The sequence below is a fragment of the Actinacidiphila bryophytorum genome, from assembly GCF_016916835.1.
GTDB lineage: Bacteria > Actinomycetota > Actinomycetes > Streptomycetales > Streptomycetaceae > Actinacidiphila > Actinacidiphila bryophytorum.
Genome location: NZ_JAFFIX010000032.1, coordinates 1 through 56,910 on the forward strand (window position 1 = coordinate 1; position 56,910 = coordinate 56,910).

Annotated in this window: 50 protein-coding genes (1 of these 50 only partly in view); 17 read left to right on the forward strand and 33 right to left on the reverse strand. The window is 73.1% G+C overall.

Features of this window, described 5'->3' with window-relative positions; all coding sequences use genetic code 11:
• Window positions 1-158 precede the first annotated feature (158 nt).
• The 8 genes from JT723_RS31480 to JT723_RS31515 form a co-directional block, all read right to left on the reverse strand.
• Entirely contained in the window at window positions 159-773 is a 615-nt protein-coding gene (locus JT723_RS31480; protein WP_205048273.1) for a hypothetical protein, read from the reverse strand.
• A 102-nt stretch (window positions 774-875) separates the two neighbouring features.
• Window positions 876-2,327 carry an adenosylhomocysteinase gene (gene ahcY, locus JT723_RS31485; RefSeq protein WP_205048274.1) on the reverse strand — a complete coding sequence of 484 codons (1,452 nt, stop codon included), beginning with the start codon at window positions 2,325-2,327 and terminating at the stop codon, window positions 876-878.
• A gap of 231 nt (window positions 2,328-2,558) precedes the next feature.
• Window positions 2,559-3,518 carry a cation diffusion facilitator family transporter gene (locus JT723_RS31490; protein ID WP_205048275.1) on the reverse strand — a complete coding sequence of 320 codons (960 nt, stop codon included), beginning with the start codon at window positions 3,516-3,518 and terminating at the stop codon, window positions 2,559-2,561.
• 95 nt (window positions 3,519-3,613) lie between these two features.
• Window positions 3,614-4,816, reverse strand: coding sequence for a mannose-6-phosphate isomerase, class I (gene manA / locus JT723_RS31495; protein WP_205048276.1), 1,203 nt, complete (start codon window positions 4,814-4,816; stop codon window positions 3,614-3,616).
• 5 nt (window positions 4,817-4,821) lie between these two features.
• Window positions 4,822-5,958, reverse strand: coding sequence for an SIS domain-containing protein (locus tag JT723_RS31500; protein WP_205048277.1), 1,137 nt, complete (start codon window positions 5,956-5,958; stop codon window positions 4,822-4,824).
• A gap of 88 nt (window positions 5,959-6,046) precedes the next feature.
• A complete protein-coding gene (locus JT723_RS31505) occupies window positions 6,047-6,226 on the reverse strand; it encodes a Trm112 family protein (protein ID WP_205048278.1) in 180 nt (59 codons plus the stop codon).
• Between the two features lie 136 nt (window positions 6,227-6,362).
• Entirely contained in the window at window positions 6,363-7,721 is a 1,359-nt protein-coding gene (locus tag JT723_RS31510; RefSeq protein ID WP_205048279.1) for a phosphomannomutase/phosphoglucomutase, read from the reverse strand.
• 133 nt (window positions 7,722-7,854) lie between these two features.
• Window positions 7,855-8,217: a DUF3499 domain-containing protein gene (locus tag JT723_RS31515; RefSeq protein WP_205048280.1), complete on the reverse strand. Its 363-nt coding sequence runs from the start codon at window positions 8,215-8,217 to the stop codon at window positions 7,855-7,857.
• Between the two features lie 321 nt (window positions 8,218-8,538).
• Between JT723_RS31515 and JT723_RS31520 the strand changes: the two genes are divergently transcribed.
• Window positions 8,539-8,979: a metallopeptidase family protein gene (locus tag JT723_RS31520; protein ID WP_205048281.1), complete on the forward strand. Its 441-nt coding sequence runs from the start codon at window positions 8,539-8,541 to the stop codon at window positions 8,977-8,979.
• A 23-nt stretch (window positions 8,980-9,002) separates the two neighbouring features.
• Here the strand turns inward: JT723_RS31520 and JT723_RS31525 are convergent, their stop codons facing one another.
• The 3 genes from JT723_RS31525 to JT723_RS31535 form a co-directional block, all read right to left on the reverse strand.
• Window positions 9,003-10,472 carry a DUF5719 family protein gene (locus JT723_RS31525; protein ID WP_205048282.1) on the reverse strand — a complete coding sequence of 490 codons (1,470 nt, stop codon included), beginning with the start codon at window positions 10,470-10,472 and terminating at the stop codon, window positions 9,003-9,005.
• Window positions 10,469-14,269: a glycosyltransferase family 2 protein gene (locus JT723_RS31530; RefSeq protein WP_205048283.1), complete on the reverse strand. Its 3,801-nt coding sequence runs from the start codon at window positions 14,267-14,269 to the stop codon at window positions 10,469-10,471. The genes JT723_RS31525 and JT723_RS31530 overlap by 4 nt, the downstream gene beginning before the upstream one ends.
• Before the next feature lie 266 nt (window positions 14,270-14,535).
• On the reverse strand, window positions 14,536-14,799 hold the full coding sequence (locus JT723_RS31535; protein ID WP_031519519.1) for a WhiB family transcriptional regulator: 264 nt from the start codon (window positions 14,797-14,799) through the stop codon (window positions 14,536-14,538).
• 714 nt (window positions 14,800-15,513) lie between these two features.
• Between JT723_RS31535 and JT723_RS31540 the strand changes: the two genes are divergently transcribed.
• Genes JT723_RS31540 through JT723_RS31550 form a run of 3 tightly spaced genes read left to right on the forward strand, consistent with a single transcriptional unit; the run spans window position 15,514 to window position 18,341 of the window.
• The gene (locus tag JT723_RS31540) at window positions 15,514-16,032 is read left to right on the forward strand and encodes a cysteine dioxygenase (protein WP_205048284.1); all 519 of its coding nucleotides are present in this window, start codon (window positions 15,514-15,516) and stop codon (window positions 16,030-16,032) included.
• Between the two features lie 39 nt (window positions 16,033-16,071).
• Window positions 16,072-17,028: a 2-phospho-L-lactate transferase gene (cofD, locus tag JT723_RS31545; protein ID WP_205048285.1), complete on the forward strand. Its 957-nt coding sequence runs from the start codon at window positions 16,072-16,074 to the stop codon at window positions 17,026-17,028.
• A complete protein-coding gene (locus tag JT723_RS31550) occupies window positions 17,025-18,341 on the forward strand; it encodes a coenzyme F420-0:L-glutamate ligase (protein ID WP_205048286.1) in 1,317 nt (438 codons plus the stop codon). Before cofD ends, JT723_RS31550 begins: the two co-directional genes overlap by 4 nt.
• A 31-nt stretch (window positions 18,342-18,372) precedes the next feature.
• Here the strand turns inward: JT723_RS31550 and JT723_RS31555 are convergent, their stop codons facing one another.
• The gene (locus JT723_RS31555) at window positions 18,373-19,338 is read right to left on the reverse strand and encodes a DNA-3-methyladenine glycosylase family protein (RefSeq protein WP_372441398.1); all 966 of its coding nucleotides are present in this window, start codon (window positions 19,336-19,338) and stop codon (window positions 18,373-18,375) included.
• Between the two features lie 53 nt (window positions 19,339-19,391).
• Here JT723_RS31555 and JT723_RS31560 point away from each other — a divergent pair, with 53 nt between their 5' ends.
• The 5 genes from JT723_RS31560 (at window position 19,392) to JT723_RS31580 (ending at window position 27,049) form a co-directional block, all read left to right on the forward strand.
• Window positions 19,392-20,147, forward strand: coding sequence for a TIGR03089 family protein (locus tag JT723_RS31560; protein ID WP_205048287.1), 756 nt, complete (start codon window positions 19,392-19,394; stop codon window positions 20,145-20,147).
• A gap of 416 nt (window positions 20,148-20,563) precedes the next feature.
• Window positions 20,564-21,754 carry an LCP family protein gene (locus tag JT723_RS31565; protein WP_205048288.1) on the forward strand — a complete coding sequence of 397 codons (1,191 nt, stop codon included), beginning with the start codon at window positions 20,564-20,566 and terminating at the stop codon, window positions 21,752-21,754.
• A gap of 50 nt (window positions 21,755-21,804) precedes the next feature.
• The gene (locus tag JT723_RS31570) at window positions 21,805-23,190 is read left to right on the forward strand and encodes an LCP family protein (protein ID WP_205048289.1); all 1,386 of its coding nucleotides are present in this window, start codon (window positions 21,805-21,807) and stop codon (window positions 23,188-23,190) included.
• Between the two features lie 217 nt (window positions 23,191-23,407).
• On the forward strand, window positions 23,408-25,123 hold the full coding sequence (locus JT723_RS31575) for an LCP family protein (protein WP_251512960.1): 1,716 nt from the start codon (window positions 23,408-23,410) through the stop codon (window positions 25,121-25,123).
• A gap of 126 nt (window positions 25,124-25,249) precedes the next feature.
• Window positions 25,250-27,049: an LCP family protein gene (locus JT723_RS31580; RefSeq protein ID WP_240166495.1), complete on the forward strand. Its 1,800-nt coding sequence runs from the start codon at window positions 25,250-25,252 to the stop codon at window positions 27,047-27,049.
• Between the two features lie 71 nt (window positions 27,050-27,120).
• On the opposite strand, the gene JT723_RS31585 is transcribed toward JT723_RS31580, so the two are convergent.
• The gene (locus tag JT723_RS31585) at window positions 27,121-28,167 is read right to left on the reverse strand and encodes a glycosyltransferase family 2 protein (protein WP_205048291.1); all 1,047 of its coding nucleotides are present in this window, start codon (window positions 28,165-28,167) and stop codon (window positions 27,121-27,123) included.
• A gap of 116 nt (window positions 28,168-28,283) precedes the next feature.
• On the opposite strand from JT723_RS31585, the gene JT723_RS31590 reads away from it, so the two are divergent.
• Window positions 28,284-29,831: an LCP family protein gene (locus JT723_RS31590; RefSeq protein WP_443608270.1), complete on the forward strand. Its 1,548-nt coding sequence runs from the start codon at window positions 28,284-28,286 to the stop codon at window positions 29,829-29,831.
• A gap of 38 nt (window positions 29,832-29,869) precedes the next feature.
• Here JT723_RS31590 and JT723_RS31595 read toward each other — a convergent pair whose 3' ends face one another.
• Window positions 29,870-30,424 (reverse strand): acyl-CoA thioesterase, encoded by a 555-nt coding sequence (locus JT723_RS31595; RefSeq protein ID WP_205048292.1) that lies wholly within the window; start codon window positions 30,422-30,424, stop codon window positions 29,870-29,872.
• A gap of 117 nt (window positions 30,425-30,541) precedes the next feature.
• Between JT723_RS31595 and JT723_RS31600 the strand changes: the two genes are divergently transcribed.
• Window positions 30,542-31,768: an LCP family protein gene (locus JT723_RS31600; protein WP_205048293.1), complete on the forward strand. Its 1,227-nt coding sequence runs from the start codon at window positions 30,542-30,544 to the stop codon at window positions 31,766-31,768.
• Between the two features lie 82 nt (window positions 31,769-31,850).
• Here the strand turns inward: JT723_RS31600 and JT723_RS31605 are convergent, their stop codons facing one another.
• From JT723_RS31605 to JT723_RS31615, 3 genes are all read right to left on the reverse strand, one after another.
• The gene (locus JT723_RS31605) at window positions 31,851-32,525 is read right to left on the reverse strand and encodes an LAETG motif-containing sortase-dependent surface protein (protein WP_205048294.1); all 675 of its coding nucleotides are present in this window, start codon (window positions 32,523-32,525) and stop codon (window positions 31,851-31,853) included.
• Between the two features lie 203 nt (window positions 32,526-32,728).
• On the reverse strand, window positions 32,729-33,889 hold the full coding sequence (locus JT723_RS31610) for an acyl-CoA dehydrogenase family protein (protein ID WP_205048295.1): 1,161 nt from the start codon (window positions 33,887-33,889) through the stop codon (window positions 32,729-32,731).
• A gap of 112 nt (window positions 33,890-34,001) precedes the next feature.
• Window positions 34,002-35,231 (reverse strand): LCP family protein, encoded by a 1,230-nt coding sequence (locus JT723_RS31615; RefSeq protein WP_251512964.1) that lies wholly within the window; start codon window positions 35,229-35,231, stop codon window positions 34,002-34,004.
• Between the two features lie 113 nt (window positions 35,232-35,344).
• On the opposite strand from JT723_RS31615, the gene JT723_RS31620 reads away from it, so the two are divergent.
• Window positions 35,345-36,685, forward strand: coding sequence for a UDP-glucose dehydrogenase family protein (locus JT723_RS31620; RefSeq protein WP_205048297.1), 1,341 nt, complete (start codon window positions 35,345-35,347; stop codon window positions 36,683-36,685).
• 33 nt (window positions 36,686-36,718) lie between these two features.
• Here the strand turns inward: JT723_RS31620 and JT723_RS31625 are convergent, their stop codons facing one another.
• Window positions 36,719-37,294 carry a CGNR zinc finger domain-containing protein gene (locus JT723_RS31625; RefSeq protein ID WP_251512965.1) on the reverse strand — a complete coding sequence of 192 codons (576 nt, stop codon included), beginning with the start codon at window positions 37,292-37,294 and terminating at the stop codon, window positions 36,719-36,721.
• Between the two features lie 93 nt (window positions 37,295-37,387).
• Between JT723_RS31625 and JT723_RS31630 the strand changes: the two genes are divergently transcribed.
• Window positions 37,388-37,756 (forward strand): VOC family protein, encoded by a 369-nt coding sequence (locus JT723_RS31630; protein ID WP_205048298.1) that lies wholly within the window; start codon window positions 37,388-37,390, stop codon window positions 37,754-37,756.
• Between the two features lie 13 nt (window positions 37,757-37,769).
• Here JT723_RS31630 and JT723_RS31635 read toward each other — a convergent pair whose 3' ends face one another.
• The 3 genes from JT723_RS31635 to JT723_RS31645 all read right to left on the reverse strand — a co-directional run bounded on the left by JT723_RS31635 (window position 37,770) and on the right by JT723_RS31645 (window position 40,696).
• A complete protein-coding gene (locus JT723_RS31635; RefSeq protein ID WP_205048299.1) occupies window positions 37,770-38,948 on the reverse strand; it encodes a dipeptidase in 1,179 nt (392 codons plus the stop codon).
• Window positions 38,949-39,021: 73 nt separating this feature from the next.
• Window positions 39,022-39,564 (reverse strand): 5-(carboxyamino)imidazole ribonucleotide mutase, encoded by a 543-nt coding sequence (gene purE, locus JT723_RS31640; protein WP_205048300.1) that lies wholly within the window; start codon window positions 39,562-39,564, stop codon window positions 39,022-39,024.
• On the reverse strand, window positions 39,557-40,696 hold the full coding sequence (locus tag JT723_RS31645) for a 5-(carboxyamino)imidazole ribonucleotide synthase (protein ID WP_251512967.1): 1,140 nt from the start codon (window positions 40,694-40,696) through the stop codon (window positions 39,557-39,559). The genes purE and JT723_RS31645 overlap by 8 nt, the downstream gene beginning before the upstream one ends.
• Before the next feature lie 191 nt (window positions 40,697-40,887).
• Here JT723_RS31645 and JT723_RS31650 point away from each other — a divergent pair, with 191 nt between their 5' ends.
• Entirely contained in the window at window positions 40,888-41,397 is a 510-nt protein-coding gene (locus JT723_RS31650) for a GtrA family protein (RefSeq protein WP_205048301.1), read from the forward strand.
• On the opposite strand, the gene JT723_RS31655 is transcribed toward JT723_RS31650, so the two are convergent.
• From JT723_RS31655 to JT723_RS31665, 3 genes are all read right to left on the reverse strand, one after another.
• A complete protein-coding gene (locus tag JT723_RS31655) occupies window positions 41,398-42,663 on the reverse strand; it encodes a sensor histidine kinase (protein WP_205048302.1) in 1,266 nt (421 codons plus the stop codon).
• A gap of 12 nt (window positions 42,664-42,675) precedes the next feature.
• The gene (locus tag JT723_RS31660; protein ID WP_205048303.1) at window positions 42,676-43,350 is read right to left on the reverse strand and encodes a response regulator transcription factor; all 675 of its coding nucleotides are present in this window, start codon (window positions 43,348-43,350) and stop codon (window positions 42,676-42,678) included.
• Window positions 43,351-43,457: 107 nt separating this feature from the next.
• The gene (locus tag JT723_RS31665) at window positions 43,458-43,970 is read right to left on the reverse strand and encodes a carboxymuconolactone decarboxylase family protein (RefSeq protein WP_205048304.1); all 513 of its coding nucleotides are present in this window, start codon (window positions 43,968-43,970) and stop codon (window positions 43,458-43,460) included.
• Window positions 43,971-44,017: 47 nt separating this feature from the next.
• Between JT723_RS31665 and pdxR the strand changes: the two genes are divergently transcribed.
• Window positions 44,018-45,466, forward strand: coding sequence for a MocR-like pyridoxine biosynthesis transcription factor PdxR (gene pdxR, locus JT723_RS31670; RefSeq protein ID WP_205048305.1), 1,449 nt, complete (start codon window positions 44,018-44,020; stop codon window positions 45,464-45,466).
• A gap of 157 nt (window positions 45,467-45,623) precedes the next feature.
• On the opposite strand, the gene JT723_RS31675 is transcribed toward pdxR, so the two are convergent.
• Together JT723_RS31675 and JT723_RS31680 are read right to left on the reverse strand one after the other, a co-directional pair.
• On the reverse strand, window positions 45,624-46,121 hold the full coding sequence (locus tag JT723_RS31675) for an ATP-binding protein (RefSeq protein ID WP_205048306.1): 498 nt from the start codon (window positions 46,119-46,121) through the stop codon (window positions 45,624-45,626).
• A 138-nt stretch (window positions 46,122-46,259) separates the two neighbouring features.
• Entirely contained in the window at window positions 46,260-46,628 is a 369-nt protein-coding gene (locus tag JT723_RS31680; protein WP_205048307.1) for an STAS domain-containing protein, read from the reverse strand.
• A gap of 262 nt (window positions 46,629-46,890) precedes the next feature.
• On the opposite strand from JT723_RS31680, the gene JT723_RS31685 reads away from it, so the two are divergent.
• A complete protein-coding gene (locus JT723_RS31685; RefSeq protein WP_205048308.1) occupies window positions 46,891-47,751 on the forward strand; it encodes an RNA polymerase sigma factor SigF in 861 nt (286 codons plus the stop codon).
• On the opposite strand, the gene hutI is transcribed toward JT723_RS31685, so the two are convergent.
• The 4 genes from hutI to hutU are packed head-to-tail and all read right to left on the reverse strand — an operon-like array spanning window position 47,716 to window position 53,316.
• The gene (gene hutI, locus JT723_RS31690; protein ID WP_205048309.1) at window positions 47,716-49,041 is read right to left on the reverse strand and encodes an imidazolonepropionase; all 1,326 of its coding nucleotides are present in this window, start codon (window positions 49,039-49,041) and stop codon (window positions 47,716-47,718) included. The genes JT723_RS31685 and hutI overlap by 36 nt on opposite strands.
• A complete protein-coding gene (locus JT723_RS31695; RefSeq protein WP_205048310.1) occupies window positions 49,038-50,444 on the reverse strand; it encodes a formimidoylglutamate deiminase in 1,407 nt (468 codons plus the stop codon). Before JT723_RS31695 ends, hutI begins: the two co-directional genes overlap by 4 nt.
• Window positions 50,435-51,631 carry an allantoate amidohydrolase gene (locus JT723_RS31700; RefSeq protein WP_205048323.1) on the reverse strand — a complete coding sequence of 399 codons (1,197 nt, stop codon included), beginning with the start codon at window positions 51,629-51,631 and terminating at the stop codon, window positions 50,435-50,437. The genes JT723_RS31695 and JT723_RS31700 overlap by 10 nt, the downstream gene beginning before the upstream one ends.
• A gap of 26 nt (window positions 51,632-51,657) precedes the next feature.
• On the reverse strand, window positions 51,658-53,316 hold the full coding sequence (gene hutU / locus JT723_RS31705; protein WP_205048311.1) for a urocanate hydratase: 1,659 nt from the start codon (window positions 53,314-53,316) through the stop codon (window positions 51,658-51,660).
• Between the two features lie 148 nt (window positions 53,317-53,464).
• Between hutU and JT723_RS31710 the strand changes: the two genes are divergently transcribed.
• Window positions 53,465-54,784 carry a type III PLP-dependent enzyme domain-containing protein gene (locus JT723_RS31710; RefSeq protein ID WP_205048324.1) on the forward strand — a complete coding sequence of 440 codons (1,320 nt, stop codon included), beginning with the start codon at window positions 53,465-53,467 and terminating at the stop codon, window positions 54,782-54,784.
• A gap of 52 nt (window positions 54,785-54,836) precedes the next feature.
• On the opposite strand, the gene JT723_RS31715 is transcribed toward JT723_RS31710, so the two are convergent.
• The 3 genes from JT723_RS31715 to JT723_RS31725 all read right to left on the reverse strand — a co-directional run.
• The gene (locus JT723_RS31715; RefSeq protein ID WP_205048312.1) at window positions 54,837-55,379 is read right to left on the reverse strand and encodes a hypothetical protein; all 543 of its coding nucleotides are present in this window, start codon (window positions 55,377-55,379) and stop codon (window positions 54,837-54,839) included.
• A 200-nt stretch (window positions 55,380-55,579) separates the two neighbouring features.
• The gene (locus JT723_RS31720; RefSeq protein WP_205048313.1) at window positions 55,580-56,440 is read right to left on the reverse strand and encodes a MurR/RpiR family transcriptional regulator; all 861 of its coding nucleotides are present in this window, start codon (window positions 56,438-56,440) and stop codon (window positions 55,580-55,582) included.
• A gap of 102 nt (window positions 56,441-56,542) precedes the next feature.
• On the reverse strand, window positions 56,543-56,910 hold the 3' portion of the coding sequence (locus JT723_RS31725) for a hypothetical protein (protein WP_205048314.1). It continues 145 nt past the right edge of the window; only the last 368 of its 513 coding nucleotides appear in the window; its start codon lies off the right edge, out of view; its stop codon occupies window positions 56,543-56,545.

Below are 56,910 nucleotides of genomic sequence, written 5' to 3' on the forward strand. Positions count from 1 at the left end.
CCCGCCGTCCGGGGACACGAATGCCCCGCCTGAGATTTCTCCCGGCTTGGCTGAGGTGTCTTCGTCTGGCGAAGTAGTAAGGATCTTCGTCGTTCACGCCCGGATGCCCGGTTCGTGACAACCGTTCTAATCTACCTCCCTCCCCCGGAGGCGTCAAATCAGGTGAAGGTCGACGGCGGGGTGTCGAGGTCTTCGAGCTCGATGCCAGGGGCCGCGAGGACGACGTCGCCGGCGAGGTGGACCTCGTGCTGGTCGCCGGTGGCCAGGTCACTCACCAGAAAGTTATCCACAGGCAGAAAACCGCTGTCGGCCGGATGTGCTGTCCTGGTGAGCAGCGACCACGACTGGTCGACGGTGAGCGGGGCGAGCACGGGGGGCCGGAATGAGACGAGACGTACGCGGGTGGCGGGGCCGCCTGGTTCGAGGCGCAGGAGCCTCGCGGTGGCGACGAGGAAGGCGGGCGAGGCGCCCGTGAAGGCGTGCGCGGGGGCGTTGCCCTCCTGCGCGTGGTCGCCTGCGGGGTCGGTGCGGACCCAGGTGAGACCGTCGAGTGCGGCTGCACGGACCTGCCACGCGCCGGCGTGGAGTTCCAGGCGGATGGGGCGGCCGAGCTCGTCGATGGTCAGGTCGACGGAGCCGGTGATGTCGCCGCCGGGTGCGGTGGTCTGTGCGGTGTAGCGCCAGCCGGAGGGGCCGGTGGCGCAGTGGAAGTGTTCTTCTCCCAGGGGGGTGTGGTCATGGGTGTCGTGGAGCGAGTAGCGGCCGCGGGGCATGGTGGGGTCTCTGGATCTGGCGAGGCCCCCGCCTCGACGGGGAGGCGGGGGCCTGCGCGGTGGGGTCCGGCCCTGCGGGGCCGGGCGGTGCGGAGCCGGGGCTCAGTAGCGGTAGTGGTCCGGCTTGTAGGGGCCTTCGACCTTGACGCCGATGTAGGAGGCCTGCTCCGGCCGCAGGGTGGTGAGCTTGACGCCGAGGGCGTCGAGGTGGAGCCGGGCGACCTTCTCGTCCAGGTGCTTGGGCAGCACGTAGACGCCGATCGGGTACTCCTCGGGCTTGGTGAAGAGCTCGACCTGCGCCAGCGTCTGGTCCGTGAAGGAGTTGGACATGACGAAGGAGGGGTGGCCCGTGGCGTTGCCGAGGTTGAGCAGGCGGCCCTCGGACAGCACGATCAGGACCTTGCCGTCGGGGAAGGTCCAGGTGTGGACCTGCGGCTTGACCTCGTCCTTGACGATGCCGGGGGTCTTCGCCAGGCCGGCCATGTCGATCTCGTTGTCGAAGTGGCCGATGTTCCCGACGATCGCCTGGTGCTTCATCCGGGCCATGTCCGAGGCCATGATGATGTCGCGGTTGCCGGTCGTGGTGACGAAGATGTCGGCCGTCTCGACGACGTCGTCCAGGGTGGCGACCTGGTAGCCGTCCATCGCAGCCTGGAGCGCGCAGATCGGGTCGATCTCGGTGATGACGACGCGGGCACCCTGGCCGCGCAGGGACTCGGCGCAGCCCTTGCCGACGTCGCCGTAGCCGCAGACGACGGCGACCTTGCCGCCGATCAGGACGTCGGTGGCGCGGTTGATGCCGTCGATCAGCGAGTGGCGGCATCCGTACTTGTTGTCGAACTTCGACTTGGTCACCGCGTCGTTGACGTTGATCGCCGGGAAGAGCAGCGTGCCTTCCTGCTGCATCTCGTAGAGGCGGTGGACGCCGGTGGTGGTCTCCTCGGTGACCCCGCGGATCTCGGAGGCGAGCTGGGTCCACTTCTGCGGACTGGCGCCGAGGGTGCGGCGCAGCAGCTCAAGGATGTGGCCGTACTCCTCGCTGTCCTGCGCGGTGGTGGCGGGGACGGCGCCTGCCTTCTCGAACTCGACGCCCTTGTGGACGAGCAGGGTGGCGTCGCCACCGTCGTCCAGGATCATGTTCGGGCCGCCGGTGGGGGTGTTGGGCCAGGTCAGGGCCTGCTCGGTGCACCACCAGTACTCTTCGAGGGTCTCGCCCTTCCAGGCGAAGACCGGGACGCCCCTGGGGTTGTCGGGGGTGCCCTCGGGGCCGACCGCGATGGCCGCGGCCGCGTGGTCCTGGGTGGAGAAGATGTTGCAGGACGCCCAGCGGACCTCGGCGCCGAGGGCGACCAGGGTCTCGATGAGGACGGCGGTCTGCACGGTCATGTGCAGGGAGCCGGTGATGCGGGCGCCGGCCAGCGGCTGCGTCGCGGCGTACTCGGCGCGCAGCGACATCAGGCCGGGCATCTCGTGCTCGGCGAGGGTGATCTCCTTGCGGCCGAAGGCGGCAAGGGAGAGGTCCGCGACCTTGAAGTCGGTAGCGGTAGTGGTCATGCGGGCTGCTCCTCGGTGCGATCGAGGTGGACAGGGATGTGGCGCGGCCGCGGGACGGTTGCGGGTGCATCCGGCTGCGGGCGCACCTGTCCCCTTGCGGCAGCGCAATCCGTCGGAGGCCCTCTCTCCCTCGGTCGGTCACCGTGGGGCGACCGCCCGACCGCCATCAGCAGCGACGTCTGGCTGGGTACGAATCTACACCGGCGGGCGGATCGGCCGCAGTCCCTCCGGTCAGCGGCCGCCGGGCGTCTGGTCGGGGTCGGGGCCTGCCGCGGCGGCGGCTTCGCTGTAGATGTCGGGTTCGAGGTAGATGACGCGGGCGAAGGGTTCCGCGGCCCTGATGCGCTCCTCTGCTGCGTCGATGGCGGCGGCGACCTGGGCGGCGGTGTCGTCGTGCCGGACGGAGATCTTGGCTGCGACCAGGAGTTCTTCCGGGCCGAGGTGCAGGGTGCGCATGTGGATGATGCCGGTGACGCTCTCGCCGTCCACGGTGGCCTCGCGGATGCGGGTCAGGGACTCGGCTCCCGCGCCTTCGCCGAGCAGCAGGGACTTGGTCTCGGCGGCGAGGACGAGGGCGATGCAGATCAGCAGGGTGCCGATGCACAGGGTGCCGATGCCGTCCCAGACGCCGCTGTCGGTGGCCAGGGCGATGCCGACGCCGAGCAGTGCGAGGACGAGGCCGATGAGGGCGCCGAAGTCCTCCAGCAGCACGACGGGGAGTTCCGGCGCCTTGGCGCGGCGGATGAACTCGGTCCAGGACAGCACGCCGCGGGTGTGGTTGGACTCCTTGATGGCGGTGCGGAAGGAGAAGCCCTCGGCGACGATGGCGAAGACCAGCACGCCGACCGGCCAGTACCAGTGGTCGATGGCGTGCGGGTGGCGGATCTTCTCATAGCCCTCGTAGAGGGCGAACATGCCGCCGACGGAGAACAGGACGATCGAGACGAGGAAGGCGTAGACGTAGCGTTCCCGGCCGTAGCCGAAGGGGTGTTCCTCGTTGGCCGCCCGCTTGGCCTTCTTGCCGCCGATGAGGAGCAGTCCCTGGTTGCCGGAGTCGGCGAGGGAGTGCACGCCTTCTGCGAGCATCGAGGAGGAGCCGCTGAACGCGAACGCGACGAACTTCGCCGCGGCAATGGCGAGGTTGGCGCTCAGTGCCGCGACGATCGCCCTGGTTCCGCCTGAGGCGCTCATGTGTGCTGGGTGTCCTTCCGTCGGCCCTGGCGGCTGCCTTGCCTTGGCGGGCGTTGCGGACGGACATTCTTGCAGCCCGTGTCGCCGCCGGTGCGTCAGGCCGCCACGGTGGCACGGAAGACGGTGCCGTCACCGTCGAGTTCGGTGCGTTCGCCGGCCGGGATCCAGCAGGACTCGCCGCGGCCGAGGGTGAGGGTGCTGCCGTTCTGGGCGCGCAGGGAGGCCTGGCCCGCGGTGCACAGCAGGATCTGCGGTCTGCCCGGGTCGAGCGTGCGCGGGTCGGAGCCGGCGGCGAGGAGGTAGCGGGAGAGCCGGAATTCGTCGATCGGGGCGGCGTACAGCTCCTCGCCGTCGGGGGCGGCCTCGGGGCGGAGGACGGCGGGGTCGTCGGCCTCGAAGCGGACGATGCGCAGGAGTTCAGGTACGTCGATGTGTTTGGGGGTGAGGCCGCAGCGCAGCACGTTGTCGGAGTTGGCCATGATCTCGACGCCGAGTCCTTCGAGGTAGGCGTGCGGGACGCCGGCGCCGAGGTAGAGGGCTTCGCCAGGCTGCAGCCGCACGTAGTTGAGCAGCATGGCGGCGATGACGCCGCGGTCGCCGGGGAAGCTGTGGGCAGCCTTGGCGTAGGCGGCGTAGTCGGCGGCGTGCGGGGTGCCGGGCGTGGTGGCGAGCCGTGCCGCCGCATCCGCGGCGGCGTGCACGCTGTCGGCCGTCGCGGCGGGGTCGGCGCCGAGGACGGCGGCCAGGACCTCGCGCAGCGCCTGGTCCTCGGGGTGGGCGCGGAGGATGTCGACGTAGGGGGCGAGGGCGCCGACCCCGAGTGCATCGATGAGGGCGGCGGCCTCGGTGGGCCGGCGGAAGCCGCACAGTCCGTCGAAGGGCGACAGCGCCACGAGCATCTCGGGCTTGTGGTTGGCGTCCTTGTAGTTGCGGTGCGGGGCGTCGAGGGGGATGCCGCGGGCTTCCTCGTCGGCGTATCCGGCCTTGGCCTGGGCGAGGTCGGGGTGGACCTGGACCGAGAGGGGTGCGCCGGCGGCGAGCACCTTGAGCAGGAAGGGCAGCCGGGGGCCGAAGCGCTTGACGGCGGCGTCGCCGAGTTCCGCGACGGGGTCGGCGTCGATGAGGGTGTCCAGCGGGACGGGTCCCGCGCCGCGGTCGACGCGGGAGGGTGCGCCGGGGTGGGCGCCCATCCACAGTTCGGCCTGGGGCTCCCCGGTGGGCGGGGTGCCGAGGAGTTCGGGGATGGCGGTGGTGGAGCCCCAGGCGTAGGGGCGGATGGTGGTGATGAGGCGGTTCATGCCGGTCATGGTCTCTCGGTCGAGGCGACGGCCAGGTAAACGGCGGCGAAATCGGTCAGGGCGAGGATCTCCGCGGCGATGTGCAGGTCGCTGCCGCCGGGGGCGGCGATCTCGCTGAGCGGGGTGTCGTGTGCGTAGGCCTGCTCGCGGGCCGCGGGTGCCGCGGAGCCGGGCTGGTCGGGGGCTTCCTGGAGCAGCACGATGCGCAGCCGCAGCCCGTCGGAGTCCTCGACGCGGTCGCGGAAGAAGTCGTCGGGGTCGGCGGTCAGGGCGTGCACGCCGGCCTGGAGCGGGCCGTGCAGGGCCAGCGCGGTGGGCAGTTCTGCGCTCAGTGCCGGGCGGCCGGCGCGGATGGCGAGGACGGCGGCGAAGCGGCGGGCGCCCGCGGCGGCGATGCGCCCCTGGCTCCACAGCAGCGGGAGGGCGTCGTCGAGTTCCGCGGCGAGGGTTTTGGCCGGGTTGGTGTAGGTGGCGATGGCCGGGCCGCAGCGGGCGGCGACCTCGTCGAGGGTGTCAGCGAGGTCGTGCAGTTCGCGGATCGGCGCGGTGATCAGGCCGAGCCGGTCGGCGAGGGCGAGCAGCGGGGTGAGCAGTGCCCAGAAGGCGCCGGTGTCGGCGGCCGTGTCGGCCGTGGGGTCGACGGGGCCGCCCGCCTCGGGTCCCGCGAAGGGCAGGGCGAGGCCGCGGACCTGGGCGACGGCTTCGGCCAGCGGCGCCTTGGCCGGGGTGACGGCGACGGCGGTGCAGCCGCGGCGGTAGGCCTGCTCGACCAGGTCGGTGAGGCCCTGTTCGGTGCCGTTGGGGGAGATCAGGAGCAGCAGGTCGAGGGAGCCGGCCCAGCCGGGCAGTGTCCAGCGGGCCTGCTGTGCGGTGGGCCCGCCCGGGGTGAGGGCTTCGACGGGGCAGCTGCCGGAGCCGAGTGCGGTGAGCAGGTCGGCGACGGCGGCGGCGTCGGGGCCGCTGCCGGCCACCAGGACTGTGCGGGGCCGCCCGTCCGGCTGCAGTGCGGTGACGCCGGCTTCTTCGGCGAGCCGCAGTGCGGTGCGTACCCGGGCGCCGGATGCGGCCACTCCACGGAGGAGTCCCCGGGTGTCGGCGCGGGCGAGACCTTCGGGGTCCTCCAGCAGCGACTCGTCGAACAAGGCGACCTCCGGGGCGTGGCGTCGTGAGGCGGTAGGACGGGGCGGACCCGGCGGGTCCTTGCGGGTGTGTCGTGGCGGGGCGCCGGGGTCAGCCGGGGCGGCGGGCCTCGTCCACCAGCAGGACCGGGATGTCGTCCCTGACCGGGTAGGCCAGTCCGCAGGTGCTGGAGGTGCAGACCAGCTCGGCGGCGTCCTCGTCCTCGCGCAGCGCCGCGTGGCAGGCGGGGCAGGCGAGGATGTCCAGAAGGCTGGCTTCGACGAGCGGCATGTGCGGTGTCCTCCTGGCGTGTGCGGCGGGTGGCCCCGGCCTGTGCCTGCCAGCCTATCGCCGCGCAGGTCGTCGGGGCACGGGACCGCGGCGGGGGCGGGCCGGGACCGGGGCCGAACCGGAGCAGGGGCCGGGGTCAGCCCCTGACGAGGGCGAGCACCTGGTCGCGGATACGGGCGACGGCGGCGTCGTCGGCGGCTTCGACGTTGAGCCGCAGCAGCGGCTCGGTGTTGGAGGCCCGCAGGTTGAACCACCAGTCGGCGGCGCTGACGGTGAGCCCGTCGAGGTCGTCGAAGGTGACTCCGGGCTGCCCGGCGTAGGCGGCGCGGACGGCCTCGGTGCGCCCCGCCTGGTCGGCGACGGTGCTGTTGATCTCGCCGGAGGACGCGTAGCGGTCGTAGCCGGCCACGAGGGCGGACAGCGGCCCGTCCTGGCCGCCGAGGGCCGCCAGCAGGTGGAGTGCGGCCAGCATGCCGGTGTCGGCGTTCCAGAAGTCGCGGAAGTAGTAGTGCGCGGAGTGCTCGCCGCCGAAGACGGCGCCGGTTGCGGCCATCTCCTGCTTGATGAACGAGTGGCCCACGCGAGTGCGCACCGGTGTGCCGCCGTGCTCCCTGACGACCTCGGGCACGGAGCGGGAGGTGATCAGGTTGTGGATGACGGTGGCGCCGGGGTTGGCTGCCAGCTCGCGGGCGGCGACCAGCGCGGTGACCGCGGAGGGCGACACGCCCTCGCCGCGCTCGTCGACGGCGAAGCAGCGGTCGGCGTCGCCGTCGAAGGCCAGGCCGATGTCGGCGCCGGTCTCGCGCACCCTGGCCTGCAGGTCGACGAGGTTCTTCGGGTCGAGGGGGTTGGCCTCGTGGTTGGGGAAGGTGCCGTCGAGTTCGAAGTACATCGGCACCAGGTCGACGGGCAGGCCCGCCAGCACGGTGGGCACGGTGTGGCCGCCCATGCCGTTGCCCGCGTCGACCACGACCTTCAGCGGGCGCATCCCGGACAGGTCCACCAGGGAGCGCAGGCAGTCGGCGTAGTCGCCGAGCACGTCGCGGTCGCCGATGGTGCCGGGGACGGCGGCGCCGGCCGGGATGCCGGTCTGCATCCACTGCTCGGCGAGGGCGCGGATGTCGGCGAGGCCGGTGTCCTGGCCGACGGGTGCGGCGCCCGCCCGGCACATCTTGATGCCGTTGTACTCGGCGGGGTTGTGGCTCGCGGTGAACATCGCGCCGGGAAGGCCGAGCCGTCCGCTGGCGAAGTACAGCTCGTCGGTGGAGCACAGCCCTATGCGGGTGACGTCGGCGCCGCGGGAGGCAGCACCGCGGGCGAAGGCGTCCGACAGGCCGGGGGACGAGGGCCGCATGTCGTGCCCGATCACGACGGCGTCGGCGCTGGTGACGGTGGCGAAGGCCGCACCGAAGATCTCGGCGAGCGGGGTGTCCCACTGGTCGGGTACGACTCCGCGTACGTCGTAGGCCTTGACCAGCTGCGACAAATCGGCCACTGCACACCTCTGCTGTACGGAGTCGCGGAGATCGGACGGTTCGGCGCGGCAATATGCCGCGGTTCCGGCCACAACCTACCCCGGACGGGCGGCGGCCCGTTCCCCGCACAGGGGCGGCGGGCGGTGCCGTGCCCTACTCGGGTGAGCGCAGCACCCGCAGGTGGCCGCGGCGGGCGACTTCCAGCGGGTCGATGTCGCGGGCGCCGGCGCGGGGGCGCTCCTGCGGGCGGGCGGCCTCGCGTACCGCGTTGGCGAGGGCCTCCAGGTCGTCGCCGCTGGGCCGGACGGGGCCGGTGTCGACGGCGAGCCTGACGACCTCCCAGCCGCGCGGGGCGGTCAGCCGCTCGGAGTGCTCGGAGCACAGGTCGTAGCAGTGCGGCTCGGCATACGTGGCGAGGGGGCCGAGGACGGCCGTGGAGTCCGCGTAGACGTACGTCAGCGTCGCTACGGCGGGGCGGCCGCAAGCGGTGCGCGAACAGCGACGTACAGGGCTCACGAGGTTGGACGGTACCGCACTCTTGAGCGGGCCGCGACGACTCTCCGCAGGCTCACCCGGTCGTGTCGTGGCGGCGCGGTCTGCGGGCGCACTGGTGCCGCCGTCGCGTGGACCTGCGGTGATGCCGCAGTGGCGGGAGGTACGTACCAAGGCGGGGCGGGCGGTCATGACGGCGGCACGTGACGGCTTCGGTCGCCAGGTGGCGCGTTTGCATCACTTCTGTGGCCTGATGCGGTCTGAAACTCGGTGCGAGATGACGATAAAGGGGCCGCGATCACTCGGGTCGCGACACGGCGCGGGGCGGGAGCTAGGCTCACGCTGATGGACAGCTCGGCTCCACCTCCCTCCGACCCGCGTCCGCGGCACCGTGACCGGCACGGCCGTGGCATGCGCGGCCCTATCGCGCCGCCGCAGGTGCCGCTCGCGCTCAGCCGTGCGGACGCCTTCGACGACCTGGTCAGGGATGCGGCCGACCGCCTGGAGCGGCGCTGGCCGCAGCTGGCGGACGTGGAGTTCGCCGTGCAGGAGGTGCCCTGGCCGCAGGACGGTCCCGCCGACGGCGACGCGGTGCCGCTGGGGCGGCTGGTCGGCGCGGGCAAGGGGCGGCCGAGTCGCATCGTGGTCTACCGGCGGCCGGTCGAGATCCGCGCCAAGAGCCGCGACGAGCGGGCGCTGCTGGTCCACGAGGTGGTGGTGGAGCAGGTCGCGGAACTGCTCGGCCTGTCGCCGGAGAACGTCGACCCGAAGTACGGCGAGGACTGACGCCTCCCGGCGCCGGTCCCCGCCTACTTGTCGAGGATCGCGATGTCGGAGCCGGCCTGCGGCACCTCGACCATGCCCCGGTCGTCCGGCATCGGCTGGATCGTGAACATGGGCACGCCGCCCAGCGGCAGTGCCAGCATCCGGGAGGCGTAGAGGGTGCCGCCGGAGAGCTTCTCCACGGTCACGGCGTAGCCGCCGCTGCTCCCCGAGGGCGGCGCGGGCTGCACGGACAGGGTGGAGTTGGCCTTGACGATGACGGTCTTGGACACGCTCGTGCCGCCGGACGGGCCGGGCGCCGAGGTCACCTTCACGCTGGTGTCCTTGCCGACGGCCATCAGGGCCACCGTGGTGCCCTTGTCGCGGTTGTCCGCGACGGTGGCCCTGGCGCCGATCGCCGGAGTCGCGGGCAGGAAGGCCAGCTCCTGCTTGGTGCCCTTGCCGCGGGTGATGCGCAGCCCTGCGACGACGGGTACGGGCGTGTGCACGTCGCTCGACCCGATGACCAGGGAGCCCGGTTCGCCCTTGGTGATGTCGCCGAGGTCGGCGGTGGCGGTCATACCGGCCTTGACGTGCATCGTCTCGTGACCGGCCGGGGAGATCAGGCCGGTCGCGGTGGCGAGTTTGAGCGTCAGGTCGGCGTCGTCGGTGCCGGTCGCGTAGGCGACCAGGTGCACCGACGTGGCGTCGGCGGGGATGCCCGGCATGACGAGCGAGGTCGCGGGCTCGGCGGCGGGCGGCAGCCAGTCGGTGCCGAGCGAGGTGTCGGTGGCCTGGACGGCGGCGCCGACCCGGCCGCTGCGGACGACGACGTGCACGGTCAGGTCGGCGGCCTTGTCGGCGACCAGGGTGGACAGCAGCACCGGCTTGGCGCCCTTGCCCGGGACGGTGATGCCGTCGCCTGACGACGCCTTGAGCAGGCCGTCCTTGCCGTACAGCTCGATGTCGACGACGGCGGGCGCTTCGTCGGGGTCCACCAGGTGCAGGTAGTCCTGGCGGCCGGCCGCGGTGCTCGCGCCGGGGAACCAGAACTCGCTGTCCGGGGTGACGCAGGAGGTGCCGAGCAGTCCGCGGCCGGGTCCTGAGTCCACCACGGTGGTCTGCTGGACCGCCCAGCCGGGCGCCAGCGGCCCGTCCGCGGTGCCGATCAGGGCGGGGGCATCGGGATTCTCCGTGGTCGCCGTGGCGGCCTTGCCCGTCGCCTTGAGCGGGGCGAGCGGCGTGGCCTTGCCGGCGGTGGGGACGAGCTGGGCGCTGCCGGCCTCGCCGCCGTCGCCGCTGCCCGTCGTCGGAGGGGTGAAGGAGGTGTAGACGGTGGTGGCGAACTCCGAGGGGGAGGGCGCCGGGCACACCACGGTGCTGCGCTGCACGGGCAGCGTCTTCACCTCGCCCTTGGGGGCGGCGACCGAGTCGTCGCCGCCGGTCAGGGATGCGGCTGCGGTCAGGACGGCGAGTACGGCGACGGCGCCGCCCAGGGAGAGGGTGCTGCGGTTCACTGGTGGTCGCTCCCGTCGCGGCGCTGGTCGCCTTCTGCGTAGTACGCCCCGGCGTCGCCATATGCCGCAGGGTCGGCGTAGCCGCCCTGGTCCGCGTAGGGCGCCTGGTCGCCGTAGCCGGTCACCGTCCCGTCGTGCGGTGCCTGGCCGCCTTGCGGGTAGGGGTCGTAGCCGGGCTGCTGGGGTACGTAGCCGTACTGGTCGCCGTAGCCGCCCTGCTGCTCGTAGCCGCCGCCCTGGCCCGCGGGGTAGGGCTGCTGCTCCCACTGCTGGTCGGGGTAGGGCGCGTAGTACGGGTCGGCCGCCTGGCCGGCGTCTTGGGCCGGGACCGCGTAGGGGTCGTAGCCGCCGTCCGCGGGGTCGTAGCCGCCCTCTGCCTGCTCGTACGGGGCCTGCGCCGGTTCGAACGGGTCGGGTTGTCCTGGCTGCTGTCCCGGGTCGCCGCCGTGCGCGTCCTGGTCGCCGTCGTCCTGGGTGCCGTCGGCGGCGGCCTCGGCCTCCGCCGCGGCCTGGAGGCGGCGTGCCCTGCGGCCCTCGCCGCTCGCCTGGCCGGGGATGTCGGCTGCGGCAGCCCCCTCGGCGTCCGGCAGGTCGTCGTCGACCTCGCGGCGGCGGCCCGGCAGGGCGAGCACGATCGTGACGAGCAGCAGGAAGGCCTGCACGCCGAGCCAGCCGATGTGGGTGACCGGCTCCTTGAACGTGACGTCGAGCCGGCCGCCGTCGGCGGGCAGCTGGAAGCCCTGCGCCCATCCGTCGACCGTGGTGGGCGTCAGCCGTGCGCCGTCGAGGGTGGCCTGCCAGCCGCTGTCCGCGGAGTCGGCGAGCCGCAGCACGCGGCCCTGCGGACCCGACGGCACCTTGGTGTGCGCTTCGAGGCGGCCGGAGGGCACCGCGACGGGCTTGGCGCCCTTGGCGGTGATCGTCATACGGGAGACGGTCGTGTCGACCCGCCACAGCTCGCTGCCGTCGGCCTGGCTGACCCGGGACAGGCCCGGCGTGCTGTCCATGACGCGGCCGACGGCTCGCGGTGTGCCCTTCTGCGCCAGGACGTAGCGCACGGCGTATCCGGCGAGCCGGCTGCCCTGGTCGGCGCCCGAGCCCGCGACGAGGTTGGCGACGAGGTCGTCGAGTGCGGTGTCCCGGTCGGCCTGCGCGGCCAGTTCCGCGTCGCCGATGCGGACGCCGGCGCCGCGGACCAGCGCGTAGGAGATACGGCCTTCGGTGCCGCTGAGCACCAGGGTGCGGGCCTGGTCGCCGCTGGTGCTCTCCTCGGCGACGAAGGCGGGCACCTGCTGCGGGTCGCGGCGGTCCAGCGGGCCGTCGGCCCCGTGCGCGACCCAGGTGAAGGCGGCCAGCAGCGGGGCGGCCGCCGCGGCCAGCGCGATCAGGCCCGCGACGGGCTGCCGCCAGCCGAAGCCGCTGGCGGCGATCCGCTCGTTGGCGCCTTCCGCGCCGACCGCGGCGGCCGCGAGCAGGGCCAGGCCGTAGACGAGCGTGGCCGGCCCCGCCCATGCCTTGCCGTTCTCGACGACCGCGAAGAGCAGGCCGGTCGCGGCGACGGCCCATGCGGCGACGACCGCGGTGCGGCGGGTGTCGCGCAGCAGCGCCGCCAGCGCGGCCAGCAGCAGGCCGACCAGCAGCAGACCGCCGGAGCCCTTGGGGCCGCCCGGGCTGAGCAGCAGCAGGTCGATGCCCGAGGCGCTCGTGGTGCCGTAGGGCAGGCCCACCTCGTGGAGGAGCCGCCCGGGGTGCGACAGCAGCGTCAGCGACCAGGGGGCGAGCAGCACGATCGGGGTGACGGCCAGCGCGGCGAAGCGCAGCACCATCGGTACGAGCAGCGCGCCGCGCCCTGTCGCCATCCGCCAGGCGAGGGTCGCCGCGGCCAGGACCAGCGCGATGGGCCAGGTGATCGGGGTGAAGGCGGTGGTGAACGTCAGCATCAGGGCCAGCGCCCAGGTGGAGCGCCAGCCGGGCCGCACACCCCGGTCCAGGGCCGCGTCGCCGAGCTGCAGCCCCGCGCAGGCGACCGCGGCGCGGGCCATCAGCGGCAGCAGGATGGCCAGTACGGCGGTGCCGAGCCTGCCCGTCGCCAGGGCGCCGGTCGCGGCCGGCAGGAAGGCGTACGCGATCGAGGCCCATGCGCGCAGCAGCCGGGAGTCGACCAGCGGCCGGGAGGCGAAGTAGGCGGTGAATCCGGCCAGCGGGACCGACGCGACGAGCAGCAGCGTGAGGGTCAGGCCGGTGGAGCCGAACAGCACGGTGGAGAACAGCCCGAGCACCGCGAGGTAGGGCGGCGCGGACTGGGTGCCGCCGGTGCCCAGCGCGTGCCAGGACCCGGCGTAGCTGCGCCACAGGTCGGAGGCGCCGGGGTCGGCGGGCAGCAGGGCGCCGCCGGCCAGCGCGCCGCCGCCGAGCAGCGAGCGGCAGGCCGCGAGCGAGACGACCAGCAGCACCGCGAAGAGGACGGGACCGGGCTTGCGGGCGATCCGCTTGAGCCGGGCGAACTGCTCGATCTCCAGGAAGTCGCCGCCGTCGTCCTCGCCGGGTCCCGACTCGACGGCTCCGCCGTGCCGCCCCGCGGCGGCGGAGGAGGCGTCGGCGCGGCCTGCGATGTTGCTGACGACCTGGTCGACGGTGGCCCGCACGGTCGCGCCGGGCGGCGGGAAGAGCGGGCGCAGTTCCGAGGGCGGCACGGTGCCCTTGCCGCGGCGGTGGCGGGCGCCCAGCAGCCGCCCGGGGCGGAGCAGAACGCCGAGCAGTCCGACGATCTCGTCGACGGCCTGTCCCGGCACCTTGCCGACGAGGTAGGCCAGGGTGCGCAGCAGTGTGCCGAGGACTATGCGCAGGGCGACATAGGGGAGCAGCGGGCCGCGGGTGTTGGCCAGCAGGGTGTAGACGGCGCCGGCCTTGTCGACCCGGTGCGGGTTCGCGGCGGACCTGCCGGCGCAGTCCACGGGGCGGCGCTCGCGGGAGGCGGCCTCGGCGTGCCAGAGCACGGCGTCGGGGGCGACCAGGACGGTGTGGCCTGCGGCCTGGGCGCGCCAGCAGAAGTCGACGTCGTCGCGCATGAGGGGCAGCCGGCGGTCGAAGCCGCCCAGTTCCTCCCACACGTCGCGGCGGACCAGCATGCCGGCCGAGGACACCGACAGCACGGGGCGCACCTGGTCGTGCTGCCCCTGGTCCTGCTCGCGGCGTTCGAGCGCAGTCCAGCGGCGGCCGCTGCGGGCGATGCTGACGCCGACTTCGAGCAGTTGCCTGCGGTCGTACCAGCTGCGCAGCTTCGGGCCGACGACGGCGGCGGAGGGCGAGCTGTCGGCGACCCGCAGCAGGCCGGCCAGGGCGCCGGGGTCGGGCTCGCAGTCGTCGTGCAGCAGCCACAGCCACTGGACGGGGTCGCCGTGCGGCTGGTCGGGCTCGTCGTAGACGTCGTCGTTCCAGCTGCGGCTGACGGGGTCCCAGCCGCTGCGGCGGGACAGGTAGGGCAGTTGCTCCGCGGTGAGCGGTGCGGCGGCGCGCGCCGCCTCCTCGACGGCGGCGCCGAAGGAGGTGCGCCGGGCCAGGTGCAGCACGCGCTGGTCGCCGAGAGACTCGGCGAGCAGCCGGGCGGAGTCGTCGGCGCTGCCGGTGTCGGCGGCGACGACGTCCTGGACCGGGCGGTCCTGGGCGAGCAGACCTGCGAGGGCCTTGGGCAGCCAGCGCGCGCCGTCGTGCGCTACCAGCACGGCGGTGACGACATGGCGCGGGAACTCAGGGGTGCCGGCCGGGTGGGCGGCCGGTGCTGGGCTGTTCACGGACATCGAGGTTCTGGCCCCGGTTCGCTGGACTGCGGTGGACGCTGGCGCCCGCTCGCGGCGGGGTTGCATCTCGGACGGCCCCCCACACTAACGGCTTACGCGGACACCACTGTCCTGACGTGTGCCCGGTGTGAGAACAACAGCAGCCCGCCGGCCGCGTCCGGGGACGCGGGAGGCGGGCTGCTGCGGTGCTTCGCAGGGCCGGGCCGGCGGGCGGCCTGCCGCTGCTCAGCGGGGCTGCGCCGGGTCTGCGGCAGGCGGCGGGAGGGTCAGACGACGCCCTTCTTCAGGCGGCGGCGCTCCCTTTCCGACAGGCCGCCCCAGATGCCGAAGCGTTCGTCGTTGGCGAGGGCGTACTCGAGGCAGTCGGAGCGGACTTCGCAGGCGAGGCAGACCTTCTTCGCCTCACGCGTGGAACCGCCCTTTTCGGGGAAGAAGGACTCGGGGTCGGTCTGCGCACACAGCGCGCGCTCCTGCCAGCCGAGTTCCTCGTCCGCCTCTTCGGCCAGCAGCAACTGGAACTGCTCGGTCATGCGCGCCCCTCGTCTGTCGTGCTTCCCCGTGATGTGCGCCGTCACCCTGTGCGGCTGAACGACACGAGTGAAATTACAAGTGCGCCGATCCGGGCCAGTCAAGCCGGGATCTGCTATTGGGTCCGTTATTCACTCCGCTGAACCAAGGGGTGACGGAAAGTGTTGTTATCGGGCCAAAAGCCCGGATCCGTCAACCGTGGTCCGGTCGGTCCAACGCTCACACCTCGTCAGACGCTGCGGCGACTCGCCACGTTCCGCCCGTACGGATGAAGCGTTGTGGATCACATTTCGATCACAGAAACACACGCCACGGGGAAGGCTCGGACACATGCGCGACGCCTGACTGCGCGCCGCGCGGGCTCCCCCGGTCGGCGCGTCCGGTAAACGGAATGCCGCGGAGACCCGGATGCCGCTGCACCTATCCGCACACCTCTGCGCACAAACCTTTCAGCAACTCACCGTGCCGAATCAGGTGAAAGAAGAGCGACATTTCGGACATCCAGTTGACAGAGGGTCGTCCGGACCGGTCTCCTTGTGTGCATGCCTGCCGAGCACCACGCGCCCTACCGGACCCGCCGTCGCGAGTCCTGCTGCGTCGCGCTCGCACAGAACTGCTGTTGTCCCTGCCGCTGTCGCTGAGCCCCCTGCCCAGGACCTGCCCTTCCGGCCCTGGCACCGCCCGCCACTCGCGCACACCCCCAGGGACACACCTTCATGTACTCCGACGTCTCCATCGCCGGTGACCCGCTCGCTCTGCCCCACCTCCTCCCCCCGGTGCCGCAACACCCCGGCACCGTCGCGGAGTTCGCCGGAGTCGCCCGCTCCATCGCCGCCGACCGCGGACGATGGGCCCCGCTGGTGCGCTACGACGCCACCACCCGCTGGTATGCCCGCCTGCAGACCGGCCCCGGCTACGAGGTGTGGCTGCTCAGCTGGCTCCCGGGCCAGAGCAGCGGCCTGCACGACCACGGCGGTTCCTCGGGTGTGCTCACCGTCCTGCAGGGCGCGCTGCGCGAACGCGCGCTCGGCAGGCGGGGCGAGACCACTCGCCTGCTGACCGGCGGCGGCCAGCGTGCCTTCGCACCCGGCTATGTGCACGAGGTCGTCAACGACAGGCTGGAGCCCGCCGTCAGCCTGCACGTGTACTTCCCCGGCCTCACCGAGATGACGCCGCACGCCTGCACCACCCCCGCGCGCGCGGTGACCCCCGCCACGGTCCAGGCCGCGGGATAGCCGTACGGGCCGCCAGGGCGGACTGACAGACTGGGACCCATGCGAATCGTGGTTCTGGCCGGAGGAATCGGCGGGGCGCGCTTTTTGCGCGGCCTGCTGGCAGCGGCGCCGGAGGCGGAGATCACCGTCGTCGGCAACACCGGAGACGACATCCATCTGTTCGGCTTGAAGGTCTGCCCCGACCTCGACACCGTGATGTACACGCTGGGCGGCGGCATCCACGAGGAGCAGGGCTGGGGCCGGGCCGACGAGACCTTCACCGTGAAGGAGGAGCTGGCCGCGTACGGCGTGGGACCGGAGTGGTTCGGCCTGGGCGACCGGGACTTCGCCACCCACATCGTGCGCACCCAGATGCTCGCCGCCGGCTATCCGCTCAGCGCCGTCACCGAGGCGCTGTGCGCCCGCTGGAAGCCCGGCGTCCGGCTGATCCCGATGTCGGACGACCGGGTCGAGACCCACGTCCTGGTCGAGACCGACGGCGAGCGCAAGGCCGTCCACTTCCAGGAGTACTGGGTACGGCTGCGCGCCGCCGTCCCCGCGCACGCCGTGGTGCCCGTCGGCGCCGAGGCGGCCAAGCCCGCGCCCGGGGTGCTGGAGGCGATCGCCGCCGCCGACGTCATCGTCTTCCCGCCCTCCAACCCGGTGGTGAGCATCGGCACCATCCTGGCCGTGCCCGGGGTGCGCGAGGCCATCGCCGAGGCCGGGGTGCCGGTGGTGGGCCTGTCGCCCATCGTCGGCGACGCGCCCGTGCGCGGCATGGCCGACAAGGTGCTGGCCGCGGTCGGCGTGGAAGCCACGGCCGCCGCGGTCGCCGCGCACTACGGCTCCGGGCTGCTCGACGGCTGGCTGGTGGACACGGTGGACGAGGTCGCCGTCGCCGAGGTCGAGGCGGCCGGCATCCGCTGCCGGGCGGTGCCGCTGATGATGACCGATCTGGACGCCACCACGCGCATGGCGCGCGAGGCGCTGGCACTGGCGGAAGAGGTACGGGCATGAGCGCGGCACGCTTCGAGGTCTTCGCGCCCGAGGGCATCGGCGAGGTCCCGCAGGGCGCCGACATCGCCAAGCTCGTCGTGGCCACCGGGGTCGAACTGGCCGACGGGGACGTGCTGCTGGTCACGTCGAAGATCGTCAGCAAGGCGGAGGGCCGCCTGGTGCACGCCGACGACCGGGAGGCCGCGATCGACGCCGAGGCCGTACGGCTGGTGGCGCGCCGCGGGCCGACCAGGATCGTCGAGACGCGGCACGGCTTCGTCATGGCCGCGGCGGGCGTCGACGCGTCCAACACCGCACCCGGCACCGTCCTGCTGCTGCCCGAGGACCCCGACGCGTCCGCCCACAGGATCAGGGCCGGGCTGCGCGAGGCGCTGGGCGTCAACGTCGGGGTCGTCGTCACCGACACCTTCGGGCGGCCCTGGCGCGAGGGCCTGACCGACGTGGCGATCGGCGCCGCCGGCGTCGCGGTGCTCGACGACCTGCGCGGCGGGCAGGACTCGCACGGCAACCCGCTCCAGATGACGGTGACCGCCACGGCCGACGAACTCGCCGCGGTCGGCGACCTGGTCAAGGGCAAGGCGAGCGGCCGGCCGGTCGCCGTCGTCCGCGGCCTGGCCGCCGTGGTCCTCCCGCCGGACAGCGCCGGGGCAGGCGACACCGGGGCCAGGCCGCTGGTGCGCAGGGCCGCCGACGACATGTTCCGGCTCGGCACCTCAGAGGCCGTGCGGGAGGCGGTGTCGCTGCGCCGCACGGTGCGCGACTTCACCGACGAGCCGGTCGACCCGGCGGCCGTACGGCGGGCCGTCGCCCTCGCGGTGACCGCGCCGGCCCCGCACCACACCACGCCGTGGCGCTTCGTGCTGCTGGAGACGCCCGAGGTGCGCACCCGGCTGCTCGACGCGATGCGCGACGCCTGGGCGGCGGACCTGCGGCGGGACGGCTTCTCCGAGGAGAGCGTCACCAAGCGGCTGCGGCGCGGCGACGTCCTGCGCAAGGCGCCCTACCTGGCGGTGCCGTGCCTGGTCGCCGACGGCGCCCACGCCTACCCCGACGCGCGGCGGGCCGCGGCGGAACGCGAGATGTTCGTCGTCGCCACCGGCGCCGGGGTGGAGAACTTCCTCGTCGCCCTGGCCGGCGAGCAGCTCGGCTCGGCCTGGGTGTCGTCCACGATGTTCTGCCGTGACGTCGTGCGCTCGGTGCTCGACCTGCCCGCGAACTGGGACCCGATGGGCGCGGTGGCCATCGGCCGCCCGTCCGCCGCTCCGCCGGCAAGGCCGCCGCGCGCGGCCGACGCCTTCATCGCGGTGCGCTGACGGGCCGAACGGGCGCCCGGGTTCCGCTGACTCAGGAGTGGCGGGTCGGCGGGTTCGGGGCCAGGCGCGGGCCGCGCCGAGGCGGGCTCGGCGCGGCCAGCAGGATCAGCCGGGCCGCCCGGTGGCGCTGGCCCGCGTACGGGGCGAGCAGGTCGAGCATCGTGGCGTCGTCGGAGCGCCGCGCACCGGTCAGCGCGTAGCCGATGTGGTGCGGCAGGTGCAGGTCGCCGACCGTGACCGCGTCGGCGGCGCCGTGGCTGCGCTGCAGCGTCTCCGCCGCCGTCCACGGGCCGATCCCCGGCAGGCTCTGCATCCGGGCGCCGGCCTCCTCGGCCGACAGGGCGGTCAGCGCGTCCAGCCGTGCCCCGAGCCGAACCGCGCGCATCACCGTGGACGCGCGCTTGTCGTCCACCCCCGCGCAGTGCCAGTCCCACGACGGCACCCTTGCCCAGCCGTGCGCGTCCGGCATCACCCGCATACGGTCGGCGCGCGGCCCCGGCGCGGGCTCACCGTGCTGGAAGAGCAGCAGCCGCCAGGCGCGGTAGGCCTCGGCCGTGGTCACCTTCTGCTCAAGCACCGAGGGGATCAGCGCTTCGAGGACCAGTCCGGTCCTGGTCAGCCGCAGGCCCGGGTGGCGGCGGTGCGCGGTGTGCACGATGCGGTGCCGCGGGGTGAAGGCGGAGGGGTCGTCGTCCGCGCCCAGCAGCGCGGGCAGCCCGTCCAGCAGCCACTCGGCGCCCGGCCCCCACGCCTCGGCCTCCAGTGCCGCGGCACTCCCCCGCAGCCGCAGCGTGCCGGCGCCCGCGGGCGTACGGCTGGCCCGCCACACCGTGCCGTCCGCGTCGATACGGAAGGCCGGGTCGGCCGGGCCGCGGCGCAGCGGCAGCAGAGTGCGGCGCACGTCCAGCGGCCCCTGCGGGCTCCAGGTGCGCACACGCCCCCGCTCCTGCCGGGGGGCGGGGACGTCGCCTGCGGGGCGGGGCAGCGGAGTGGGCACCCGCACGAGGGTAGCCGCCGCCGGCCCGAAGCCGGGCCGGTAGCCTGGCCGGCGTGACGTCACCCGCCCAGGACACCCCCGCCGGCCTGCTCGCCTCCGCCCTGCGCGGCGACCCCGGACGGCCGCTGATCACCTTCTACGACGACGCCACCGGCGAGCGGGTCGAACTGTCCGTCGCCACCTTCGCGAACTGGGTCGCCAAGACCGCGAACCTCATCCAGGACGAGCTGGGGGCGCAGCCGGGCGACCGGCTCGCGCTGCTGCTGCCCGCGCACTGGCAGACCGCGGTGTGGGTGCTCGCCGGCTTCTCCACCGGCCTGGTCGTCGCGCCCGGCGCGGACCCCGCCGGTGCGGACCTCGTCGTCAGCGGCCCCGACACGCTGGAGCAGGCGCGGGCCTGCGGCGGCGAACGCGTGGCGCTCGCGCTGCGCCCCCTCGGGGGGCGCTTCCCGCAAGCGCCGGCCGGCTTCCTCGACTACGCCGTCGAAGTGCCGGGGCAGGGGGATCGGTTCGTGCCGTACGCGCCCGTCGGGACGGGCTCGCCGGCTCTTCTCCTTGCCGGGGACGGCGCCATGACCGGCGGGGCGGTCGTGGAGCGGGCCGTGGCCTCGGCCGACGCGTACGGGCTCGCGCCCGGGGCACGGGTCCTTTCCCGCCTGCCCTTCGACTCCTGGGCCGGCCTGGCGGCCGGGCTCCTCGCGCCGCTCGCCGTCGGGGGGTCGGTCGTGCTGTGCCGCAACGCCGGGGGGTTGACCCCGGAACAGCTCGCTGCGCGCGAGGCGACCGAGCGGGTCACCCTGACCCTCTAGCTCCCTCCCCCGCCCCCGGCGAGTGCCCCTCCCGGTGGCACTCGCCCTTCCCCCGGCGGGGGGTGCGCGGTGGGTGCCCCTTGCGGCGAGCTGCTTGCCTGCGGCGCCGTCGTGGCTTGTCGCGCAGTTCCCCGCGCCCCTAAAAACGCTCGCCCTCCCGCGCAGAGGGCGCCGCCTGAAAGCGCCGACTCTGCGGGCAGAGGGCGACAACCAGGGGCGCGGGGAACTGCGCGACAAGCCCGAACGGGCGGAAAGAAAGCAACGCCACAGCAAGTGGCACCCACCTTCGCGCCCCCGCCCACGGCAGGAAAGACGTGGGGTGCCCCAGGCAACCAAGTGGGGGAATCGACTGTCTGAACGAGTGGCGCGCGGGCAGTCGAGTCCGGGGCGCCGGACGGACAAGGGTGGGCGGGCACGTGACGACGTCAGCAGAGCCTCCGGAGGAGGACCCTACGGATGCGGCGCCGCGCCGCAGTTACCGGTGGCTCAAGATCCTCGCAGGGGTCACCGCGCTGGTGGTGCTGGCGCTCGCCGGTGGCGTCTGGTACCTCTACCAGCGGCTCGACGGGAACATCACGACGGACACGGCCACCGAGACCGAGCTGAAGGTGCATGCGTCGGAGCGGCCCTCGGAGGGTCCGACGTCGGCCGAGAACATCCTGCTGCTGGGTTCCGACAACCGGGGCGACGGCAACGAGAAGTACGGCGAGGACAGCGGCACGCAGCGTTCCGACACCGCGATCCTGCTGCACCTGGCCGCCGACCGGCACAGCGCCACGGCGATGAGCATCCCGCGCGACCTGATGGCGCACGTGCCCAGCTGCGCGAAGCCGAACGGCGGCAAGACCGAGCCGAAGTTCGAGCAGTTCAACTGGGCCTTCGAGTTCGGCGGTGCCGCCTGCACGATCCGCACGGTCGAGGACATGACGGGCATCAGGATCGACCACCACCTGATCGTGGACTTCTCCGGGTTCAAGAAGATCGTGAACGCGGTCAACGGCGTGGACGTGTGCCTGGCGGAGCCGGTGCACGACACCAAGGCGCACCTCGACCTGCCGGCCGGGCGGCAGACGCTGAACGGCGAGCAGGCGCTCGGCTATGTGCGGGCCAGGCACGGCTTCGGCGACGGCAGCGACACCGAGCGGATGGACCGCCAGCAGGGCTTCCTGGGCTCGCTGTTCTCGAAGGTCAGCAGCAACGGCGTGCTGCTGAACCCGACGAAGGTCTACCCGGTGCTGTCGGCGGCGACGTCGTCGCTGACCGCGGACCCGGGTCTGGACTCGCTGAGCGAGCTGTACGGCCTGGCACGCGACATCCAGCGGATACCGGCGGGGCAGTTGCGCTTCCTGACGGTGCCGCGCGAGCAGTACACGCTGGACCACAACCGCGACCAGCTGGTGCAGCCCGCCGCCGACCGGCTCTTCGCGGCGATCCGCGACGACGTCACGGTGGCGGTGGCCCCGGACGGCTCGTCGGACAGCGCGGCGGGCGGGGACGGCGGCAAGTCCCGCGCCACCGGCACCCCTTCGCCCGGCGGTACGCCCACCGCTTCGGCGCCCACCTACCGCGGCAGGACCGCCGATGCCGACATCTGCGGCAAAGCCTGATGAACTAAGGTGAGCGCTCGGCCTGCCGCGCATGGAGGAGCCGATCGACCGTGGACACGGAGGAGCCCGGGTACGTCGACCCGGCTGACCAGTGGGTGCTGGACCCGGCAACGGGGTTGTACGAGCTGCGCCTTGACGTGCCGTCGGAAAGCCACCCCGCACAGACCCCGGCTCCCGCACCGGCACCGGCACCGGCACCGGTGCGGCCTGCCGCCCGTTCGGGCCGCGGCGGGCGGCGCGCCGCCGCCCCCGCCGCGCCGTCGCGCCGCCGCAGGGCGGCCTCGCGCAGGCGCAGGCCGTCCGCCCTGGTGTGGGGCGTGGCAGCCACCTGCGGGGTGCTGGTCGCCGGGGTGACCGCGGGGGTCGTGGTGCTGCGGCAGGGCGGCGGGGCGGCCGTGCACACCGTGGAGATCGGGTCGGCGGGCAGCAAGGACCCTGTCCACGCCGGTGCGATGAACGTCCTGCTACTCAGCAGCAGGCCCACCGACACCGCCGTCGTGCTGCACCTGGCCGCGGACCGCGGCAATGTGACGGCGCTCGGCATTCCCGCGGCAATGGCGGTGGACATCCCGGACTGCCCGGCCGGCGGCGGCACCGTCAAGGGCGCGAAGCAGCAGCCTTTCTCCGCCGCGCTGACCGGGCGCGGCCCCGGCTGCGCGCTGCGGGTGGCCGAGCAGGTGACGGGGCTGCCGGTGGACCATGTCGTGCTGGTCGACTACGCGGCGGCGAAGGCCGCTTCGAGCGGGGTGGCGGCGGCGGACCTGTGCGTGGACCGTACGGTGGCCGACCCGCGGACGCTGGCGGCCCTGGCACGTCGCGCACCTTCCGCGCTGACCACGGACACCCCGCTGGGCAGCGCGAAAGCGCTGGGCACGCTCGCCGACGCCATGGGTGCGGCCGATCCGCGGCATGTCACCTTCGTGACGGTGCCACTGCTGGGCGGCGCCGCACCGCGGGCGGCCGACGTGCAGAAGGCGTCGCAGCTCTACGCCCTGATGGCGCACGACGTGTCGCTGTCCCCGGATCGTCTCGCGGCGGCCGACCCGAAGCTGGTCGGGCCGAAGGCGACACCGCACGACACCCGGGTGGAGGTCTACAACGGCACCGGGGTCTTCGGCGCCTCGCAGGACGTGCTGGCCTGGCTGCAGAACAGCAAGGGCGTCAACCGCTCGACCAACGGCGGCGACGCCCACGCCAAGGCGCCGCGGACGACGCTGCAGTACGCGCCGAACCAGGCCGACCAGGCGCGCTCGCTGGCCGCGATGATGGGTCTGCCCGCGTCCGCGCTGATCCCCGGCACCAAGGACGCGGCGCCCCGGGCGAACATGGTCCTCACCCTGGGCGCGGACTTCACCGCACCCGGTGTGCCCGTCGGGCCGCCGACCGCGCCGCCCAAGGGAGTTGTGCTGACTCCCGCCGCCGACGTGCACTGCTGACCGCGGGACGGCCGCGGCTGCGACACATACCGCAGAAGTGGGCACCGTGGCAAAGCACGGTGAAAAGCTGCTGAAAAACCACACCAATTCTGGTAGGAATTGCGCCCTTTGCCCCTCTTGGCAGGGGTGATACGCACCCGTCCAGCGCTTCGGCATGCCATCGGGCGACTACTGTAAGCGATCCGGCGATCACCGGACGGAGGGGACCCGAGGCACCGTGGACACGCAAGGCCGAGACGAGATCGATCCGGCGGACCAGTGGGTCATCGACCCGGCCACCGGCACCTACCGGCTGCGCCAGGAGGCGGCGCGGGACCGGCCGCGGTCCGCGGGCCTGCCCGAGCAGGGCCTGCCCCGGCAGACCGGCCGCGTCCCCGCCGCCCCCGCGACCAGGCCCGCACCGGCCGCCGTGCCGCAGCCCAGGCGCCGGACCGTTCCCCCGGTGCCGCCGGGGCGGCGCAGGGGCAGGCAGGGCGGTGCGCCGGGCAGGGGGCCGTCCCGGCGCAAGAAGGCGCTGCTGTGGACGGCGGGTTCGATGGGCCTGGTCCTGGTCGCGGTCGGCGTCGGCGGCTACCTGGTCTACGAGCACTTCAACGGCAACCTCACCACGGTCGACGTCGGCGACGCGGGCAGCAAGGACGTCTTCGGCCACGGCCCGCTCAACCTGCTGGTGATCGGCACCGACAGCCGCCAGGGCCTGGGCGGGAAGTACGGCGACGACGACAACCTGGGGCACGCCGACACCACGATCCTCTTCCACGTGTCGGCGGACCGCAGCAATGCCACGGCCATGAGCATCCCGCGGGACATCGTCACGAGCATCCCCGACTGCCCCACCCGGCAGAAGGACGGCACGGTGACGACGATCCCGGGCATTCCCGCCGGTCTGACCACGCCGAAGTTCAACGAGAGCCTGGGCGTCGGCGGGCGCGACCCCGGCTGCACCATGCGGGCGGTGACCGCGCTGACCGGCATCCGGGTGGACCACTTCATGATGGTGGACTTCGAAGCGGTCAAGGAGCTGTCGACGGCGGTCGGCGGTGTCGACGTGTGCCTGGCCAGGCCGCTGGTCGACCCCAAGTCGCACCTGGACCTGTCCGCGGGGCCGCACCGTATCGAGGGCGAGCAGGCGCTGGAGTTCGTCAGGACCCGGCACGCGCTGCGCAACCAGAGCGACCTGGACCGGATCAAGCTGCAGCAGCGCTTCCTCGGCGCGATGATCCGCAAGATCAAGTCGAGCGGCACGCTGACCAACCCCGGGAAGCTGTTCTCGCTGGCGGACACGGCCACCAAGGCGCTCACCGTGGACAGCGCGATCGGCAGCGTCGCCAAGCTGACCAGCCTGGCGAAGGGCCTGAGCAAGGTGGACGCCAAGCACATCACCTTCACCACGCTGCCCGTCGTCGACAATCCGCACGAGAAGGTCCACGCGACCGTCGTGGTCGACCAGGCCAGGGCGCAGCGGCTGTTCACGATGATCAAGGACGACGTGCCCTTCGGCAGGCTCAAGAAGCGGCCGAAGAGCGCCGCCCTGCTGCTCGGCCCGAAGGCCGCCCCCGCGGACGTGCGCGTTCGGGTCTACAACGGCAGCGGCATCCTCGGTGCGGCCCGCGGCACCGTGGCCTGGCTGCGCGGGACCCAGGGCGTCGGCGGCCCGGCCAACGGCGGCAACGCACCGGCACCGGCCGCCAGGACCACCCTGGTCTACACCCCCGCGCAGGCCGACCAGGCCCGCGCGCTGGCCGCGATGCTCGGCCTGCCCGGCTCCGCCCTGAAACCCTCGCCGGCCTCCGAGGACGGCACGGCGGCCGCGGACATGGCGCTCACCCTCGGTGCGGACTTCACCCGGGCCGGCGTCCCGGTCCCCGACCCCGAGGCGGCTCCCGACGACCTGGACCGTACCGAAGCGGACAATTCGTCCTGCGTGAGCTGATTCACGGAACCTCCCGGCGACCGGGGTCGTGTTAAGTCGAGGCCGCGGAATGCAACTCCGTGCGGCCGACGGCCGTCTGACAGGAGGACGACCGAGATACGGCCGGGTGCAGGGGGAGGGTTCTTGATGCGGGACGGGGCAATGGGGGGCGGCCAGGGTGCCGCGTCGAACCATGGCGACCTCGGCTGGGACGACGGGCTCTACCGGGACGACGCGCGCTCGTACGCCCCGGGGACGGGCTACGACGGCGGGCAGATACCCGGGCAGAGAAGCCCCCACGGCGGCGGGGACGGCCCCGACCCGATACCCGGCGGACCTGGCGCGGGCGGCGCCGACGACGGGGCCGCGGGGCGCGCGGCGGCGCCGGGCGGCGGGCACCGCAGGGGCGGCCCGCGGCGGCAGCGCAGCCGCAAGCGCAAGGTGCTGCGCTGGGTGGCGATCGTGGCCGCGGTCGCCGTGCTGGGCACGGCGGGGGCCGCGTACGGCTACTACGAGTACCTGTCCAGCAAGATCCGCAAGGGGGAGCGGGTCAGCGGCAAGACGAACGTGGCCAAGCCCAAGGCCAACGCCGACGGCAGCTCGGCGATGAACATCATGATCCTCGGCTCGGACAGCCGGCTCAGCGCGGACGACCAGAAGCTCGGCGGCGCCGCCGACAGCGCGGGCGCGCGCGCCGACGTGATCATGATCGCCCACCTGTCGGCGGACCGCAGCAACATGTCGGTGGTCAGCATCCCCCGCGACACCCGGGTGCGCATCCCCGAGTGCGAGGACCCCAAGACCCACCACATCTATCCCGAGACCAACACGATCATCAACGCCTCGCTGGGCCGCGGCGGACCCGGCTGCACCCTGGCGACCGTGCAGAACCTGACCAACGTCTACATCGACCACTGGCTGATGATCGACTTCTCCGGTGTGGTGAAGATGGCGGACGTGCTCGGCGGGGTGGAGGTGTGTGTCCAGCACAGCGTCTGGGACCGGCCGACGAAGTACATCAAGCACGGCGGGTCCGGGCTGAAGCTCACCGCCGGCAAGCACGTCATCAAGGACAAGCAGGCGCTGCAGTGGCTGCGCACCCGCGACGCCTTCGGTGACGACTCGGGCCGCGCGAAGGCCCAGCACATGTACATGAGCTCGTTGATGCGAACCCTGCGCGAGCAGAACCTCTTCGGCAACCCGGCCCGGCTGAACAAGATCGCCACCACCGCGATGGGCGCCTTCGAGGTCTCCTCGGAGATCGGCACCCCGAAGAAGCTCTACGACCTGGGCATGGAGCTCAAAAGCGTGTCGCCGTCCCGGATGACGATGCTCACCATGCCGCACGACGCGGACCCCGAGGACCCGAACGCGCACTACGTCCCCTCCAAAGACGCGAGCACGGTGTGGTCGCTGCTGCGCAACGACGTGGCCATGGACGCGGGCGGCAAGGCGAAGACCCCCGGCACCGCGAGCCCGACACCCAAGCCGACGACCCCGTCGGGGCCGCCCGCCGCGGCTCCCGCGACGATCCCGGTGACCGTGGTCAACGGCACGGCGGGGACGTCCGACCAGCAGGCCGTCGGGCACCGGGCCACCGACATCGCGACGGCGCTGAACACCGCGGGCTTCACCCAGGCCAAGCCGAGCCAGACCGCGGTGCCGAGCCCCGGCACGAGCGTGGTGTATCCGGCCGCCTCGGGTGAGCAGGGCAAGTCCGACGCGACCTCGGTGGCGAAGGCCATGAAGATCCCGGTGAGCAATGTGAAGCCGTCCGCGACCGCCACGGCCATCACCCTGACGGTCGGCGCGGACTGGAAGAAGGGCACCGACTACAGCACGACGCTGCCCAAGGCGGGCGGCGTGCCCAAGAGCGCCGACGTCTACAACGGCGCCGACAAGACGGGCTGCATGCCCATCCAGCCGATCTACCGCTGGGCCGGCTGACGTAGGGGGCGCACGCCGAACACGCGGAAGGGGTCCGCCGGGTCTCCCCGGCGGACCCCTTCGGCGTCGGGTCAGACGTCGGCGGGCGCCGACTGCGGGGTGGTGACCGCGGGGCGGCGGCTGGCGATGACCGTGCGGGCCAGCGAGCGCGGGCTGGTCAGGAAGCCGTAGCCCCAGCACATGTGCATGGTGGCCAGCGCCAGCGGGATGCGCAGCCGGGCGCCTGCGCCCAGGCCGCGGCCCGCGGGCAGCGAGCCGGCGGTGATGGCGGCGAGGTAGGCCGCGGGGACCAGCAGCGCCCACGGGGTCAGCGCGGCGCCGACGACGATGCCCGCCGCGTTGGCCAGGACGGCGCCCGGCGCGGCCAGGTAGCGCAGGTTGACCGAGCCGCGGTGGTAGCGGGTCACGACCCGGCGCCAGCGGCCGTAGTCCTTGTACTGCTTGGCCAGGGTGCGCACGCTGGGCCGGGGGCGGTAGGAGACGCGCAGGTCCGGCGAGAACCAGATGAGGTGGCCGGCCTCGCGGATGCGGTAGTTCAGCTCCCAGTCCTGGGCGCGGATGAACTCCACGTTGTAGCCGCCCTGCTGCTCCAGCACCTCGCGGCGGAAGACACCGAGGTAGACGGTGTCGGCGGGGGCCGCGGCGCCGCCGGTGTGGAAGGCCGCGTTGCCGACTCCTATCTTCGCGGTCATGGCCGCGGCGACGGCTTCCTCCCAGGCGTTCTCGCCCTCGGCGTGCATGATGCCGCCGACGTTCGCCGCGCCCGTCTCGTCCAGCAGGCGTACCGCGGTGGCGATGTAGTCGGGCGAGAGCATGCCGTGGCCGTCGACCCGCACCACGACCGGGTGGCGGGAGGCCTTGATCGCGGCGTTCAGCGCGGCGGGGGTGCGCCCGGTGGGGTTGGGCACCGTGTGGACCCGCGGGTCCTCGGCGACCAGCTCGGCCGCGATCGCGTCGGTGCGGTCCTTGGAGGGGCCGAGCGCGATGACGACTTCCAGCTCGCCCGGATAGTCCTGTTCCAGGATGTGCCGGACGGAGTTACGCAGATGGCGCTCCTCGTTGAGCACCGGCATGATCACGGAGACGGCCGGGAGCGCGGGGTCATTGGCGGCGTTCATTGCGGGAAACGTTACCGCCAATGGGGGACACCAGCGCGTGGGGGCAAGGCTGACAGTCCTATTTGTCCCTAGCCTGAACGGGTCTGCCCGCCCTGTCCGACCGCGGAGGGAATCCCGTGCCGCCGACCCGCCGACGTCCCGCCAGCCCCCCACGCGCACCGGCAGGGCGGCGGCCGGCGCCGGCCCGCCGGCCGCCCGTCCGGCTGAGCACCAGGATCGTGGGCGGGGTCGCACTGGTGGTGATCACCGTGAGCGGTGTCGGCCACGCGGCACTGACCGGGGTGAACGGGGCGATCGGCCGGGTGGACGCCTTCGGCGGCATGCAGGGCCGCCCCGAGGGGAGCAAGGGCACGAACTTCCTGCTGGTCGGAACCGACGGTCGGGACAATATTGCCCCCAATGAGAAGAAGCTCTACCACCTGGGCGGCGCTCCCTGCCACTGCACGGACACCATCATGCTGGTGCACCTCTCGCAGGACCGCTCCCGTGCCAGCGTCGTCAGCATCCCGCGCGACACGTACGTCCTGCTGCCGGCCAGGCCCGCGACGGCGGCTGCCCAGGCGACGGCGAAAGGCACCCGCAAAGCCGCCGCGAAGCCCGCAGGGAAGCCCACCGCGAAGCCCGCCTCCGCCACCCGCCCCGCCAAGCTCAACCAGGCCTACTCCCAGGGCGGCCCCAAGCTCACCGTGCGGACCGTCGAGCAGCTCACCGGCGTCCACATCGACCACTACCTGGAGGTCGACTTCACCAGCTTCATGAAGACCGTCGACGTCATCGGCGGTGTCCCGGTGTGCACCACGCGCCCGCTCAAGGACTCCTTCACCGGCCTGAACCTGCCGGTGGGCACCACGAACCTAGACGGCGGCCAGGCGCTGCAGTACGTACGCTCCCGGCATCTGGACCCGGCCGCCGACCTCGGGCGGATGCAGCGCCAGCAGCGCTTCCTGGCCCAGGTCATCCGCAAGATCACCAGCGGCGGCACCCTCGGCGACCCGCTGCGGCTCAGCAAGGTCGTCTCCACCGTGCTGGGCTCGGTGCGCGCCGACCAGGGGCTCGACAGCCGCGACATGGTCAGCCTCGCCCGCGCCATGAAGGGCTTCTCACCCTCCTCGTCGGAGTTCGCCTCGGTGCCGCTGAGCAACACCAGCCTCAACGTGCCGGGCGTCGGCTCCACCGTGAAGTGGGACGCGCTCAAGGCGGGCAGGCTGTGGGCGACCATCCGCGCCGACAAGCCGCTCACCGCCCCGCGCCCGACCCCCAGCGGCAGCCCCACGCCGGCCGGCAGACCGGTCGCGGTCGACCCGGCGAAGATCCGGGTACGGGTCGAGAACGGCACCACCGTCGGCGGTCTGGCCGGGAGCACCCAGCAGGCGCTGCACGCCACCGGTTTCGCCACCACCGGCACCCCCACGACGGCCCGCAAGCACGTGCCGCACACCGTCATCCGCTACGACCCGCGCTGGGACACCTCGGCGAAGGCGCTGGCGGTCGCCCTGCCGGGGGCGCAGCTGGTACCCGCGCCGAAGCAGGGTCCTGTCATGCGGGTCACGCTCGGCCCGGACTTCGCCATGGCCAGGGTCAGGCCGGTCACCGCGCCGCTGCCCGACCCCGGTGCGCAGCCGGAGGAGGGCGCGCTCACCGGCGACCAGGTGGGCTGCCCCTGAGAGCCGGGTGCCTCACACCAGGTCCCCGGCGGAGGCCGTCAGCCGTCCAGGCCCTCGGCCGCCCGCTCCCTGCGCAGTTCCATGATCGCCCGGCGGCGGGCCAGCCGGTGCGTACGCCGGATCTGCGCCTCCTGCTGGCGGCGCCGGTCCTCGGCCGTCTCCGGCAGCACGGGCGGCACCCGGCGCGGGCGGCCCTCGGCATCCACGGCCACGAAGACCAGATAGGCGCTCGCGACCTGCTTGGCGGGCCGCCCCGCCTCGTTCCAGCGCTCGGCGACGACCCGGACGCCGACCTCCATGGAGGTCTTGCCCGTCCAGTTGACCTGCGCCTTCACCTGGAGCAGGTCGCCGACCCTGACGGGTTCGAGGAAGATCATCTCGTCCATCGCACCGGTCACCGCGGGACCCTCGGAGTGCCGCCCCGCGACGGCGCCCGCCGCGTCGTCCACCAGCTTCATCACCACACCGCCGTGGACCGTGCCCAGCAGGTTGGTGTCGTGGGCGCTCATGATGTGGGAGAGCGTGATCCGGGCGGCTGACGTCGGCTTGCCCGGGGTCACCGGGACCTGCGGGATGTCGGATGAATCGATCATGACAGCTACTTTATGTCCGTTACGAAACCGCTGCGGCCGGTGGCCGAATGCATCGGGTCTGCTACAGAACCGCCCTGGATTCAAGGTCCCACGCCGCCGCCGGGCACACTGACCGACATGAACGGTTGGAGCGATGACACCGAGCAGCGCCGGCTCTCCGAGCCCCCGCTGCCCCCAGAACTGTCGCCGCGCAGGGCCGCCGCTGCCTCGGGCGGGGTCCCGCCGCAGCCCACCCGCCGCCCCGCGCCGGGCGGCCTGCCGCCCGGCGCGATCCCGCAGCCCAGCAGCGGGTCGGATGACGGATACGGCCCGCCGACCACCGGCGGCCCCGGCAGCGCGGGACCGCGCACCCCGCGCTGGAGCACCAGGAAGAAGATCGGCTACACCGCGCTCGGCCTGGTCGTCGTACTGCTGGTGGTGTCGGTCTCGACGTACTTCTGGGCCGACTCCAAGGTGCGGCGCGAGGTCGACCTGAGCAAGGTCGAGGACCGCCCGCCGGCGGGCAAGGGCACGAACTACCTCATCGTGGGGTCCGACAGCCGCGAGGGTCTGACCAAGCAGGACGAGAAGGACCTGCACACCGGTGCGGCCTCCGGCCAGCGCACGGACTCGATGATGATCCTGCACACCGGCAGCAACGGCACCACGATGATGAGCCTGCCGCGCGACTCCTACGTCACCATCCCGGCCTTCACCGGCCAGCAGTCGCACAAGCGGTACGCGGCCTCCACGCACAAGCTGAACCGCGCCTACGCCGACGGCGGCCCCGAGCTGCTGACCAGGACCATCGAGTACAACACCGGCATCCACATCGACCACTACGCCGAGATCGGCTTCGCGGGCTTCGTGAACCTGGTCAACGCGCTCGGCGGTGTGAACATGTGCCTGGACAAGCCGCTGCACGACAAGGCCTCCGGCGCGGACTTCTCCGCGGGCTGTCAGAAGATGAACGGCCAGCAGTCGCTCGCCTTCGTCCGGCAGCGCCACCAGGAGGCCGACCAGGACCTCGGCCGGATGCGCAACCAGCAGAAGTTCCTGTCGACCCTCGCCCACCAGGCGGCGTCGCCCTCGACCGTGCTGAACCCGTTCAAGCTCTACCCGGTGATCGGCTCGGGCCTGGACACGCTCATCGTGGACAAGAAGATGAGCCTGCGGAACCTCGCCTCGATGTTCTGGGCGATGAAGGGCGTCACCGGCGGCAGCGGCAACTCCATCACCGTGCCGATAGCCAACGCCAACTACATGACCTCGAACGACGGCGACGCCGTGAAGTGGGACATGGCCAAGGCGAAGACGCTCTTCGACGAGCTGAAGAACGACGACAAGGTCACCATCACCAAGTAGCCGGCCCACCGGGCGGCGCACGCGGACGGCCCCGACTCCCCCGCTGACGCGGTGGGAACCGGGGCCGTTCGGCGTTCGGAGGTCAGTGACGTCCGGCCGGGTTGCGGCGACGCAGCATGAAGACCGTGCCGCCACCGGCCGCGACAAGCACCGCGGCAACACCGGCGATCATGCCGGTGTTGCTGCCGCCACCGGTCTCGGCGAGGTTCGACGTGCCGCCGGCGGGCGAGGGCGCGTTGGTGTCCGCCACGGCGGCCGGGGCCGGGGTGGTGGTGGTCGCCGAGGGGGTGGGCTTGGTGCTCGGCGGCGTGTCGTCCTTCGGCGGCGGCGGGTTGTCGACCGGCGGGGGCGGGTTGTCGACGGGGGGCGTCGTGGTGCAGCCCTTGTCCGGCGTGGTCACCTCCTTGGTACCGACGTCACCGCCGCCCGACTTGACCACGTGCACGGCGTAGACGGTGTTGGGCGCCCAGTCCACGGGGAAGGTGAAGGTGACGCCCTCCCGGCTGCCCTTGACGTTCTTCTGGGAGCCGACCTCGGTCGTGCCCTGGGAGACCGTGATGTCGACAGCGGTCCCGGAGCCGTCCTGGTCGAGCACCTTGATCACACCGTGGTTGCTATCGTCGCAGGTCGCCGACGGGGTGAACTCGGTGATGGAGCAAGCAAACGCGTTGCCTGCGACGCCCAGCGCAAGTGCGGCTGCGGCGGAGGCAACGCCGATGGAACGCACCGCTATCGCGGTGCGGCGGTTTATGGACACGTCTTCCCTTCACGGGATCGGATCACAAGCACGGAAGGCCGTTCAGCGGACGCTGCGGCCCCCCGTCCCACTGATGGCCCTCACACACCTACAAGTCGCCGCGTGCGCTTGTCAATTGATCGCAAACCGCCCACAACTCGACCCCAAACACGCAAAGAGCACCCGGTGCGGGTGCTCTTTGCGTGACGGCTGTTACAGAGTTGCTACGCGGGCAGGTTACGGGCCATCACGATCCGCTGGACCTGGTTGGTGCCTTCGTAGATCTGGGTGATCTTGGCGTCGCGCATCATGCGCTCGACCGGGTAGTCGCGCGTGTAGCCGTATCCGCCGAGGAGTTGGACCGCGTCGGTGGTGATCGACATGGCCACGTCGGAGGCGTAGCACTTGGCGGCGGCGCCGAAGAAGGTCAGATCGGCGTCGGTGCGCTCGGACTTGGCCGCGGCGGCGTAGGTGAGCTGGCGGGCGGCCTCCAGCTTCATGGCCATGTCGGCCAGCATGAACTGGATGCCCTGGAATTCGGCGATGGCCTTGCCGAACTGCTTGCGCTCGGCGACGTACCCCTTGGCGTAGTCAAGCGCGCCCTGGGCGATGCCGATGGCCTGGGCGGCGATGGTGACGCGGGTGTGGTCGAGGGTCTTCATCGCAGTGGCGAAGCCGGTGCCCTCGGCGCCGATCATGCGGTCGGCGGGGATGCGGACGTTGTCGAGGTAGACCTCGCGGGTCGGCGAGCCCTTGATGCCGAGCTTCTTCTCCGGTGCACCGAAGGAGACGCCCTCGTCGCCCTTCTCCACCACGAAGGCGGAGATGCCCTTGGAGCGCTTGTCGGGGTCGGTGACCGCCATGACGGTGTAGAAGTCGGAGACCCCGGCGTTGGTGATCCAGCGCTTGACGCCGTTGAGCACGTAAGTGTCACCGTCGCGCACGGCCCTGGTCTTCATGCCGGCGGCGTCGGAGCCGGCCTCCGGCTCGGACAGGGCGTAGGAGAACATGCCCTCCTTGCGGGCGAGTGCGCCCAGATACCTCGTCTTCAGCTCCTCGGAGCCGGACAGCTGCACCGGGAGCGAGCCGAGCTTGTTGACCGCGGGGATGAGCGAGGAGGACGCGCAGACCCGGGCCACCTCCTCGATCACGATGACGGTGGACAGCGCGTCGGCGCCCGAGCCGTCGTAGGCCTCGGGAACGTGCACCGCGTGCAGGTCGTTGGCCTCCAGCGCGTCGCGCGCCTCCTGGGGGAAGCGGCCCTGCTCGTCGACCTCTGCCGCAAAGGGGGCGATCTTCGCCTCGGCGAGGGAGCGCACGGCGTCCCGCAGCATGTCGTGCTCTTCGGAGGTCCGGAAAAGGTCGAAGTCGGAGGATCCGGCCACAGAGTCTCACTCCCGATGCTAACTACCGTTAAGTAACCCTACAATCCTAGGGCCGTGCGGCCGATCCGTCCTACGTGACCTTCCCGACAGCGGGGGCCGCGACACCGGCGGCTCACGACACGTGGGTGCCGAGGGTGTCGAGGCTGTGGGTGGCCACGAAGTCGGCCATGGTGTCGTTGCGCACCGCCTCCCACAGCTGCGCGCTGCCGGTGTCGTCCAGCAGGACGACGGACTGCTTCTGGATTGTGTCGAAGCCCGCGACGGGCGCGTTCATGAAGACCATGTCGGAGGAGCGGACCGAGCGCATGTCCCAGACCAGGTCGCGCAGCGCCCCGTCGGAGAGCCGGTCGTCCACGCTGACCACCGAGGTGACCTGGTCCAGGGTCCGCTTGAGCTTGAGCGGGTTGGTCACGGTCCCGCCGGAGAGCACCTTGGACAGCACCGCCCGCAGGAAGTTCTGCTGCCGGTGGGTCCGGTCGAGGTCGCCGCCCGGCAGGCCGTAGCGCTCGCGCACGTAGTCCAGCGCGTCGTCGCCGTCCATGTGGTGCGGGCCCGCGGTCCACACACCGCCGGGGCCGTTGCGGCGGGTGACGGTCCTGTCGACGGTGATGTCCACGCCGCCGACCGCGTCGGTCAGCTTCCTGAACCCGCTCCAGTCGATGACCGCGAGGTGGTCGATCTTCACCCGGGTCAGCCGCTGCACGGTGTCGATGAGCAGCGGCGGGCCGCCCCAGGAGAAGGCGGCGTTCAGCTTGGCCATGCCGTGCCCCGGGACGTTCACCCACGAGTCGCGGGGCAGCGAGACGACGTAGGCGTGTTTGTGGTCGGCCGGCAGGTGCACCAGCATCATCGTGTCGCTGCGCTGGGCGCCCGGCTTCCACTCCGGCGCCTTGGCGTCCTTGCCCGTGGTGGGCAGGTCGGAGCGGGAGTCCACGCCGACCAGCAGGAAGGTCTGGCTGCCGCTCCTGGACGGCGGCGGGAGCGCGGCGGCCGGCACGTCGGTGGGGAAGACGTGCGGGATGCGCTGCACACGCCCGGTGTAGTGCTGGTAGGCCCAGTAGCCGGTGCCGGCGATCAGCAGCGCGCCGGTGCACAGCAGGATCAGCGCGCCGTACAGCACCCGCCGGGTGCGGCGCCTGATCCGCGCCCGCCGCGCCTCGGCCGCCTCCGGTGCACCGGCTTCGTCCGCGCTCCCGCCCGTATCGGGTACGTCCCCGGCCTCCGGTACGCCCCCGCTGTCCGGTACGCCGTCCGCCGCTGCTGCGTCCCCGCCCTCCGGTACGCCGACAGCCTCCGGTACGCCGTCGGCCGCATCGGCTCTGCCGTCCTCGTCACCAGCCACGTTCGCCCCCACCCCGCCATCCCCCGGACACGCGTTCGGTCTCCGCATTGTGGACCTGCCGACCTGTGCGCACCCCCTCTTTGGGCCAGTCGGTGGCGGATATGCTCTGGCCCATGCCTCTCAAGCTCACCGTGATCGGTACCGGCTACCTCGGCGCCACCCATGCCGCCGCCATGGCCGAACTCGGCTTCGACGTGCTCGCGCTCGACATCGAGCCGCGGAAGATCGAGATGCTGGCGCAGGGCAGGGTGCCGATGTTCGAGCCGGGCCTGGAAGAGCTGCTGGCCAAGCACGTGGCCGGGATCGAGGGCTCCAGCGGGCGGCTGCGCTTCACCCTGTCGTGGGAGGATGTGGCCGAGTTCGGCGACGTGCACTTCGTGTGCGTCAACACCCCGCAGAAGCAGGGCGAGTACGCCTGCGACATGAGCTACGTGGACCGCGCCTTCGCCCTGCTGGCCCCGCACCTGCGGCGGCCCGCGCTGGTGGTCGGCAAGTCCACGGTTCCGGTGGGCAGTGCGGCCCGGCTGGCGGAGGTGCTCGCCGAGCTGGCGCCGGCCGGCGCGGACGCGGAGCTGGCGTGGAACCCGGAGTTCCTGCGCGAGGGCTTCGCGGTGCAGGACACGCTGCACCCGGACCGGATCGTGGTGGGCGTGGCGAGCGAGCGCGCCGAATCACTCCTGCGGGAGGTTTACGCCACGCCCGTCGCAGAAGGCACGCCTTTCGTCGTCGCGGACTATCCGACGGCCGAGCTGGTCAAGACCGCGGCGAACGCCTTCCTGGCCACCAAGATCTCCTTCGTCAACGCCATGGCCGAGGTCAGCGAGGCGGCCGGCGGCGACGTGGCCAAGCTCGCCGAGGCGATCGGCTACGACGACCGGATCGGCCACAAGTTCCTGCGGGCCGGCATCGGCTTCGGCGGCGGCTGCCTGCCCAAGGACATCCGCGCCTTCATGGCCAGGGCCGGCGAGCTGGGCGCCGACCAGGCGCTGACCTTCCTGCGCGAGGTCGACTCGATCAACATGCGGCGCCGCACCCACATGGTGGAGATGGCCCGCGAGGCGCTCGGCGGCGGCTTCCTCGGCCGCCGGGTGGCGGTGCTCGGCGCCACCTTCAAGCCCGACTCGGACGACGTGCGGGACTCCCCCGCGCTCAATGTGGCGGGCCAGATCCAACTGCAGGGCGGCCAGGTCACCGTCTACGACCCCAAGGGCATGGAGAACGCCCGCGCGCTCTTCCCGACCCTCGGCTACGCCCCGACCGCGCTGGACGCGGTCCGCGGCGCGGACATAGTGCTGCACCTGACCGAGTGGCGGGAATTCCGCGAGCTGGACCCGGCCGCGCTGGCCGAGGTCGCGCGCGGCCACGCGGTGCTGGACGGCCGCAACGCCCTGGACCCGGCGGTGTGGCGCAAGGCGGGCTGGACCTACCGCGCGATGGGCCGCCCGCAGGCCTGAGGCGTACTCCCGGCGGACGTGCTCCCCACGCCGTCAGCCGGCCTCCCGCGCGCCCGCCCTGCTGTTCTTGCGGTAGGTGCGCATCTTGGCCCGGCTGCCGCAGATCGCCATGGTGCACCAGCGGCTGCGGCCCGCCGGGCTGCGGTCGTAGTAGACCCAGCGGCAGGTGTCGGCCGCGCACGCCTTCAGCCGCGGCCAGGTCCCGTCCGCCGTCGCCCGCACAATTGCCGCGGCGACCGCTGCGGTCACCTCGGCCGCACCGGTGAGCCCGGCCGCGGGTCGTACGGCGGCGCGGCCCTCGGCGTCCACGGCCAGCCGCAGCGGCGCCCGCTCCAGCAGGTCGTCCAGGGCCGCCACGGTGGCCGCGGGGACGTCGGTGCCGGTGTGCGCGGTGCAGACGTCCCGCAGCGCCTCCCGCAGCGTCAGGACGTCGGCGAGCGCGCCCGCGTCGTAGCCGAGCCCTGACAGGCCCCGCCCGCGCGCCCAGCCGGCGGCGTCCTCGGCCGTCCGCAGTTCGTCGGCGCCGGCCTCCAGGTCCACGGTGTTGACCAGGTCCTGCACGAGCTGCAGCGCCTCGGGCGCGGGACTGCGTACTCCTGGCTGCTCCACCCTTGCCACGTTACCGCTGCTCCGCCATCATGAAGTAACGGTTACCGCTACCTACCCCGTAGCCGGTAACACTGTCCGACGAAAGGAACCGCCATGATCGGCCGGCTCAGCGCCGTCGTCCTCGACTGTCCCGACCCCGCTGCCCTTGCCGCCTTCTATGCCGAGCTGGTGGGCGGCACCGTCGAGATCGACGACGAGGAGTGGGTGGACCTCAACCGCGAGGGGGGCCAGACGCTGTCCTTCCAGCGCGTCGGCACCTACCAGGCGCCCGCATGGCCCGACCCGCAGCGCCCGCAGCAGTACCACCTGGACATCGCGGTGCCGCGCGCCGAGATGGACGACGCGGAGAAGCAGGTGATCGCGCTGGGCGCCACCCTGCTGGAGGGCGACCTCGGCGGCACGCGCAACTGGCGCGTCTACGCCGACCCGGTCGGCCACCCCTTCTGCCTGTGCGGCTGCTGAGCCGCAACCAGGGTCAGCCGGCCGGCTGCACCATGGCGGACGGGCCGCGTACCGCCTGGATCGCGGCCGCGGCCGCCTCCGCCTCGCGCAGCACCCGCACCGCGTTGTGCCAGGTCAGCTTGGCGAGGTCGGCGTCAGACCAGCCGCGGCGCAGGAGTTCCGCGATCAGGTTCGGGTAGCCGGCCACGTCGGCCAGGCCGTCGGGTGTGAAGGCGGTGCCGTCGAAGTCGCCGCCGATGCCGACGTGGTCGACGCCCGCCACCTCCCGCATGTGGTCGAGGTGGTCGGCGACGGTCGCCGCGGTCGCGGCGGGGCGCGGGTGCTCCGCCTCGTACGCCCGCTGGACGGCCATCCCCGCCGGGGTGGTGTCCAGCGGGTGCAGGCCGTGCGCGCGCATGTTGGCGTCGGCCGCCGCGGTCCACTCGATGGCCGCGGGCAGGATGAACTTCGGCACGAACGTGGCCATGGCCACGCCGCCGTTGGCGGGCAGCTGGGCGAGCACGTCGTCGGGGACGTTGCGCACGTGGTCGCAGACCGCGCGGGCCGAGGAGTGCGAGAAGAGCACCGGCGCCTCGGCCACCCGCAGGGCCGCGCGCATGGTGTCGGGCGAGACGTGCGAGAGGTCCACCAGCATGCCGAGCCGGTTCATCTCCCTGACCACCTCCTCGCCGAAGGCGGTCAGCCCGCCCGCCGCGGGCTCGTCGGTGGCCGAGTCCGCCCACGCGGTGTTGGTGTTGTGGGTCAGCGTCATGTAGCGCACGCCGAGGGCGTGGAAGGCCCGCAGGACGGCCAGCGAGCCGTCGATGCTGTGTCCGCCCTCGGCGCCCATCAGCGAGGCGACACGGCCCTGCGCACGGGCCTTCTCCAGGTCGTCCGCGGTCAGCGCGAGCACCAGGTCGTCCGGGTAGCGCTCGGTCATCCGGTGGACGACGTCGATCTGCTCCAGCGTCGCGGTGACGGCGTCGGCCCCTGCCAGCTCCACCGACACGTACACCGACCAGAACTGCCCGCCGACCCCTCCCGCCCGCAGCCGCGGGATGTCGGTGTGCAGGCGGTCGCTCTGGTCGGCGGCGATGTCGAGCCGGTCCAGGTCGTAGCCGGCCTGCTCGCGCAGCGCCCACGGCAGGTCGTTGTGCCCGTCGACGACGGGGTGGGCGGCGAGCAGGTCGCGGGCGCGGGCGAGGAGGTCCATGCGGGCCAGCCTATGCGGCGGCGCACAGGGCCAGGCCGTGGCGGGGCCGCCCTGCGCCCGGCCCGGCGCCCGCTTACTGGGCGAAGCCGAAGCCCGCCGCTCCGGTGACCTTGGCGCGCAGCCGGCGGCCCTTCTCGGTGGCCTGCTCGTTCAGCGAAGCCTGGAAGTCCCGCATGCGCGCCTGCAGCTCCTGGTCGTGCGCGGCCAGGATGCGTACCGCGAGCAGCCCGGCATTGCGCGCGCCCGCCACCGAGACGGTGGCGACCGGCACACCGGCGGGCATCTGCACGATGGACAGCAGCGAGTCCATGCCGTCGAGGTACTTCAGCGGCACCGGCACGCCGATGACCGGCAGCGGAGTGACGGAGGCGAGCATGCCCGGCAGGTGGGCCGCGCCGCCCGCGCCCGCGATGATCGCCCGCAGCCCGCGGTCCGCGGCCTGCTCACCGTAGGCGATCATCTCGTGCGCCATGCGGTGCGCGGAGACGACGTCCACCTCGAAGGGGACGTCGAACTCCTGGAGCGCGTGGGCCGCGGCCTCCATGACCGGCCAGTCGGAGTCGGAGCCCATGACGATGCCGACCACCGCGGCGGTCGCCTCGCGCGCTTCACTCATCGATCGTCCCTCGCAGGTAGTCGGCCGCGTGACGGGCGCGCTCGCGCACGTCGGGCAGGTCCTCGCCGTAGGTGGTGACGTGGCCGACCTTGCGGCCGGGCTTCACGTCCTTGCCGTACATGTGGATCTTCAGGCCCGGGTCGCGGGCCATGCAGTGCAGGTAGCCGGCGTACATGTCGGGGTAGTCGCCGCCGAGCACGTTGGCCATCACCGTCCAGCGCGCCCGCGGCCGCGGGTCGCCGAGCGGCAGGTCCAGCACCGCCCGCAGGTGGTTGGCGAACTGCGAGGTGGCGGCGCCGTCGATGGTCCAGTGGCCGCTGTTGTGCGGGCGCATGGCCAGTTCGTTGACCAGGATGCGGCCGTCGGCGGTCTCGAACAGCTCGACGGCGAGGTGGCCGACCACACCCAGCTCGCGGGCCACCGTCAGGGCGAGCTGCTGCGCCTGCGCCGACAGCGCGTCCGGCAGCCCGGGCGCGGGCGCGATCACCGTGTCGCACACCCCGTCGACCTGAACGGACTCCACGACGGGATAGGCCACCGCCTGGCCGTGCGGCGAGCGCACCACGTTGGCGGCCAGCTCGCGCACGAAGTCGACCTTCTCCTCGGCGAGCACCGGCACGCCGGCCCGGAAGGCGTCGGCGGCGTCGACTTGCGACCGCACGAACCACACGCCCTTGCCGTCGTAGCCGCCGCGCACCGTCTTGAGGACCAGCGGGTATCCGGCGCCCTCCGCGGCGAAGCGGCTGACGTCCGCTGGGTCGGCGACGATCCGGTTGCGCGGGCAGGGCACCCCGATCTCGGCGAGCCTGGCCCGCATGACGCCCTTGTCCTGCGCGTGCACCAGGGCGTCGGGGCCGGGGCGTACCGCGACGCCGTCCTCCTCCAGGGCGCGCAGGTGCGCGGTCGGCACGTGCTCGTGGTCGAAGGTGATCACGTCGCAGCCGCGGGCGAAGTCCCGCAGGGTGTCGAGGTCGCGGTAGTCGCCGACGGTGACGTCGGCTGCGACCTGTGCGGCCGAGTCCTGCGCGGTGTCGCTGAGGATCTTGAACCTGATGCCGAGCGGAATGCCCGCTTCGTGCGTCATACGGGCGAGCTGGCCGCCGCCGACCATGCCGACTACGGGGAATGTCACGTTTCATCCTGCCGGTGGTGCACGGGGGCGGGTCCCCCGCTGATGGCCCTACCAGGGTATAGGCCGCACGACCGCCCGAACGCCGGACGTCTCCGCGGCGACTTCCAGGGGGCGGTTAGCATGAGGGACATCGAAAACCTCAGCCACCGACCGGCACCACCGACCCACGACCCCCCACAGACAGGGCCACCATGACCGGATTCACCGCCCTGCGCGGCAAGCTGGCCCTGATGTACCGCGAGATCGCGAAGTTCGGCGCGGTGGGCGGCGCCGGGGTCCTGGTCAACATCGGCGTGTTCAACCTGGTCCGGCACAGCACCGGGCTGCAGACGGTCCGCGCGAGCGTGCTGGCGACGCTGGTGTCCATCGCGTTCAACTACGTCGGCTTCCGCTACTTCACCTACCGGGACCGCGACAAGGCGGGCCGCACCAGGGAGCTGGGGCTCTTCCTGCTCTTCAGCTGCATCGGCCTGGTGATCGAGAACGGCGTGCTGTTCGTGGCCACCTACGGATTCGACTGGGACAGCCAGCTGCAGAGCAACGTCTTCAAGTTCGTGGGCATCGGCGTGGCGACGCTCTTCCGCTTCTGGTCCTACCGCACCTGGGTCTTCCGCACCCTCCCGGCGCGCGACGCCGTGGAGCAGGCCGAGTCCTTCCTGGCCGAGGACGCGCCCGCGGCCCCCGCCGACCGGCACGTGTGATCAGCTGACGATGTCCTCGCGGGGCGGTGGCTGCTGCATCTCCCGGGCGAGGAAGAGCGCGAAGACCGGCGGCTGCTGCTGGAGCAGTTCGAGCCGCCCGCCGTCGGCCTCTGCCAGGTCGCGGGCCAGCGCAAGCCCCAGGCCGGTGGAGTTGCGGCCGCTGACCGTGCGCTCGAAGACCCGCGCGCCCAGGTCGGGCGGCACCCCGCGGCCCTCGTCCGTCACCTCGACCACCGCCTGGTTGCCGGTCACCCGGGTCCGCAGGCCGACCGTGCCGGACCCGTGCATCAGCGAGTTCTCGATCAGCGTGGCCAGCACCTGCGCGACCGCGCCCGGGGTGCCGACGGCCCGCAGCGCGGGAGTGCCGGAGCGGACGATGGCCCGCTTCTTGTTCTGGTACGCCGGGCGCCACTCCTCGACCTGCTGCTTGATCACCTCGTCGAGGTCGAAGTAGACCGCTGAGCCGGTCCGCGGGTCCCGCGCGTTGGTCAGCAGCCGCTGCACCACGTCGGTCAGCCGCTCGACCTGGCCGAGCGCGATCGTCGCCTCCTCCTTGACCGTCTCCTGGTCGTCGGTGGCCACGATCTCCTCCAGCCGCATCGACAGCGCGGTCAGCGGGGTCCGCAGCTGGTGCGAGGCGTCGGAGGCGAGCCTGCGCTCCGCGGTGAGCATCCGCCCGATCCGCTCGGCGCTGGCGTCCAGCACGTCGGCGATCCGGTCCAGCTCCGGCACCCCGTAGCGGCGGTGCCGGGGGCGCGGGTCACCCGAGCCGAGCCGTTCCGCGGTCGCGGCCAGGTCGCTGAGCGGGCTGGCCAGCCGCTTGGCCTGGCGCACGGCGAGGCCGACGGCGGCCAGTACGGCGAGCAGCGCGACCGCGAGGATCACCAGCAGATTGCGGCCGATCTCCTCGCTGACGGTGGACCGCGGCTGCTCCACGGTCACCGACTCGCCGTGGTCACCGCGCTGCGTGGAGGTGATGACCTTGCCCTTGGGGCGGTCGCCGAGGGTGACCTGCGGGTGGCCGGGCACCGAGACCACGGCGTAGCGGTTGGCGGCGATCTGCCGGTCCAGGCCCTTGGCGTCGATGCTCTCGCCGGCCAGGATGCGGTTCTCCACGATGCCGACCAGGCGCACCGCCTCGGACTCCACGCCGTCGCGCGCGCTGCTCTCGATGGTTCTGGTCTCCACGAAGACCAGGGACAGCCCGAAGACGGCGATGACGACGAGCACCACGGCCAGCGTGGAGGAGATCAGACGGCGGCGCACGGCGGTGGCGGGTCAGTTCTTCTCGAACCGGAAACCGACCCCGCGCACCGTGGAGATGTACCGCGGGTTGGCCGCGTCGTCGCCGAGCTTCTTGCGCAGCCAGGAGATGTGCATGTCCAGGGTCTTGGTGGACGACCACCAGGTGGTGTCCCACACCTCGCGCATCAGCTGCTCGCGCGTGACGACCCGGCCCGCGTCCCTGACCAGCACCCGGAGCAGGTCGAACTCCTTCGCGGTGAGCTGGAGTTCGTCGTCGCCCATCCAGGCGCGGTGCGACTCGACGTCGATCCGCACCCCGTGGGTGGACGGCTGCGTCGGCTCCGTGGTGCCGCGCCGCAGCAGGGCGCGCACCCGGGCCAGCAGCTCCGCCAGCCGGAAGGGCTTGGTCACGTAGTCGTCCGCCCCTGCGTCCAGGCCGACGACCGTGTCGACCTCGTCCGCGCGGGCGGTCAGCACCAGCACAGGGAAGGTGTGGCCCTCGGTGCGGATGCGCCGGCACACGTCGAGGCCGTCCATCCCTGGCAGGCCCAGGTCGAGCACCACCAGGTCGACGGAACCCAGCAGCGCGGCCTCCAGCGCGGTGGGTCCGTCCTCGCGCACCTCGACCTCGTACCCCTCGCGGCGCAGTGCGCGCGCGAGCGGTTCCGAGATGGATGCGTCGTCCTCGGCCAGAAGTACGCGGGTCATGGGCTTGATGGTAGTCCGCACCCCCCGGGCGCGAGGTGGTGGTACGCCGCTGCTCCTTCGCGCCTGCCGCGGCCGCGGTGCGCCGCCGCCGCGCCGGCCGCCGGCGGTCAGGACAGCGGCCAGGGGCGGGCGGTGGCGCCCAGCCTGTTCCAGGCGTTGATGACGGTGATCGCCCAGATGAGTTCGGCCAGCTCCTTGTCGTCGAACTGGGCGGCGGCGCGCGCGAAGACGTCGTCGCCGACGTGCCCGTCGGTGAGCCGGGTGGCGGCCTCGGTCAGCTCCAGGGCCGCGCGCTCGCGGGCGGTGAAGAAGGGCGTCTCGCGCCATACCGGCAGCGCATAGAGGCGGCGTTCGCTCTCGCCGCCCTCGCGGGCGTCCCGCGCGTGGGTGTCGACGCAGTAGGCGCAGCCGTTGAGCTGGGAGGCGCGGGCGCGGACCAGTTCGAGCAGCGGGGCTTCGAGGCTGACGTCGCGCGCGGCGGCGTCCAGGGCGTTCATGGCGCGGTTGGCGTGCGGGACGAGGGTGTCCACGGCGAGGCGGACGGCGGGGACGACGAAGGCCGGGCCGGCTGCGTCGTCGGTTGTGGTGGTGGTGTCCGTGAGGGTGGTGTCGGTGCTCATGGCAGTGAATCTACGGGCCGAGTGGATCGTAGGTAAGGTCCACTTTCATGGATGATTCATGGCCCACTTCCGCCGCGGGCACACACCGGGAGACAGGTGTGGACCTGCACCTCGACCTGCGCCTCGACCTGCCGCCCGGCAGCTCCCACGGCCGCAGGGCGGGCCTTGAGCGGGCGCTGCGGGACGCGGTGCGCGGCGGGCGGCTCGCCCCCGGCAGCAGGCTGCCCTCCAGCCGCAGGCTGGCCGCCGAGACGGGCCTGTCCCGCGGCACGGTCAAGGCGGCCTACGACCAGCTCACCGCCGAGGGCTATCTGACCGCCCGCCAGGGCTCGGGCACGGTGGTCGCGGCCCGCCCGCAGGAGGCCTCGCCCGCGGTGCCCGGCAGGCCGGCAGGCGACCGGCCGCCCCGCCACGACCTGCGGCCCGGCAGCCCGGACGTCACGTCCTTCCCCGCCTCGGCCTGGCTGCGCGCCACCCGCCGCGCACTGGCCGCGGTCCCGTCGGCGTCCTACGACTACGGAGACCCGCGCGGCAGCGCGGAACTGCGCTCGGCGCTGGCCGGCTACCTGGGCAGGACCCGCGGGGTCGTCGCGGAGCCTGACCGGATCGTGGTCGTCTCCGGATACGTGCAGGGGCTGGCGCTGCTGACGGGGGTGCTGGGCGGTCAGCGGGGCGGGCCGGTTGTCGGCATGGAGGACCCGGGGCTGCCCTTCCACCGCGAGGTGGTGCGCCGGGCCGGCGGCCGGGTGGTGCCGGTGCCGGTCGACGGGCACGGCGCGGGCGCGGACCTGCCGCGGATGGACGCCGTGGTGGTCACGCCCGCCCACCAGTACCCGACGGGCGTCACCCTCCATCCGGCCCGCCGGCACGCCCTGACGGCCTGGGCGCAGCAGAGCGGCGGCCTGGTGGTCGAGGACGACTACGACGGCGAGTTCCGCTACGACAGGCAGCCGGTGGGTGCCCTGCAGGGCACTGCGCCCGACCACGTCGTCTACCTCGGCACCGCGTCCAAGACCCTGGGCCCCGCGCTGCGGCTCGGCTGGATGGTGCTTCCGCCGCACCTGGTGCAGCCGATCGCGGAGGCCAAGCTCCACACCGACTACCACACCGGCGCCGTCGGCCAGTTGGCGCTGGCGGACCTGATCGCCGACCACGGCTACGACCGGCATGTGCGCGCCGCCCGGCTGCGCTACCGGCGCCGCAGGGACCTGCTGGTCGAACGGCTGGCGGGCGCTCCGGGCCGCCCGGGGTCGCAGGTGCTGGGTATCGCGGCCGGGCTGCACGCGCTGGTGAGCCTGCCGGAGGACGGCCCCGACGAGGCGGCGGTGCTGCGGCGGGCCGCGGCGGAAGGGCTGGCCGTCGGCGCCCTGGGCGAGCACTGGCACGCCCAGGGCGCGGCCGGCCGCCCGCAGGGCCTGATCGTCGGCTACGGCACTCCCGGCGAGGGCGCCTACCCGGCGGCGCTCGCCGCACTGACCCGCGCGCTGCGGGCATGAGCGCGAGGAACTGCGGCGGCCCGCCCGTACGCGGACCCGGCGGCGTACCGCAGGAGCAGGGGCAGGAGCAGGCACAGGACGCGGGATCACGCGGGCATGCACCAGGCGCAGCCCCACGTCCGCCTGCACCAGGCGCAGCTTTCCGTACGGGCGCAGGTCAGGAGGGTGCGGCCAGTTCCGCCCAGACGGTCTTGCCCGGGCGGTCGACGCTGCGGATGACGCCCCAGTCCAGGCACAGCCGCTGCACTATGAACATGCCGTGGCCGCCGGGACGCCCCGCCCGGTGCGGGGTGCGGGGTGCGGGCTCGCCGCCGCCGCCGTCGGCGACCTCCAGGCGCAGCGACTTGAGGCTGCGCCGCAGCAGCAGTTCCTCGGGGCCGCCGGCGTGCAGGCAGGCGTTGGTGACCAGCTCCGAGACCACGAGCAGCACGTCCTCGGCGGCGGCGCTGCGGTCGGCGGTCGAGGCGGGCAGCCAGCCCCAGTCGTGCAGCGCCTGGCGGGTGAAGTCCCTGGCCCGCGGCACGATTCCGCTCTCACCGGTGAGCGTGAGCCGCCGCACGGACTCCGCCTCACGGGACTCCGTCCGGCCGTCGTCCACGGAATCACCCGCGTCCGGGCCACGGTCGTCCGCGGCGGAGGGCCGGGTGGTGCTCATCTAGGCCTCACCTCACGGATGTCCGACTGCGTCCGACCTACTTCTGCCCGAAGGATCTCCCGGAACACGTCCGGGCGACCAAGAAACCCCGGGTGCCCTACGGCACCCTGCCGACCCTGCTCCCCCGTTGGCATCCGGCTACTCCCGCAGAGCCTGGTCAAGGGTGTCGTGCACGGTGAAGACCGCCTCCGCGCCGGTGATCTCCAGGACCCGGGCGACGGTCGGCCGCATCGCGGCGAGGTGGACGGAGCCGCCCTCGGACTCGGCACGCAGCCGCGCGCCCAGCAGGACGTTCAGGCCCGTGGAGTCGCAGAACTCCAGCTGCGAGCAGTCGACCACCAGCCGGGTCGCGCCGGCGTCCAGGGCGGCGCCGAGCGGCTCGCTCAACAGGTCCGCGGTGTGGTGGTCCAGCTCACCCGCCGGAGTGAAGACCGCGGTGTGGCCATGCTGAGCGACCTCGACATGCAGTCGGCCGAGACCGGCTGTGCCGACCGCTTCGCGGTCCATTCGCACTCCTTCGCCCTTCGTGACGACGCGGTTCCAGACCTTACGCGCTCCGCAGGTGCGGCGGTAGTCGCACCCTGGCCCGCGGCGGGCGAGGACACCGCACCGCTCACTCATCATGACGCCCCGTGCGCGTTCGGTGAACAGTCAGTGCGGGGCAAAACGCCCATGGTGTCCCCAGAACTTGCGACGCCCCCGCCAACAGGCGTAGGGGTGGAGGTACGGCATAGGCACAGCCGACCGCCGCACGACGAGGGAGGACCATATGGCACCCCGGCTCGGCCTGGATCACGAAAACCATGTGCTGGAGCAGTTCGAGGGGCTTGAGGGGCTTCCGGAGATTCCCCCCTACGACGAGATAGGGCCGGTCGACGCGCGCGCCCTGTCCAAGACGCTCTTCGCCCGTCTGCACGGGCTGGAGGAGGGCACGCAGGAGTACGCGTACGTCCGCAACACGCTGGTGGAACTCAACCTCGCCCTGGTGAAGTTCGCCGCGTCCCGGTTCCGCACCCGCAGCGAGCCGATGGAGGACATCATCCAGGTCGGCACGATCGGCCTGATCAAGGCGATCGACCGGTTCGAGCTGAGCCGCGGGGTCGAGTTCCCGACCTTCGCCATGCCGACGATCGTCGGCGAGATCAAACGCTTCTTCCGCGACACCAGCTGGTCGGTACGGGTGCCGCGCCGGCTGCAGGAGCTGCGGCTGGACCTGGCGAAGGCCGGCGACGAGCTGGCGCAGCAGCTGGACCGGCAGCCGACCGTGCGCGAGCTGGCGGACCGGCTGGGCCTGCCGGAGGACGAGGTCATCGAGGGCATGGCGGCCAGCAACGCCTACACGGCCAGCTCGCTGGACGCCCAGCCCGCGGAGGACGACCCGGAGGGCGCGCTCGCCGACCGGATCGGCTACGAGGACCACGACCTGGAAGGCGTCGAGTACGTCGAGTCGCTCAAGCCGCTGATCGCCGGGCTTCCGCAGCGCGACCGGGCGATCCTGTCGCTGCGCTTCGTCGGCAACCTCACGCAGGCCGAGATCGGCGACGAGCTGGGCATCTCGCAGATGCACGTGTCGCGGCTGCTGACCCGGACGCTGTCACGGCTGCGCCGCGGGCTGCTGGTCGAGGAGTAGGCCGGGGCGCATCTCGCGCAGCACCCCGTCCTTCCACACCGCGGCCGTGAGCGGCACGCCGGGCCGGTAGGCCAGGTGCACGTGGCTGGGCGCGTCGAGCAGCAGCAGGTCGGCGCGGGCGCCCGGGGCGACGACGCCGACGTCGTTGCGCCGCAGGGCGCGCGCACCCCCGTAGGTGGCGGCGTGCACCGCCTCGTCGGGGGTCATGCGCATGTCGCGGACGGCGACGGCGACGCAGAACGGCATGGACGTGGTGAAGGACGAGCCCGGGTTGCAGTCGGTGGACAGTGCCACGCTCGCGCCCGCGTCGAGCAGCCTGCGGGCGTCGGGGTAGCGGGCGCGGGTGGAGAACTCGGCGCCCGGCAGCAGCGTCGCCACGGTGGTGTCCGCGGCGCTCGCGAGCGCGTCGACATCGGCGTCGGTCAGGTACGTGCAGTGGTCGGCCGAGGCCGCGCCCAGCTCGACGGCGAGCTGCACGCCCGGGCCGTGGCCGAGCTGGTTGGCGTGCACCCGGGCGGCAAGGCCCCGGGCCATTCCCGCGGTCAGCACGGCACGGGCCTGGTCGCCGTCGAAGGCGCCGCGCTCGCAGAAGACGTCGACCCAGCGGGCGTGCGGGGCGCAGGCGTCCAGCATCGCGCCGGTGACCAGTGCGACGTACCCGGCCGGGTCGTCGGCGAACTCGGGCGCCACGACATGCGCGCCGAGGTAGGTGACCTCCGCGGTGTGCCGGGCGGCGATCTCCAGGGCGCGGGCCTCGTCGTGGACGGTGAGGCCGTAGCCGGACTTGGTCTCCTGGGTGGTGGTGCCCTGCCGCAGGCCCTCGGCCAGGAAGCGGGTGAGCGTCGCGTCGAGTTCGGCGCCGCCGGCCGCGCGGGTGGCGGCGACCGTGGTGCGGATGCCGCCGGCGGTGTAGGGGCGGCCGGACATCCTGGCGGCGAACTCGGCGCTGCGGTCACCGGCGAAGAGCAGGTGGGAGTGCGAGTCGACGAAGCCGGGCAGCATCGCCCGGCCGCCGGCGTCCAGGCGCGCGTCGGCGGCGGGCGCGTCCCGGGCGGCGCCGACCCAGGCGACGCGGTCGCCGTCGATGACGACGGCCGCGGGGCCGGGGATCAGGCCGAGCGGGCCGCTGCTCCCGCCGCTCTTGCTGCTCTTGCTGCTTCCGCTGCTCCCGGCCAGTACAGGGTCGTTGGTGACCAGGCTGCCGATGTTGGTGACGAGCGTGCTGCCCGTCGCCTTGTCGGTCGGCCTCGTCCGGGGAGTCGCGCTCGGCGTCGTGTTCTGCGTCGTCATCGGTCGCGCAGGGCGCCGATCGCGTCCGCCAGTGCGGCCGGCACGTCCTGGACGAGCTGGTGCTGCCCGTCGCGCACGATCTGCCGGCCGGCCACCACGGTGTGGCGCACGTCGGCGGCGGTCGCCGCGAACACCGCGGTCTCGCCCGCCAGCCGGGCCGGCGGCCCGGCGGTGCGCACCGAGTCCAGCGCGACCGTGGTGAGGTCGGCGAGCGCGCCCGCCTCGATCCGGCCGGCGTCGGGCCAGCCCAGGCTCGCGTGGCCGTCCGCGGTGGCGGCGCGCAGCAGCTGGGCCGCGGTCCAGTGGCCGCGGGTCCTGGCCTTGAGCCGCTCGTTCAGCTCGACCGCCCGCGCCTCCTCGAAGAGGTCGATGACCGCGTGGCTGTCGCTGCCCAGGCTCATCGGGCTGCCGGCGCGGCGCAGTTGCGGTGCCGGGCCGATGCCGTCGGCCAGGTCCCGTTCCGTCGTGGGGCACATGCACACCGTGCTGCCGCCGGCGCCCAGCAGCGCGATGTCGCCGGCGGTGAGGTGGGTGGCGTGCACGGCGGTGGTGTTGCGCCGCCAGAAGCCGGAGTCGGCCAGCAGCCGGGTCGGGGTGCGGCCGTGCAGCGCCTGGCAGGCGTCGTTCTCCGCGGTCTGCTCCGACAGGTGCGCATGGGTGGGCACCTCGGCGGTGCGCTCGGCGAAGACCCGGTAGCCGTCGCGGTCGGAGAAGGCCCGCACCGAGTGCACGGCGGCGCCGACCTTCGCGTGGCCCTCGCCCTTGAGCTGCGACCAGCGGTCGTACCAGCGGTCGGCGGTGCCGTCGCCGAAGCGCAACTGCGGCCCCTCCAGCGGGCGGTAGCCGGTACGGGTGAAGCCGCCGTGCAGGTAGGCGGTGTCGAGCAGGGTGATGCGGATGCCCGCCTCGCCCGCGGCGGCGATCAGCGCCTCGCCCATGGCGTTGGGGTTGTCGTAGGGCGTGCCGTCGCCCTGGTGGTGCAGGTAGTGGAATTCGCCGACGCAGGTGATGCCGGCGAGCGCCATCTCGGCGTAGACGGCGCGCGCGAGGGTGAAGTAGCTGTCCGGGTCGAGCGCCTGCGCGACGTCGTACATGACGTCCCGCCAGCTCCAGAAGGACGTCGGGGCGGACAGGCCGCTGCCGGCCCGCCCGGTGCGTGTTCCGGCCCCCGCCCCCGCGCCCGCGCCGATCTGCGCGGTGCCGCGCAGCGCCCGGTGGAAGGCGTGGCTGTGCGCGTTGGCCAGGCCCGGCAGGGTCAGGCCGCGCAGCACGGTCGCGCCGGCGGGGGGGCGTTCGACTCCGGTGCGGACGTCGGCGATCCGGTCGTCGACCACGGTCAGGGCGACACCCGGTTCCGGGTGTGTGCCGAGCCAAGCGTGTTCCAGCCAGTACGTCACCTGCACGCGAGACCTTCCAATACGTCGGCGAGCGCGGACACTCCGGCGAGACAGTCGTCCTCGGCCGCGCTTTCTGCCGGGGAGTGCGAGACGCCGGAGGGGTTGCGTACGAACAGCATGGCGGTCGGGACGGCCGCGGAGAGGATTCCGGCGTCGTGTCCCGCGCCGGTCGGCAGCACGGGGACCGGCGCACCCGCTCCGAGCAGGGCGGCAAGGGTGTCACGCAGCTCGTGGGCGAACTCGACCACCGGGGTGAACGACTCGCGTACGACGCTCACCTCGACGCCGTCGCGGGCGCCGCGCTCCCTGGCAGCCTGCTCGATCGCGGCGACGACCTCGGCGAGGGTGTCCTCGTCCGCGGCCCGCGAGTCCAGCCAGCCGCGCACCTGCGAGGCGATGGCGTTGACGCCGTTCGGCTCGACCGCGACCTTGCCGAAGGTGGCGAGCGCGCCGGCCAGCCGGGCCTTCTTCCTGGCGGCCAGGACGGTGGTGGCGTAGGTGAGCATCGGGTCGCGGCGGTCCTCGATGCGGGTGGTGCCGGCGTGGTTGGCCTCGCCGCGGAAGTCGAAGCGCCAGCGGCCGTGCGGCCAGATCGCCGAGGCCACGCCGACCGGCCGGTCCAGCAGGTCCAGCGCGCGGCCCTGCTCGACGTGCAGCTCGACGAAGGCGCCGACGCGGGCCAGCCGTTCGGGGTCCGCGCCGATCGCGTCCGGGTCCTGCCCGGCCTTCTCCATGGCCTGGGCGAGGCTGACGCCGTCGGCGTCGACCAGTGCCCTGGCGTCCTGCGGGCTGAGCTGCCCCGCGGTGAGCCGGGACCCGACGCAGGCCAGGCCGAAGCGGGCGCCCTCCTCGTCGACGAAGTTGACGACGGCCAGCGGCCGGCGCGGCCGGGCGCCGCGGGCGCGCAGCTCGTCCAGGGCGGCGAAGGACGACACGACGCCGAGCGGCCCGTCGAAGGCGCCGCCGTCGGGGACGGAGTCCAGGTGGGAGCCGGTGACGACGGCGTCGCCCGCGGCCGGATCTCCCAGCCAGGCCCACTGGTTGCCGTTGCGGTCCGTCTCGTAGGCCAGGCCCCGGTCCTCGGCCTGGGAGCGGAACCAGGCGCGGCAGTCGGCGTCCGCCGGCGTCCACGCGTAGCGCCGGTAGCCGCCGGAGCCGGTGTGCCGGCCGATCGGGGCCAGCTCCCGCCACATGGCAGGGAAGGCGGCGCCCACGGAGGTCACGAGGACTCCCGCATCGGGACCCGCACATCGCGGTCCGCGGCGATCTCGGCGGCCTTGTCGTACCCGGCGTCGACATGGCGGATCACACCCATGCCCGGGTCGTTGGTGAGGACCCGGCGGATCTTCTCCGCCGCCAGCGGGGTGCCGTCGGCGACGGTGACCTGCCCGGCGTGGATGCTGCGGCCGATGCCGACGCCGCCGCCGTGGTGGATCGACACCCAGGACGCGCCGGAGGCGACGTTGACCATGGCGTTGAGCAGCGGCCAGTCGGCGATGGCGTCGGAGCCGTCGAGCATCGCCTCGGTCTCCCGGTAGGGGGAGGCGACGGAGCCGCAGTCGAGGTGGTCGCGGCCGATCACGATCGGGGCCTTGAGGGTGCCGTCGGCGACCATCTCGTTGAAGCGCTCGCCGGCCTTGTCGCGCTCGCCGTAGCCGAGCCAGCAGATGCGGGCGGGCAGGCCCTGGAAGTGGACCCGCTCGCCGGCCAGCCTGATCCAGCGGGCCAGCGACTCGTTCTCCGGGAAGAGGTCGAGGATGGCCTTGTCGGTGCGGTGGATGTCGGCGGGGTCGCCGGACAGCGCGGCCCAGCGGAAGGGTCCCTTGCCCTCGCAGAACAGCGGGCGGATGTAGGCGGGGACGAAGCCGGGGAAGGCGAAGGCCCGCTCGTAGCCGGCCAGCTGGGCCTCGCCGCGGATGGAGTTGCCGTAGTCGAAGACCTCGGCGCCCGCGTCCTGGAAGCCGACCATCGCCTCGACGTGCCGCGCCATCGACTCGCGGGCGCGCTGGGTGAACTCGGCGGGCTTGGCAGCGGCGTAGTCGGCCATTTCTGCGTGCTCGACGCCGATCGGGAGGTACGCCAGCGGGTCGTGGGCCGACGTCTGGTCGGTGACGATGTCGATCGGCGCCTGCATTGCCAGCAGCTGCGGCACCAGCTCGGCGGCATTGCCGAGGATGCCGATCGACAGCGGACGGCGGGCGTCGCGGGCCTCGGTCGCCAGCTGCAGCGCGTGGTCGAGGGAGTCGGCGCGCACATCGAGGTAGCGGTGCTCGATCCGGCGCTCGATGGCGCGCGGGTCGACGTCGATGCACAGGGCCACACCGCCGTTCATGGTGACGGCGAGCGGCTGGGCGCCACCCATGCCGCCCAGGCCCGCGGTGAGGGTGATGGTGCCGGCGAGCGAGCCGCCGAACCGCTTGGCGGCGACCGCGGCGAAGGTCTCGTAGGTGCCCTGCAGGATGCCCTGGGTGCCGATGTAGATCCACGAACCCGCGGTCATCTGGCCGTACATGGTCAGGCCGAGGGCTTCCAGGCGGCGGAACTCCTCCCAGGTGGCCCAGTCGCCGACCAGGTTGGAGTTGGCGATCAGCACGCGGGGCGCCCACTCGTGGGTCTGCATCACGCCGACCGGGCGGCCGGACTGGACCAGCATCGTCTCGTCCTGCTTGAGGCCGCGCAGGGTGCGCACCATCGCGTCGAAGGAGTTCCAGTCGCGGGCCGCCTTGCCGGTGCCGCCGTAGACGACCAGCTTGTCGGGGTGCTCGGCCACCTCGGGGTCGAGGTTGTTCTGCAGCATGCGCAGGGCGGCTTCCTGCTGCCAGCCCAGGGCGCTCAGTTCCGTACCGCGCGGCGCGCGTACCGGCCTCGGTCCCGTCATCGGTGCGGCCTCCTCGTCGTGGCATTGGATATTCACATCCTGGCCAGGTGAATAGCTCTAGTCAACAAGGCCCGCGCCGCCTCCCGCCCGCGTGCTGCGAGGGGGGTGCGGTGGCGGCGCGGCCCGGCGGGATGGTGGGATGGCGTCCATGACGGACGAGGCGGCGGTACGCCGGCAGGACGCGCTGCGCTCAGCGGTGGAGACCGGCCTGGTCAACGAGGCGGAACCGGTCGTCGGGCTGCTGGATGTCGCCGGCGTCCGGCAGGCGGCGACCTCGCTGCACGCGGCCTTCGCCACCCCCGGGGTGGCGGTCGAGCACACCTTCGCCGTGAAAGCCGCCTCCCTGGTGCCCGTGCTCGCACTGCTCGGGCAGTACGGGCTCGGCGCCGAGGTGGCCAGCCCCGGCGAACTCGCCCTGGCCCGCGCCGCCGGCATCCCGCCGGAAAGGACCGTGCTCGACTCCCCCGCCAAGACCACCGCAGAACTGCGCGAGGCACTGTCCCTGGGCATCGCCGTCAACGCCGACAACCCGCAGGAGATCGCCAGGATCGACGCCCTGCTGGCCGCGGCCCCCTCCGCCTCGCCGATCGGACTGCGGGTCAACCCGCAGGTCGGCGGCGGCAGCATCGACGCGATGAGCACCGCGACCGCCACCTCGAAGTTCGGCGTGGCACTGCGCGACCCGGGCGCCGAGGAATGGGTGCTGCGCACCTACGCCGAGCGGCCCTGGCTGAACCGCCTGCACACCCACACCGGCTCCCAGGGCGTGCCGCTGCCGCTGATGGCCGCGGGCGTCCGGGCCGCCTACGACCTGGCGGAACGCATCAACGCCGCCGCCGGCCGCCGCCAGGTCACCGTCCTGGACATCGGCGGCGGCCTGCCCGTCAACTTCGCCTCGGACGACATCACCCCGTCCTTCGGCGACTACGCCGACCTGCTGCGCGCCGAGGTCCCCGGCCTCTTCGACGGGCGCTACGGCATCGTCACCGAGTTCGGCCGCGCACTTCTCGCCAAGCACGGCACGGTCCTCGCCCGGGTCGAGTACGCCAAGTCCGCCGGCGGGCGGGCCATCGCCGTCACCCACGCCGGTGCACAGGTCGCCACCCGCACCGTCTTCGCCCCGGAAGCCTGGCCGCTGCGGGTCCTGGCCCTCGACGCCGTCGGCCGCCCCAAGACCGGCGCCCCGGTCGTCCAGGACGTGGCTGGCCCCTGCTGCTTCGCCGGCGACCTGGTCGCCCAGGGCCGCGCCCTGCCGCTGCTGGACGCCGGGGACCATGTCGCGCTGCTGGACACCGGCGCCTACTACTTCTCGACGCACTTCGCCTACAACTCGCTGCCCCGCCCCGCCGTCTGGGCCTACACCGCAGCCCCGGGCGCCACACCGGCCTTCGCCTTGGTCCGCGCGGCCCAGTCCCCGGCCGACCTGCTCGCCGAGAGCGGCGCGGGCCTCCCCCCGCTCACCCCGTAAGCAGGCAGCCAGGCAGCCCGGTAGCGGCGCCGGACAGGCCTGCGCCCAGGCTTCAGCGCCTGCGGCGGGCACCGCCGGGCGCCGCGTCACCGGCGGCTATGCCGGTGAGCTGGTAGGCGGCCGGATCGCCGTCCGGGCGGACCCAGAGCAGCGCGTCCTTGCCGCGCTCTATCCGGGCCAGCCGCAGCGACCTGGCGAACAGCCCCGCGCCGACACCGCCGAGGAGCATGCCCCCCGCGCAGGGCAGCGCCAGCGAGGAGGCCGCCGCGACGACGAAGGCCGCCGCCAGCCACCAGCGCCGCCGGCGCGCCCAGGCGCGAGCGGTCACCTTGCGGTCCTGAAGGTAGACCGACTTCGCCGCCTTGGTCGCCGCCTCGGCCCGCACGGTGTGCCGCCCGCCGCGTATCAGGAAGGCGGCCGCCGCCGCGATGATGAAGAGCGCCGCACCGGCCATGACGCCGATCCGCCGTCCGGTCGGGCTGAAGGTCACCGCCGTCCCTGGCACCGCGGCGACGACGCCCAGCCACCACAGCCAGGTCCCCGCCGTCCGCACCGTCACCGCCACCCGCGCCAATGTGTAGGCCCCGCGCACCACGTCGCGCCTCCTCCTCCGCCGCGTCCACGGCCGCGGCATCGCCTGACAAGTGCTCGGGAGGCTACTTCGGAATTCTCAGATTTTCGTTAAGACGTATGGATTCGGCCGACATCCGTTCATCCCCCTGCCGTTCATCCCTCTGCCGTTCGTCCACCGGCCGCTCGTCCACGGCCCTTCATCCCCGGGCAGGCGCCCCCGCCTCACTCCACGAAGACCCCGCGCGCCGCGGCCTGCGCGTCGAACTCCTCCAGCCGCGCCTGCGCGTCGGGCAGCTCGTCGCACATCGACTCCAGCAGCGCCCGCCCGAGCAGCATCGGCGCGCACGCGGTGTCGAAGGCCAGCCCGGTCCCGACCGCGGCCTGCAGCAGCAGGTCGCTGTGCGCGGCGACCGGCGCGAAGGCGCTGTCGGCCACGGTGACCACGGTCAGCCCCGCCTCCCGCGCGAGGACCAGCGCGTCGATCACCTCCCGCGGGTGCCGGGGCAGCGCGAAGCACAGCAGTGCGCTCGCCCCCGCCCGTGCCGCCGCGTCGATCCGGTCGGCGAGCATCGTGCCGCCCTCGTCCAGCAGCCGCACGTCGAGGTGCACCTTGGCCGCGAAATAGGCGAAGCCGCGGGCCTGCGCCCCTGCCGCCCGCAGTCCGAGCACCGGCAGCGGAACCGAGCCGGCGAGCACCGCACCGGCCCTGGCGACAGGACCCGGGTCGGTGAGCTGCGCCGCGAGGTGCCGCAAGTTCTCGATCTCGGCGTACACCGCCTGCTGGTACTCGTTGCAGCCCGCCGCATCAGGTGCCGCAGACACCGGGGCCACCTCGCGCAGGTGCTTGCGAAGGGCCGGGTAGCCGTCGAAGCCGAGCGCCACCGCGAAGCGGGTCACGGACGGCTGGCTGACGCCCGCGAGTTCGGCCACCTCCACGCTGGACAGGAAGGGCGCGTCTGCGGCCCTGCGCACCAGGCAGTGCGCGATCCTGCGCTGGGTCGGCGTCAGGCGGTGCGCCTCGAAGAGCTTCAGCAGCCTGCCCGCCCCCGCGGTCCCGTGCTCGCCCCCGGCCGCGCTACTCATCGCCGTCCATCACTGACCCCGTCCACCGGCACTTATTCACTCGCCCAAGACTCTGCATGACCGTATGCAGTTCGGCAAGAGCCGTGACCGCGCCCGTCGGCGTCACAGCGGCAGCGCCGCCGCCAGGCCCCGTATCCCGGGCAGCGCCCCGGCGCTCGCGCACTGCCAATATCCGGCCCCCGCCTGGGAGTGCACCGCATAGACCGCCGTCGCCTCGAACAGCACCGCGAGCACGCCGGGCACGGATATGACCAGCGCGAGACTGCCCTGCCAGGAGTCCACTCCCCGCAGCCCCGCCCGCCGCGACGCCCTGAACAGCAGCCCGCACACCACCAGCGCCGCCACCCCGCACACCAGGGCCGCGTAGACGAGCGCGAACAACGTCCACGGCACCGCCAGTTGATGGCACAGCTCATCCGCCCGCTTGCCCCGCCGGTCCTGCAGCAGCGCGGCGCCGACCAGCAGCAGCA

Coding starts and splice junctions, on each gene's coding strand:
- JT723_RS31480 (WP_205048273.1), bottom strand. CDS start 773: ATGCCCCGCGGCCGCTACTCGCTCCACGACACCCATGACCACACCCCC.
- ahcY (WP_205048274.1), bottom strand. CDS start 2,327: ATGACCACTACCGCTACCGACTTCAAGGTCGCGGACCTCTCCCTTGCC.
- JT723_RS31490 (WP_205048275.1), bottom strand. CDS start 3,518: ATGAGCGCCTCAGGCGGAACCAGGGCGATCGTCGCGGCACTGAGCGCC.
- manA (WP_205048276.1), bottom strand. CDS start 4,816: ATGAACCGCCTCATCACCACCATCCGCCCCTACGCCTGGGGCTCCACC.
- JT723_RS31505 (WP_205048278.1), bottom strand. CDS start 6,226: ATGCCGCTCGTCGAAGCCAGCCTTCTGGACATCCTCGCCTGCCCCGCC.
- JT723_RS31520 (WP_205048281.1), top strand. CDS start 8,539: ATGGACAGCTCGGCTCCACCTCCCTCCGACCCGCGTCCGCGGCACCGT.
- JT723_RS31530 (WP_205048283.1), bottom strand. CDS start 14,269: ATGTCCGTGAACAGCCCAGCACCGGCCGCCCACCCGGCCGGCACCCCT.
- JT723_RS31535 (WP_031519519.1), bottom strand. CDS start 14,799: ATGACCGAGCAGTTCCAGTTGCTGCTGGCCGAAGAGGCGGACGAGGAA.
- JT723_RS31540 (WP_205048284.1), top strand. CDS start 15,514: ATGTACTCCGACGTCTCCATCGCCGGTGACCCGCTCGCTCTGCCCCAC.
- cofD (WP_205048285.1), top strand. CDS start 16,072: ATGCGAATCGTGGTTCTGGCCGGAGGAATCGGCGGGGCGCGCTTTTTG.
- JT723_RS31550 (WP_205048286.1), top strand. CDS start 17,025: ATGAGCGCGGCACGCTTCGAGGTCTTCGCGCCCGAGGGCATCGGCGAG.
- JT723_RS31580 (WP_240166495.1), top strand. CDS start 25,250: ATGCGGGACGGGGCAATGGGGGGCGGCCAGGGTGCCGCGTCGAACCAT.
- JT723_RS31585 (WP_205048291.1), bottom strand. CDS start 28,167: ATGAACGCCGCCAATGACCCCGCGCTCCCGGCCGTCTCCGTGATCATG.
- JT723_RS31595 (WP_205048292.1), bottom strand. CDS start 30,424: ATGATCGATTCATCCGACATCCCGCAGGTCCCGGTGACCCCGGGCAAG.
- JT723_RS31600 (WP_205048293.1), top strand. CDS start 30,542: ATGAACGGTTGGAGCGATGACACCGAGCAGCGCCGGCTCTCCGAGCCC.
- JT723_RS31620 (WP_205048297.1), top strand. CDS start 35,345: ATGCCTCTCAAGCTCACCGTGATCGGTACCGGCTACCTCGGCGCCACC.
- JT723_RS31630 (WP_205048298.1), top strand. CDS start 37,388: ATGATCGGCCGGCTCAGCGCCGTCGTCCTCGACTGTCCCGACCCCGCT.
- JT723_RS31635 (WP_205048299.1), bottom strand. CDS start 38,948: ATGGACCTCCTCGCCCGCGCCCGCGACCTGCTCGCCGCCCACCCCGTC.
- purE (WP_205048300.1), bottom strand. CDS start 39,564: ATGAGTGAAGCGCGCGAGGCGACCGCCGCGGTGGTCGGCATCGTCATG.
- JT723_RS31650 (WP_205048301.1), top strand. CDS start 40,888: ATGACCGGATTCACCGCCCTGCGCGGCAAGCTGGCCCTGATGTACCGC.
- JT723_RS31660 (WP_205048303.1), bottom strand. CDS start 43,350: ATGACCCGCGTACTTCTGGCCGAGGACGACGCATCCATCTCGGAACCG.
- JT723_RS31665 (WP_205048304.1), bottom strand. CDS start 43,970: ATGAGCACCGACACCACCCTCACGGACACCACCACCACAACCGACGAC.
- pdxR (WP_205048305.1), top strand. CDS start 44,018: ATGGATGATTCATGGCCCACTTCCGCCGCGGGCACACACCGGGAGACA.
- JT723_RS31675 (WP_205048306.1), bottom strand. CDS start 46,121: ATGAGCACCACCCGGCCCTCCGCCGCGGACGACCGTGGCCCGGACGCG.
- JT723_RS31680 (WP_205048307.1), bottom strand. CDS start 46,628: ATGGACCGCGAAGCGGTCGGCACAGCCGGTCTCGGCCGACTGCATGTC.
- JT723_RS31685 (WP_205048308.1), top strand. CDS start 46,891: ATGGCACCCCGGCTCGGCCTGGATCACGAAAACCATGTGCTGGAGCAG.
- hutI (WP_205048309.1), bottom strand. CDS start 49,041: ATGACGACGCAGAACACGACGCCGAGCGCGACTCCCCGGACGAGGCCG.
- JT723_RS31700 (WP_205048323.1), bottom strand. CDS start 51,631: ATGTGGCGGGAGCTGGCCCCGATCGGCCGGCACACCGGCTCCGGCGGC.
- hutU (WP_205048311.1), bottom strand. CDS start 53,316: ATGACGGGACCGAGGCCGGTACGCGCGCCGCGCGGTACGGAACTGAGC.
- JT723_RS31710 (WP_205048324.1), top strand. CDS start 53,465: ATGACGGACGAGGCGGCGGTACGCCGGCAGGACGCGCTGCGCTCAGCG.
- JT723_RS31720 (WP_205048313.1), bottom strand. CDS start 56,440: ATGAGTAGCGCGGCCGGGGGCGAGCACGGGACCGCGGGGGCGGGCAGG.